At 47.2% G+C, this 57671-nt stretch carries 63 protein-coding genes (2 of these 63 cut by a window edge); 43 read left to right on the top strand and 20 right to left on the bottom strand.

Annotated elements, in window-relative coordinates; translation table 11 throughout:
- The 7 genes from BC351_RS39560 to BC351_RS39530 form a co-directional block, all read left to right on the top strand.
- A protein-coding gene (locus BC351_RS39560; protein ID WP_144028685.1) for a hypothetical protein crosses the window boundary here: on the top strand, nt 1–186 show its final stretch. It extends 318 nt beyond the left edge of the window; 186 of the gene's 504 nt are visible here — the last part of the coding sequence; its start codon lies off the left edge, out of view; its stop codon occupies nt 184–186.
- A 131-nt stretch (nt 187–317) separates the two neighbouring features.
- Entirely contained in the window at nt 318–1427 is a 1110-nt protein-coding gene (locus BC351_RS39555; RefSeq protein WP_079421173.1) for a C40 family peptidase, read from the top strand.
- 116 nt (nt 1428–1543) lie between these two features.
- Entirely contained in the window at nt 1544–1765 is a 222-nt protein-coding gene (locus BC351_RS39550) for a hypothetical protein (RefSeq protein WP_079421172.1), read from the top strand.
- Entirely contained in the window at nt 1762–2559 is a 798-nt protein-coding gene (locus BC351_RS39545) for a hypothetical protein (RefSeq protein WP_079421171.1), read from the top strand. The genes BC351_RS39550 and BC351_RS39545 overlap by 4 nt, the downstream gene beginning before the upstream one ends.
- A gap of 4 nt (nt 2560–2563) precedes the next feature.
- The gene (locus BC351_RS39540; RefSeq protein WP_079421170.1) at nt 2564–3760 is read left to right on the top strand and encodes a glutathionylspermidine synthase family protein; all 1197 of its coding nucleotides are present in this window, start codon (nt 2564–2566) and stop codon (nt 3758–3760) included.
- A complete protein-coding gene (locus BC351_RS39535; RefSeq protein WP_144028684.1) occupies nt 3757–4404 on the top strand; it encodes a hypothetical protein in 648 nt (215 codons plus the stop codon). The genes BC351_RS39540 and BC351_RS39535 overlap by 4 nt, the downstream gene beginning before the upstream one ends.
- A complete protein-coding gene (locus tag BC351_RS39530; RefSeq protein ID WP_079421169.1) occupies nt 4401–4790 on the top strand; it encodes a DUF350 domain-containing protein in 390 nt (129 codons plus the stop codon). Before BC351_RS39535 ends, BC351_RS39530 begins: the two co-directional genes overlap by 4 nt.
- 10 nt (nt 4791–4800) lie before the next feature.
- Here the strand turns inward: BC351_RS39530 and BC351_RS39525 are convergent, their stop codons facing one another.
- Genes BC351_RS39525 through BC351_RS44060 form a run of 3 tightly spaced genes read right to left on the bottom strand, consistent with a single transcriptional unit; the run spans nt 4801 to nt 7698 of the window.
- On the bottom strand, nt 4801–5856 hold the full coding sequence (locus tag BC351_RS39525; protein ID WP_079421168.1) for an HD-GYP domain-containing protein: 1056 nt from the start codon (nt 5854–5856) through the stop codon (nt 4801–4803).
- A gap of 47 nt (nt 5857–5903) precedes the next feature.
- Nucleotides 5904–6974: a ThiF family adenylyltransferase gene (locus tag BC351_RS39520; protein ID WP_079421167.1), complete on the bottom strand. Its 1071-nt coding sequence runs from the start codon at nt 6972–6974 to the stop codon at nt 5904–5906.
- 22 nt (nt 6975–6996) lie between these two features.
- Nucleotides 6997–7698, bottom strand: a complete 702-nt coding sequence (locus BC351_RS44060; RefSeq protein WP_079421166.1) for a molybdenum cofactor biosynthesis protein MoaE — start codon at nt 7696–7698, stop codon at nt 6997–6999.
- Nucleotides 7699–7829: 131 nt separating this feature from the next.
- On the opposite strand from BC351_RS44060, the gene BC351_RS39510 reads away from it, so the two are divergent.
- The 8 genes from BC351_RS39510 (at nt 7830) to ytvI (ending at nt 17923) form a co-directional block, all read left to right on the top strand.
- Nucleotides 7830–8300 (top strand): molybdopterin-dependent oxidoreductase, encoded by a 471-nt coding sequence (locus BC351_RS39510; RefSeq protein WP_079421165.1) that lies wholly within the window; start codon nt 7830–7832, stop codon nt 8298–8300.
- 11 nt (nt 8301–8311) lie between these two features.
- Nucleotides 8312–9760, top strand: coding sequence for a bifunctional metallophosphatase/5'-nucleotidase (locus BC351_RS39505; RefSeq protein WP_244209334.1), 1449 nt, complete (start codon nt 8312–8314; stop codon nt 9758–9760).
- A gap of 117 nt (nt 9761–9877) precedes the next feature.
- Entirely contained in the window at nt 9878–10690 is an 813-nt protein-coding gene (locus BC351_RS39500; protein ID WP_079421164.1) for an undecaprenyl-diphosphate phosphatase, read from the top strand.
- Between the two features lie 117 nt (nt 10691–10807).
- Entirely contained in the window at nt 10808–11941 is a 1134-nt protein-coding gene (locus tag BC351_RS39495) for an HD-GYP domain-containing protein (protein ID WP_079421163.1), read from the top strand.
- A 74-nt stretch (nt 11942–12015) separates the two neighbouring features.
- Nucleotides 12016–14238, top strand: coding sequence for an MMPL family transporter (locus BC351_RS39490; protein WP_244209333.1), 2223 nt, complete (start codon nt 12016–12018; stop codon nt 14236–14238).
- 129 nt (nt 14239–14367) lie between these two features.
- Complete coding sequence (yfkAB, locus tag BC351_RS39485; RefSeq protein WP_079421162.1) at nt 14368–15495, top strand: radical SAM/CxCxxxxC motif protein YfkAB; 1128 nt, start codon at nt 14368–14370, stop codon at nt 15493–15495.
- Between the two features lie 71 nt (nt 15496–15566).
- The gene (locus BC351_RS39480; protein ID WP_079421297.1) at nt 15567–16862 is read left to right on the top strand and encodes a hemolysin family protein; all 1296 of its coding nucleotides are present in this window, start codon (nt 15567–15569) and stop codon (nt 16860–16862) included.
- Between the two features lie 14 nt (nt 16863–16876).
- On the top strand, nt 16877–17923 hold the full coding sequence (gene ytvI, locus BC351_RS39475) for a sporulation integral membrane protein YtvI (RefSeq protein ID WP_079421161.1): 1047 nt from the start codon (nt 16877–16879) through the stop codon (nt 17921–17923).
- Between the two features lie 76 nt (nt 17924–17999).
- Here ytvI and BC351_RS39470 read toward each other — a convergent pair whose 3' ends face one another.
- The gene (locus tag BC351_RS39470) at nt 18000–18689 is read right to left on the bottom strand and encodes a C40 family peptidase (RefSeq protein WP_079421160.1); all 690 of its coding nucleotides are present in this window, start codon (nt 18687–18689) and stop codon (nt 18000–18002) included.
- 189 nt (nt 18690–18878) lie between these two features.
- Here BC351_RS39470 and BC351_RS39465 point away from each other — a divergent pair, with 189 nt between their 5' ends.
- Genes BC351_RS39465 through BC351_RS39455 form a run of 3 tightly spaced genes read left to right on the top strand, consistent with a single transcriptional unit; the run spans nt 18879 to nt 19951 of the window.
- Nucleotides 18879–19097 (top strand): spore coat associated protein CotJA, encoded by a 219-nt coding sequence (locus tag BC351_RS39465; RefSeq protein WP_079421159.1) that lies wholly within the window; start codon nt 18879–18881, stop codon nt 19095–19097.
- Between the two features lie 2 nt (nt 19098–19099).
- Nucleotides 19100–19366 carry a spore coat protein CotJB gene (locus BC351_RS39460; protein ID WP_079421158.1) on the top strand — a complete coding sequence of 89 codons (267 nt, stop codon included), beginning with the start codon at nt 19100–19102 and terminating at the stop codon, nt 19364–19366.
- 15 nt (nt 19367–19381) lie between these two features.
- Nucleotides 19382–19951, top strand: a complete 570-nt coding sequence (locus BC351_RS39455) for a manganese catalase family protein (RefSeq protein ID WP_079421157.1) — start codon at nt 19382–19384, stop codon at nt 19949–19951.
- 79 nt (nt 19952–20030) lie between these two features.
- On the opposite strand, the gene BC351_RS39450 is transcribed toward BC351_RS39455, so the two are convergent.
- Nucleotides 20031–21086 (bottom strand): Gfo/Idh/MocA family protein, encoded by a 1056-nt coding sequence (locus BC351_RS39450; protein WP_341866055.1) that lies wholly within the window; start codon nt 21084–21086, stop codon nt 20031–20033.
- A 468-nt stretch (nt 21087–21554) separates the two neighbouring features.
- Here BC351_RS39450 and BC351_RS39445 point away from each other — a divergent pair, with 468 nt between their 5' ends.
- The 5 genes from BC351_RS39445 to BC351_RS39425 all read left to right on the top strand — a co-directional run bounded on the left by BC351_RS39445 (nt 21555) and on the right by BC351_RS39425 (nt 27944).
- The gene (locus BC351_RS39445) at nt 21555–23207 is read left to right on the top strand and encodes a cache domain-containing sensor histidine kinase (RefSeq protein WP_079421155.1); all 1653 of its coding nucleotides are present in this window, start codon (nt 21555–21557) and stop codon (nt 23205–23207) included.
- Nucleotides 23182–24792 (top strand): response regulator transcription factor, encoded by a 1611-nt coding sequence (locus BC351_RS39440; protein WP_158082388.1) that lies wholly within the window; start codon nt 23182–23184, stop codon nt 24790–24792. The genes BC351_RS39445 and BC351_RS39440 overlap by 26 nt, the downstream gene beginning before the upstream one ends.
- Nucleotides 24793–24888: 96 nt before the next feature.
- Nucleotides 24889–26148: an extracellular solute-binding protein gene (locus tag BC351_RS39435; protein WP_079421153.1), complete on the top strand. Its 1260-nt coding sequence runs from the start codon at nt 24889–24891 to the stop codon at nt 26146–26148.
- A 62-nt stretch (nt 26149–26210) separates the two neighbouring features.
- Nucleotides 26211–27095: a carbohydrate ABC transporter permease gene (locus BC351_RS39430; protein WP_079421152.1), complete on the top strand. Its 885-nt coding sequence runs from the start codon at nt 26211–26213 to the stop codon at nt 27093–27095.
- Between the two features lie 3 nt (nt 27096–27098).
- Nucleotides 27099–27944, top strand: a complete 846-nt coding sequence (locus tag BC351_RS39425) for a carbohydrate ABC transporter permease (protein ID WP_079421151.1) — start codon at nt 27099–27101, stop codon at nt 27942–27944.
- A 33-nt stretch (nt 27945–27977) separates the two neighbouring features.
- On the opposite strand, the gene BC351_RS39420 is transcribed toward BC351_RS39425, so the two are convergent.
- From BC351_RS39420 to nagB, 5 genes are all read right to left on the bottom strand, one after another.
- Nucleotides 27978–28733: a YdcF family protein gene (locus BC351_RS39420; RefSeq protein ID WP_079421150.1), complete on the bottom strand. Its 756-nt coding sequence runs from the start codon at nt 28731–28733 to the stop codon at nt 27978–27980.
- Nucleotides 28734–29012: 279 nt separating this feature from the next.
- Nucleotides 29013–29177 (bottom strand): hypothetical protein, encoded by a 165-nt coding sequence (locus BC351_RS42640; protein WP_158082387.1) that lies wholly within the window; start codon nt 29175–29177, stop codon nt 29013–29015.
- Nucleotides 29178–29282: 105 nt separating this feature from the next.
- Nucleotides 29283–29543, bottom strand: a complete 261-nt coding sequence (locus tag BC351_RS44585) for a pentapeptide repeat-containing protein (RefSeq protein WP_425270966.1) — start codon at nt 29541–29543, stop codon at nt 29283–29285.
- A 129-nt stretch (nt 29544–29672) separates the two neighbouring features.
- Nucleotides 29673–30848: an N-acetylglucosamine-6-phosphate deacetylase gene (gene nagA / locus BC351_RS39410; protein ID WP_079421149.1), complete on the bottom strand. Its 1176-nt coding sequence runs from the start codon at nt 30846–30848 to the stop codon at nt 29673–29675.
- Nucleotides 30845–31573, bottom strand: coding sequence for a glucosamine-6-phosphate deaminase (nagB, locus tag BC351_RS39405; protein ID WP_079421148.1), 729 nt, complete (start codon nt 31571–31573; stop codon nt 30845–30847). The genes nagA and nagB overlap by 4 nt, the downstream gene beginning before the upstream one ends.
- 258 nt (nt 31574–31831) lie before the next feature.
- Between nagB and BC351_RS39400 the strand changes: the two genes are divergently transcribed.
- From BC351_RS39400 to BC351_RS39385, 4 genes are all read left to right on the top strand, one after another.
- The gene (locus BC351_RS39400; protein ID WP_079421147.1) at nt 31832–32500 is read left to right on the top strand and encodes an HAD family hydrolase; all 669 of its coding nucleotides are present in this window, start codon (nt 31832–31834) and stop codon (nt 32498–32500) included.
- A 75-nt stretch (nt 32501–32575) separates the two neighbouring features.
- The gene (locus BC351_RS39395) at nt 32576–32800 is read left to right on the top strand and encodes a spore germination protein (RefSeq protein ID WP_079421146.1); all 225 of its coding nucleotides are present in this window, start codon (nt 32576–32578) and stop codon (nt 32798–32800) included.
- Between the two features lie 202 nt (nt 32801–33002).
- On the top strand, nt 33003–34049 hold the full coding sequence (locus tag BC351_RS39390; protein ID WP_079421145.1) for a cation diffusion facilitator family transporter: 1047 nt from the start codon (nt 33003–33005) through the stop codon (nt 34047–34049).
- 17 nt (nt 34050–34066) lie between these two features.
- Nucleotides 34067–34429, top strand: a complete 363-nt coding sequence (locus BC351_RS39385) for an ArsR/SmtB family transcription factor (RefSeq protein ID WP_079421144.1) — start codon at nt 34067–34069, stop codon at nt 34427–34429.
- Between the two features lie 48 nt (nt 34430–34477).
- Here BC351_RS39385 and BC351_RS39380 read toward each other — a convergent pair whose 3' ends face one another.
- The 5 genes from BC351_RS39380 to BC351_RS39360 form a co-directional block, all read right to left on the bottom strand.
- Entirely contained in the window at nt 34478–35593 is a 1116-nt protein-coding gene (locus BC351_RS39380) for a YheC/YheD family endospore coat-associated protein (RefSeq protein WP_079421143.1), read from the bottom strand.
- Nucleotides 35594–35599: 6 nt separating this feature from the next.
- On the bottom strand, nt 35600–36727 hold the full coding sequence (locus BC351_RS39375) for a YheC/YheD family endospore coat-associated protein (protein ID WP_079421142.1): 1128 nt from the start codon (nt 36725–36727) through the stop codon (nt 35600–35602).
- Nucleotides 36727–38091, bottom strand: a complete 1365-nt coding sequence (locus tag BC351_RS39370; protein ID WP_079421141.1) for a YheC/YheD family endospore coat-associated protein — start codon at nt 38089–38091, stop codon at nt 36727–36729. Before BC351_RS39370 ends, BC351_RS39375 begins: the two co-directional genes overlap by 1 nt.
- 99 nt (nt 38092–38190) lie before the next feature.
- The gene (locus BC351_RS39365) at nt 38191–39318 is read right to left on the bottom strand and encodes a YheC/YheD family endospore coat-associated protein (RefSeq protein ID WP_079421140.1); all 1128 of its coding nucleotides are present in this window, start codon (nt 39316–39318) and stop codon (nt 38191–38193) included.
- Nucleotides 39319–39327: 9 nt separating this feature from the next.
- On the bottom strand, nt 39328–40704 hold the full coding sequence (locus BC351_RS39360) for a YheC/YheD family endospore coat-associated protein (protein WP_079421139.1): 1377 nt from the start codon (nt 40702–40704) through the stop codon (nt 39328–39330).
- Between the two features lie 273 nt (nt 40705–40977).
- Here BC351_RS39360 and BC351_RS39355 point away from each other — a divergent pair, with 273 nt between their 5' ends.
- The 7 genes from BC351_RS39355 to BC351_RS39325 all read left to right on the top strand — a co-directional run bounded on the left by BC351_RS39355 (nt 40978) and on the right by BC351_RS39325 (nt 46616).
- Entirely contained in the window at nt 40978–41313 is a 336-nt protein-coding gene (locus tag BC351_RS39355; RefSeq protein ID WP_079421138.1) for a YlbF/YmcA family competence regulator, read from the top strand.
- Between the two features lie 183 nt (nt 41314–41496).
- A complete protein-coding gene (locus BC351_RS39350; protein ID WP_079421137.1) occupies nt 41497–41784 on the top strand; it encodes a hypothetical protein in 288 nt (95 codons plus the stop codon).
- 23 nt (nt 41785–41807) lie between these two features.
- Nucleotides 41808–42836, top strand: coding sequence for an FAD:protein FMN transferase (locus BC351_RS39345; RefSeq protein ID WP_079421136.1), 1029 nt, complete (start codon nt 41808–41810; stop codon nt 42834–42836).
- Nucleotides 42817–43389, top strand: coding sequence for a ferric reductase-like transmembrane domain-containing protein (locus BC351_RS39340; RefSeq protein WP_158082386.1), 573 nt, complete (start codon nt 42817–42819; stop codon nt 43387–43389). Before BC351_RS39345 ends, BC351_RS39340 begins: the two co-directional genes overlap by 20 nt.
- A gap of 150 nt (nt 43390–43539) precedes the next feature.
- Nucleotides 43540–44598 carry an acyltransferase gene (locus BC351_RS39335; RefSeq protein ID WP_079421134.1) on the top strand — a complete coding sequence of 353 codons (1059 nt, stop codon included), beginning with the start codon at nt 43540–43542 and terminating at the stop codon, nt 44596–44598.
- Between the two features lie 110 nt (nt 44599–44708).
- Nucleotides 44709–45701 carry a LacI family DNA-binding transcriptional regulator gene (locus tag BC351_RS39330; protein ID WP_079421133.1) on the top strand — a complete coding sequence of 331 codons (993 nt, stop codon included), beginning with the start codon at nt 44709–44711 and terminating at the stop codon, nt 45699–45701.
- 99 nt (nt 45702–45800) lie between these two features.
- Nucleotides 45801–46616, top strand: a complete 816-nt coding sequence (locus BC351_RS39325) for a phytanoyl-CoA dioxygenase family protein (protein ID WP_079421132.1) — start codon at nt 45801–45803, stop codon at nt 46614–46616.
- A 90-nt stretch (nt 46617–46706) separates the two neighbouring features.
- Here BC351_RS39325 and BC351_RS39320 read toward each other — a convergent pair whose 3' ends face one another.
- Nucleotides 46707–47735 (bottom strand): NADH:flavin oxidoreductase/NADH oxidase, encoded by a 1029-nt coding sequence (locus BC351_RS39320; RefSeq protein ID WP_079421131.1) that lies wholly within the window; start codon nt 47733–47735, stop codon nt 46707–46709.
- Between the two features lie 29 nt (nt 47736–47764).
- The gene (locus BC351_RS39315; RefSeq protein WP_079421130.1) at nt 47765–48484 is read right to left on the bottom strand and encodes a 3-ketoacyl-ACP reductase; all 720 of its coding nucleotides are present in this window, start codon (nt 48482–48484) and stop codon (nt 47765–47767) included.
- A gap of 192 nt (nt 48485–48676) precedes the next feature.
- Here BC351_RS39315 and BC351_RS39310 point away from each other — a divergent pair, with 192 nt between their 5' ends.
- The 8 genes from BC351_RS39310 to BC351_RS39275 all read left to right on the top strand — a co-directional run bounded on the left by BC351_RS39310 (nt 48677) and on the right by BC351_RS39275 (nt 55788).
- Nucleotides 48677–48979 carry a winged helix-turn-helix transcriptional regulator gene (locus BC351_RS39310; RefSeq protein WP_244209346.1) on the top strand — a complete coding sequence of 101 codons (303 nt, stop codon included), beginning with the start codon at nt 48677–48679 and terminating at the stop codon, nt 48977–48979.
- A gap of 492 nt (nt 48980–49471) precedes the next feature.
- Nucleotides 49472–50107, top strand: coding sequence for a 3-hexulose-6-phosphate synthase (hxlA, locus tag BC351_RS39305; RefSeq protein WP_079421128.1), 636 nt, complete (start codon nt 49472–49474; stop codon nt 50105–50107).
- Between the two features lie 5 nt (nt 50108–50112).
- On the top strand, nt 50113–50670 hold the full coding sequence (gene hxlB / locus BC351_RS39300) for a 6-phospho-3-hexuloisomerase (RefSeq protein WP_079421127.1): 558 nt from the start codon (nt 50113–50115) through the stop codon (nt 50668–50670).
- Between the two features lie 161 nt (nt 50671–50831).
- Nucleotides 50832–51836 carry an LLM class flavin-dependent oxidoreductase gene (locus BC351_RS39295; protein ID WP_079421126.1) on the top strand — a complete coding sequence of 335 codons (1005 nt, stop codon included), beginning with the start codon at nt 50832–50834 and terminating at the stop codon, nt 51834–51836.
- A gap of 47 nt (nt 51837–51883) precedes the next feature.
- Nucleotides 51884–53074, top strand: a complete 1191-nt coding sequence (locus tag BC351_RS39290) for an MFS transporter (protein ID WP_079421125.1) — start codon at nt 51884–51886, stop codon at nt 53072–53074.
- 87 nt (nt 53075–53161) lie between these two features.
- Complete coding sequence (gene nfsA, locus BC351_RS39285) at nt 53162–53890, top strand: oxygen-insensitive NADPH nitroreductase (RefSeq protein ID WP_079421124.1); 729 nt, start codon at nt 53162–53164, stop codon at nt 53888–53890.
- A 96-nt stretch (nt 53891–53986) separates the two neighbouring features.
- Nucleotides 53987–54274, top strand: a complete 288-nt coding sequence (locus BC351_RS39280) for a hypothetical protein (RefSeq protein WP_338042344.1) — start codon at nt 53987–53989, stop codon at nt 54272–54274.
- A 185-nt stretch (nt 54275–54459) separates the two neighbouring features.
- A complete protein-coding gene (locus BC351_RS39275) occupies nt 54460–55788 on the top strand; it encodes a DRTGG domain-containing protein (RefSeq protein ID WP_079421122.1) in 1329 nt (442 codons plus the stop codon).
- On the opposite strand, the gene BC351_RS39270 is transcribed toward BC351_RS39275, so the two are convergent.
- The 3 genes from BC351_RS39270 to BC351_RS39260 all read right to left on the bottom strand — a co-directional run bounded on the left by BC351_RS39270 (nt 55785) and on the right by BC351_RS39260 (nt 56965).
- Nucleotides 55785–56078 carry a YtpI family protein gene (locus BC351_RS39270; RefSeq protein ID WP_079421121.1) on the bottom strand — a complete coding sequence of 98 codons (294 nt, stop codon included), beginning with the start codon at nt 56076–56078 and terminating at the stop codon, nt 55785–55787. The two genes, BC351_RS39275 and BC351_RS39270, sit on opposite strands and share 4 nt — an antisense overlap.
- 66 nt (nt 56079–56144) lie before the next feature.
- Nucleotides 56145–56636, bottom strand: coding sequence for a sporulation membrane protein YtrI (locus BC351_RS39265; protein WP_079421120.1), 492 nt, complete (start codon nt 56634–56636; stop codon nt 56145–56147).
- A complete protein-coding gene (locus BC351_RS39260; RefSeq protein ID WP_079421119.1) occupies nt 56633–56965 on the bottom strand; it encodes a YtrH family sporulation protein in 333 nt (110 codons plus the stop codon). Before BC351_RS39260 ends, BC351_RS39265 begins: the two co-directional genes overlap by 4 nt.
- A gap of 122 nt (nt 56966–57087) precedes the next feature.
- Here BC351_RS39260 and BC351_RS39255 point away from each other — a divergent pair, with 122 nt between their 5' ends.
- Nucleotides 57088–57671 carry the 5' end (the start) of a DNA polymerase III subunit alpha gene (locus tag BC351_RS39255; protein WP_079421118.1) on the top strand. It continues 2998 nt past the right edge of the window, so the window shows 584 of its 3582 coding nt (coding positions 1–584); it begins with the start codon at nt 57088–57090; its stop codon lies beyond the right edge, outside the window.

The following is a 57671-nucleotide window of genomic DNA, read 5'->3' as shown; positions in this document are numbered from 1 at the left end:
ATCGGAGCTGTGGCTATTGGAGATACGGCTGTGGGGGCAGTTGCTATCGCTAGGACAGCTATTGGGGCAGTGGGAATTGGAGAAACGGCTTATGGCGTTGTTGCGATAGGTCAGCATGGCTTTGGATTAATTCCAATCACCTATGATGTAATCAAATGGATCACAGGATTATTTAAATCCAACTGAATTGATCTTATGCAGGAAGCCTGCTTCCAACATGCTCCATGAAGGTTAGAACTCCCTTTCATGCATATTTACATGCTCCTTTTCTCACCCTATTAAGGATTATAATGTGTCTTTAAAGGAGTAGAGAAGTTATGTGGAAAAGGCTAAAAGTAGTGGCACTAGGTAGCATGGTTGTCATGATGGCGACTACGACAGCTTGTGGGAGCACCCCGAAAAGTTCCAAGCTTTCAGCACCAACGCCAAATTCACCGACACAATCAGGTACAGGCAATACACTAACCCAGAGCTTATCTCAATCTGGCAGCAACGTAATCCAAAGCGGAAACGTAGATGCGGTCCTCCCCCTTAAAGTAATTAACAATGTCAATTATGTAGCTGCCAGTGAACTTATTCAAACATTAAAGTTCCAGTCAGATTGGGATGCCGCTAATCAGAAGCTGCTCATTGGAGATAATGATGCGAACTACGAATTAACGGTGAACACAACGAAAGCGATGAAGGACGGTTCAGACATTCAAGTGAGCCAGCCTTTTATCAAAGAAGGGGACACGACGTACGTACCGGTCTCAGCATTGTCAGACTTGTTTCAGGAGGATATGTCTTTTGAAATCAGCAAAAATCAATTGAAGATTCATCCATCGCCTGTAGCACCTATAGAGAGCGAGGATGCAGCTGATCCTAGCGGCACCACTAATGAGCTTGGGTTCGGCGAGGATCCGCAAGATCCTTTTAAAGGCGCGAAGAAGAATGAAAGTCCTGTATCCGGCAATCTGCTGCTGGAGAATGAGCTGCAAGTGTGGTCCCCTTTAGGACAAGATCAAGTTGTTCCCGTTCTGAAAAACGTTGATATTAACGCGATGATCAATAAAGGCGAACAATATTTGGGAGTAAAATATAAATTCGGTACAGGTCCCTACCCAGAAACTGGGAAGTTCGACTGCTCCACTTTTACCCAATATGTATATGGAAAATATGGCATTAAGCTGCAGCGATTGGCTCGTCAGCAAGCGACTCAAGGCACTTTGGTAAGCCGGAAAACGCTCCGCAAAGGTGATTTAATGTTTTTCTATGTGCCGGGTCGTTTTAAAACGAACAAAACAGTTGGACATGTAGGCATCTACATTGGCAACATGCAAATGCTGCACGCATCCCCGGAGCCTAAGAACGGTGTTCAAATCTCAAATATTGATAAAGCTTACTGGAAAGCAACTTTTCTTCGAGCAAAACGGATTGTATATTAATCGGTTAGCGTCTATCCTTAGGGGTAGGCCTTTTTTATTTTCTGGAAAATTGAAACAAATCGACAGTTTGTGCGTTTTATCTAGTATAAAGTCATGGATGGAGGAGGAATAATTCGATGAATATTACCCTTTACGAAAAAATGGTGGACGGACAGCTGCAAAAAATTAGTGATCGTCCCTGGGATGACAAGCTGATTTCGGCTTTGAATGTGGCTAATTTTCTTCTGGTTAACGGCAAGGAGTATGAAATGATTGAAGGCAGATTGAATTTGGATTTGAATGTGTTTGAGATTTTATTGGTATCAGTAAATTCAGAAGGGGGAGTGAATCGGCCGTGAAGCGACCGCTCAAAGTACTTTCAGCTTCGCTAGGGATTATGCTTGCCGGCCATTTGCTGCTTCTCCCGGCGCATGCCGCGGAGTCTCCTAAGCCGAATGCAGGTTCAGCCAAGCTGGTTGAATGGTCTACGGACGAGGTGAAAGCGTTTTTCGACCCTGCCTTGGATTGGAGCTTGCCCATTCCTTCCGCGAAGGAGACGGGGAACTCCTCCACATCGGGTGATTCAAGCTCCGGCAGCGGCACGGCACCGATTATCGTAAATCAAGTTAGCGGCGGCAGCGGGTTCGGTTGGGATGATTTGTTATTGTATCATTTGATTTTTAATACAGTAAGCCCGTATTCTTCGAACAACTGGGGAAGCAATCATCGCTCTTCCTATTATCGTTCTAATACACCGTATGTGAGCAAAACGTACCAACCAAGCACATTTACGAATCGTTCCACAACCAAAGCCCCGACAACATCAAGCGGAACAGGAACGTTTACGACCAATAAATCATCAACAGCAAAATCGGGCTCAACAACGCCCAATACACCAAGCAGTGCTTCAGGTTCATCTTCAGGGACGAAAGGAACTTCAGGAACCTCAGGAACTTCAGGAACTTCAGGAACCTCAGGAACTTCGGGAACCTCAGGGTCCAAAAGTTCTTCAACGAATTCTGGCTCTTCGGGATCGGTCAGCAGCAGTGGATCGTCATCTTCCAAATCGACTTCAACGTCTTCCGGCAGTATTGGCGGCAAGTCAAGCGGCTTCAGCTCATCATCCAGTTCTTCATCCAGCTCAGGAGGTTAACCTTGTGGTGTTTGAAGTGATAGGATCACCTTCGCCAGATCGACAAGCTCAGGTGACGAAGCTGGCCGAACTGGGATTTACTTGGGCGGATCTGGCAACCGAGGAATATTGGATTGATCAGATTGTGCTGATGGATCGAACATCTTACGATGAATTAATTCACGCTGCTGAATGGCTGTGGCGTGTGTTTGATAAAGCTGTCCGATATGTCACAGGAAGCCGCGCATTATACAGGCAGTTGTCGATCCCGGAAGTGCTGTGGGATGGGTTGGATCGGCTCCAACCGAACGATACGGGCTTTATTAGCCGGTATGCGCGATTTGATTTTACGGTGAATCAGGATGGCCGAATTAAGCTTTTGGAACTAAACGCGGATACACCAACGGGATATGTTGAAGCAGCGATCGCGACGCCTTGGTTATGCGAGGCCAAAGGAATCGAGTCCCCCAATCATGCGATGAAAGACCTCGTTCGGGCAGCTTGGGCAATTGAAGCACCTGACTACGCGGCCTGTACGGCCTATGGCGAGCATATGGAAGATACAGGGACAATAGACGCATTTGTAGCACATAGCGGAAGACAGATGACCTGTGTGGACACTCTGGACCTATGGATTGATGAAGGTGTTGTAAAAGTAGGGAAGGAGCACATCATCACCAAAATGTTTGCGCTTTATCCGAAGGAATGGATGGGCGTGGATGATGGCGGGGAAGCATTAGCCTATGCGATAGAGGAGCAGTTCATTCAGCTGTTCAATCCTTTACATGCCGTCATTTTGCAATCCAAAGGCTTACAGGCTTTGATTTGGAGCTTGCATGAAAGCAATGATGCCATCTATACAACTGATGAACATAAGGCTATTGCAAGCTATATGCTGCCTACCTATACAGAACCGCTGCTCACACGAGATTACGTGTCCAAATCGATGTTCGGCAGAGAGGGCGGTTCCGTAGAGCTTTATGACGCCAAAGGAGACATTGAGGTTAAAGATGAGGCTGGATTCGATACAAGTGTATTTTTTGAACGTGTATATCAGCAGCGTGCTGATTTGCCGGAGCTTTCTTTTGCTCAAGGGAAGAAGCATTTGTTAACGGGGCTTTTTGTATTAAATGGCACGCCTTGCGGACTTTTGGGGAGAGCGGGCGGAATAATCACAGGCAATACGAGTCAATTTGTAGCGATTGGAGTGAAGGCACCTTGAAAAAAAAGCGAATTTGGATATTGGTACTAGTCGTTTTTGTACTTTTTCTGATTTCTCGGGCATGCAGCGTTGCTGCAGATAAGAAGCTAGCCGATTCGAGCAAGACGGCATCGGGAGATGTATCAAGCGTCAGCGGCGTGACCGGGGATGTACCTTGGGATTATCAAGTTCGGGAAGCAAAGGTCGGAGATTTGTTGGATGGCGACATGGTCTTATTGCCGAATAATGAACGTATTTCCAATGATCAGAATTTTGCAACCGGTGAACAGATCTGGGTGTTAAGCTCCATACAGGCGACGATGAAGGCAGATAGTCAAGGTAAAAATGATGTGACCTTGTCGCAATGGAAGCCCATCAAAACGTTCAAAACGAAAGAGGAAGCGGACAAGGATTTGGCTGAGTTGAAGGTCGAAATCAAGACGGAGGTCAAATTAGTTGGTGTCTACAAAACGGAGCTGGATGGCAAATTCCGCTACTTCGCTGTTGTCGAGCTGCCAACGGGGCAGAAAGTGAAGCAGCCGATCCCAGAAGAGCGCTATACGGATTTCAAAAGTAAGAAGGATGTGCAAGTGATTTTAGAAGAAGTGCATGATTACAGCAATTATGATCAATCAATGGCGAAATTCCGGGGGTGGGCAGAGTGATAGTGTTTAACGTTGTAGTCAGTTTATTCGTGATTGTCCTGCTGCAATTCGGGGGCATGTATATTTTCAGCTTGATGACGCCTTATCGTGAAATGGAGGAGGTCAACAATGGGAATGTCGCGGTTGGCATTTCTATGGGGGGCCAATTTGTCGCAACAGCGATTGTTCTAGGCATTGCGGCTTATACTAATTCATCCATCTCGCATATGAGTTTATGGTTTGCTGCGGGGTACGTCTGCGTGGTCGCTACTTACTGGGTGTTCGATTGGCTGACGCCAGGGGTTAAGCTGTCTGATCAATTGAAGCAAGGGAATGTCGCGGTTGGCACCCTGCTGGCTGCAGTATATATTGGAATTGCGATTGCAGTCAGCAGTTTAATTGTTTAATTGCTAATTCTTATTCGATTGCGATTTGCGTGATTTCGACGTCTTGCAGCTGAGACAGATCCAAGAATTCATTATTGATGTTAATGAGCGGTCGGAAGAAATCGGAGGGATTCGTCATGACGATCCGCCCGACGCGTCCATCGCTCAGCGACACCTTTTTGCCGATAAAGTTAGGAATCATGTTCCGGATAAACACTTGCGTAATTTTCGGATCCAACTGTCCAAAGCTCATGCGATGCAGTTCTTTCAGAACAATAAGGAGATCACGCTTTTCCTGATAAACACGGTTGCAGATCATCGCGCTATAGACATCAGCGACCGAAATAATTAAGGAATGGGAATGAATTTCGGTGCTTTTCTTGCGCATGGGATAGCCGGACCCGTCCATGCGTTCATGATGCTGCAAGGCAACAAGGGCTAGGGTGTTATCTTTCATTGAACTCTTAATGATTTCGTAGCCATAAATCGTGTGTTTTTGAATTTCATTGTATTCATCATTCGTCAATTTAGCAGGCTTGTTCAGGATATCCGGGTGAATTCTACTTTTACCGATATCATGGAGGTAGCCTGCTTTTCCTATGTAAAGCGCATCTTTTTCGCTTTTGTTCATCCACTTGGCTATGTAATAGGAAAGCATGCCGACTTGTACACTATGTTGGTACGTATAGTCATCTTGGCTGGTTAAGGAAAGCAGCAAGGAAACTACGTCTTTTTCTTCCTGAAAACTGTCAATTAAAGGATTGAAAGCGGACTCAACAACATCGTTATCAATTAAACCGCCTTCTCCTACGGTAGTGAAGATATCTTTAATAGCTGTAATAGAGTTGCTAAAAGAAGATAATTGCAGGGCATTGGCTTTACGAACGGGAACTTCACTTGGCTCGAGTTCTGCTCCAATCGTGTTTCTGGGCAGGATATCTACATATTCGACATTGTGGCGATTGAGCATATGAATATCGCCTGCATCCAACACAGTTCCAGAGGATAGCAAGTGAAGGCCTAACGAATTGTAAGAATCGGAAATCAGTTTATCGCCAACGATTAATTGCAAGACATGAATGTGCATTGAAGTTCCTCTCCTAGGCCTATAATCAGTAGGTATATGGTAATATACTACATCCCAATATAACGGCTGTAAAGACTTTTGGCCTGAATTAAATCATCGGTCCCTTGAATCAAGACACGGCCTCCCGGGAAAATGACCATATGCAAATCAGGGGCAGCTTGAAACTTAAGAAGGAAGCGATTCTTCTCAACCGGTCCGAGAGGTTTCAAACGTTCTTCCCAATCGTCAAGCGACTTGGTGGAGGGGACAATAGGTTGGATCTGGACCGAGTTCCGTCCGCACAAGGATTGAATCGTGTCGTTCTCGAGATGTGCTTCCAAATACTCATACTGCTTCTTCGCACAGGCAGGACAATCCGGCTTCAATGCGCCATCGACCCGAATCGCGGAGTGCTGATTGAACCATAGGTCCCATTGCTGCATTTTGAGATTCAGCTGTTCCTTTGCGCCAATAAGCAGTTTCAGGGCTTCGGTGGATTGAAAGGAAGCAACGACATGAATGATGCCGCCAATAACGCCGGCCGTATCACAGGTTTCAGCTGTTCCGGCAGCGGGAGCCTGGGTGAACAGGCAGCGCAAGCAAGGCGTTTGTCCGGGAATGATGGTTAAAGAGACGCCTCGAGAGGCAACTGCACCGCCATAGATCCAAGGAATTCCAAGCTTCATGCTCACATCATTAATGAGGAAGCGAACGGAGAAATTATCGGTGCCATCGAGAATCAAATCCACATCGCTTAATAAGTCTTCAGCGTTCGTGGAATTGAGATCAGTAACGTGAGGTTCGATGGCAACAAGTGAATTGACGAGCTGCAGCCGTCTTGCGGCAGCAATAGCCTTCGGTGTTGTTGTGTTAGCGTCTTCCTCATCATACAGCATTTGACGCTGCAGATTGCTGGTGTCGACGAAGTCGCGGTCAATCAGACGCACATAGCCGATCCCGGCACGTACCATATGATTGGCAAGTACGGTACCAAGTGCTCCCATGCCAACGATGGCGACGCGGCTTTCCCCCAGCTTGCGCTGCCCTTCCGCACCGATCGGGGAGAAGAGGATTTGTCTGGAATAACGGGCATCTACGTGATCTATTGGTTGGTTATCTACATGTGAATGTGAGTTCAAGGTCGCTCATCTCCAATCGAGTTTATTCAGTGGCGGGTATCTCGAGCGGGTTCCAAGGCCCAGTTTGGCTGCCTTTCCACTCGGAACCGTCTTCCCATATCTCTTTTTTCCAAATGGGTACGATTTGCTTCAAGCGCTCAATCGCATAGCGGCTTGCTTCGTAACAATCCGCCCGGTGAGGAGAAGAAACGGCAATAACTACACTCGCTTCGGCAATAGCGACCTTGCCCAAACGATGGGTAATGGCGCAAAGTGTACCAGGCCACTTCGCATCTATTTCTTGGCCGATGGATTCCATGGTTTTGAGTGCCATAGGGGTGTAGGCCTCATATTCTAGAAGGACGGTGCGCTGCCCATAGGTCATTTCCCGTGTCGTGCCGATAAAAGCAAGGGAAGCGCCATGATTCGGATGGTTGACTTTCGCAGCTACGGAGGCGGCATCAATGGTTTCGTACGTTATTTCATAGTTTGCGGGTTGCCCTCCCGAGACTGGGGGGATTAGCGCAAGCTCATCTGCTTCGGTGACAATCTCTTGGCTGCCGGCATAGGCTTGGTTTTTGGCGAAGAAGCAAGTTTGCAGGGGCTCGGATGCCGTCGGATAAGCAGCAGCGATCTGTTCCTTGAGTTGTTCAATAGAGATCGTTTCTTGCTGAATGTCTATGTGTAGGACAGAAGTCCCGAACAGGTCAACCAGACCTGCGAATAGGTGAATGTGAAGTTTCATGAGTCTGCTCCTAATGGCTTATATAGTAGGAATCCCCTACAGCATATCATATTTTGCCCTGAAAATGGTATAATGGGTAAGCCTCTGGAGAGGCCAATCGGAGTTATTAGGTTGAAAGGAGATCGGATTGTATGTCATTGGAAACCCACATACGAGTGTCAGACATCCATATAGCAACGGAAGATTTTACGGTCGCCCAAATGGTTGAGCTTGCTGAGCATAAGCTGCCCCTTGAAACGCGGGTTCCTGAAGTACAGGGGAATGCGTTTGATTTAAAAGACTGGTATCGAAGCTGGAAAACCAGCCATGCAGGCAAGGCTTTGGATGAACCAACTCATGTTAAAGTAGAGGCTGTGGATGAGTTCCAAGCGCTTATGCCGTGGTCTGAGGTAGAGAAAGCTGTGTTTCTATACGAACAGGAGGGACAACCCCTCCAAAAAGGATATCCGATACGACTTTATGTACCTGATGGCAGCAGTGAATGTCTGAATGTCAAAAGCATCGTGAACATCTGGTTTCTGCATGATCCTTCGCTCGGAGAAGAGTCGACCTTCGGGTTCAAAAATCGAGTCTCACTGGAAGAAGTCTGGAAAGCGTGGTGACTGGTTTGTCTGTGCCTTTGCAACGACTAGTAATTTTACATACGAATGATTTACATAGTCATTTTGAACAAATGCCCAAAATCAGCGCCTATTTTGATCGTGTTCGTCGGTTGTGGCCGGCTGATCAGGTATTGACGCTGGATATCGGCGATCATATGGACCGGATGAGACCTGAAACAGAAGGTACGAATGCGATTGCGAACTTGGAAATTATGAATGCAACCGGTTATGAGGCCATGGTGGTCGGAAATAATGAGGGACTGACGTTTACCCCGGATCTGCTCAGCGCCGTTGTCAAAAACCATGCAAGGTTTCCTATTATTGGCAGCAACATTATCGATATGGCGACGAATCAGACGCCGGAGTGGATGCAAGTTTCTCACATCCTTGAGAAATCAGGTCTTCGGATTGGATTAATTGGCGTTACTGCGGCCTATCAAATCTATTACGAGCTGCTAGGGTGGCTTGTCACTGATCCTATCGAGGCTGTAGAAGCTCAAATTCGGCTTCTGCGCCCTCAAGTGGACATCCTGATTGTGATGTCCCATTTGGGGCTGAGAATGGATCAGCGGATGGCTGAGGAGCTGGAGGGGATCGACGTGATTCTGGGCGGACACACCCATCACGTGCTGGAGGAGCCGCTTCTTCTGCGCGGCACCTATATTTGTGCGGCCGGCAAGTATGGTCAGTACGCCGGCCACATTGAACTTGCCTACGATTCGGCGCAGCGCCGAATCGTGGAACTGCACGGCCGCGTCGTCCCGATGACGGCGGAACACGAGGAAGACAGCAGCGTGGCCGCGATGCTGGATCACTACCGCATCGCCGGCGCAGCGGCGCTGGATGAGGAAGTGACGCAGCTGCGGCAGCCGCTGCGCCTGGACTGGTACGGCGAATCCCCGCTCGGCAACTTGCTTGCCGCAGGGCTTCGCCGCTGGACCAGCGCCGAGATCGGGCTGGTCAACAGCGGCCAACTCCTTCAGGGACTGAAGGAGGGGCGGTTAACCAAAGGCAGATTGCTGGACATCTGCCCAGGGCCGATCAACCCCTGCCGGCTGCTGCTCAGCGGGGCGGATCTGCTGCAAGCGCTCGAGGAGTCGCTGATCGGCGAGTTCATGGAGAAGCCGATTCGCGGCTTCGGCTTCCGGGGCGAGGTGCTGGGCGTGCTGTGCGTCGACGGGATAACCGTCGAGCTGGATAGCTCCCGCGCACCCTATGAGCGAATTCTCGCCGTGTATGTTGGCGAGAAGCTGCTTGAGCTTGATCGTGACTACGTGGTGGGTACGATTGATATGTTTACGTTCGGCTCCGGTTATTTATCGCTAAGCCGGGGGAAGGAAGTGACCTATATGCTTCCTGAATTTATTCGCGATATACTGGCTTCTGAGCTGCGGGACGAGGAAGCGATCGTCCAAAGTCAAAGCTTGCGGTTCACGGATCTAAGTATTTCGGCAAGCTGAAATTATGTAGTTCGTGTAAAGCTTTATCAAAAAAGTTGTCAGAATCACCAAGTTGCAAGTAGAATAGATAATTGGACAGGCATCAATTAATTAACTCTCACAATTTAGGGGGAAACCATGCATACTATTTTTGAAGCGATCATCATTGGGATCGTCGAAGGCTTGACCGAGTTCTTGCCCGTCTCATCTACGGGGCATATGATTCTAGCGCAAAGCTTGCTGAACACAGAAAATGATCAAGTGATGAAAACTTTTGATTTTGTCATCCAATTGGGGGCCATTATGGCTGTCGTGATCATTTATTGGAAACGTATTTTATCCTTGTTTGGTTTAGTGAAAAGAAAAAGTGAAAGCAGAACTGGCAAGAAGTTGAACTTGCTGCATATCCTGATCGGTATTTTGCCTGCAGGTGTGATTGGTTTGAAATTTAGCCATGTTGTCGATGAGAAGCTGTTTAACACCACGACGGTTCTCGTTGGTCTGGTCTTGGGCGGGATTCTGCTGATCATTGCTGAAAAGAGAAAAGCCCAGCCGAGTACGATGGTTCTGGATGACTTAACGTATCGTCAGGCTTTCTTCATCGGGCTGTGGCAGCTAGTCTCCATCTGGCCAGGATTCTCACGGTCCGGCTCTACGATTGCCGGGGGCATGCTGTCTGGCGTAAGCCGCGCAGCTTCTGCTGACTTTACGTTCATCATGGCAATTCCAATTATGTTCGGCGCATCAGGCGTGTACTTTTTGAAAAATTATGACGCTCTTTCTTCCACGGATTTACCCTTTTTCGCAGTTGGTTTTATCGTAGCTTTCATCGTCGCTTTGTTAGCGGTTGTTTCCTTTATCAAGCTTGTTCAAAACATGAAATTAACGTATTTTGCTTACTATCGGTTTGCCGTAGCTATCGTTTTTGCACTTTATATGTTCTTAAAGTAATCATATTTCAAATATTTAGCGAACCGCGTCGAATGATGCGGTTTTTTCTGTTGAACTTTTTTGTGAAATCTATTACATTTAGATAGAAAATAACGCTCAGCTAGCGGGGGTCCTTAAATGCTGTTAATGCCGATCAACATGTGTCATCCTGGAATGAGGCTGGCCAAGAATATTTACAACGACGATGGTATGGTGTTGTTGGCCGTTAACGTGGAGCTAACTCAGAGACTAATTGATCGGCTTTTTTCGTATGGTATCGATTATATCTACATAGAAGATTCAAGAACGGACGATGTCATTCAAGAGGACATCATCCAAGACGAAACGAGAACCCGAGCTGTCATCGAAATTCGAAATACATTCAAGAAAGTGATGGAGGATTCGAATAAGCGCGGGGCTGTCAGCTACTATGATATTGGAAGAAATTTTCGCGATGTAATGAGGATGATTATTGACGACTTAAGCGCCCATCAGGGGGCAATGGTTATGCTCAATAATATGAATATTAAAGATAATTATCTTTTCCAGCATTCCGTCAACGTGAGTATTTATGCGATTATGCTGGGGATCAGCTACGGCTACAGCCGCGAGAATTTGGAAACACTGGGACTAGGCGCTTTGCTGCATGATATTGGCAAGACCAAAGTACCGCTGGGTATTCTGCGCAAGCCTTCGCAACTGACACCAGAAGAGTTCACGGAAATGAAAAACCATACGAACTATGGCTTTCAAATTCTGAAGGAAGAACCGAACATTCCGCTAATTTCGGCGCATTGCGCGCTTCAGCATCATGAACGTGTCAACGGAAGCGGTTATCCGCGTGGTCTGCAGGGATCGGATATTAATGAATTTGCCAAATGGATCGGGCTTGTGGATTCCTATGATGCGATGACAACGACAAGAGTGTACAGAAGGCCGCTTCTTCCCCATGAAGCTATGGAGCAGTTGTTCGCTGGATCAACGACGATGTACGACCAGAGCCAAATCGCCTTGTTCCGCGACAAAATTGCCATCTATCCATTAGGAATTACCGTGCGGCTGAACACCGGCGAATACGGGATTGTTTCCAAATTAAACATGGCCGTACCCCAAAGACCAATCGTACGCGTCTTGCAGGATGAAGCGGGAACCGTATTGAAAGAGCCCTACGAAATTGATCTGTCCAAGAGACTTTCTGTCTTGATTTCAGAAATTGGCGAAATTAAAGTGGATGATCTGGGGACAGATCCGCATATACCGACACTTCTTTGAGATACAATATAGATAACGAACTAGAAGAACCTGGGCTCCCAGGTTCTTTTTGCGAGAATCTAGGGGGTACGCTTGTGAGAGAATCGACGGTTAAAGGGAAGTTCTGGAGATGGGGATATGCCATGCACCGCTTCCGCTGGCTCGTATTGGCCATTGGCATAGTGCTGCTTCTCAGCTTTGCGATGTTTGCACAGCAAACGCCTGGCATGTTGAAGGACAATGGCTTCACGCCTAAGGGCAGTGAGTCTGATCAGGGCCTCATCCAGCTGCGAGATGAACTGGGTGTCCCGCTTACGCAGCTGAACTTGGTATATACAGGCGACGGGCTGGATATGACGGAAGAACGGCATCAACAAACGATCATGGATTCACTGAATGATTTAAAGCAGCTCCCTTATGTGGAAAGCGTAAAGTTCGTCACGACACCGCGAAATGAAGGCTATCGGAATGTACAAGCTGTCACGCTGTCCTTGAAGCTGGATACCGATCCGGCTCTAGAGAAATACCCGGAACTTAAGGGACTTGTACATCCGCCCAGTGGGATGAAGGTGTATGTGACGGGCGGACCTGCCATTTTGCATGACATGCAGGTAGCCAGCAAGCATGATATTGCTAAATCAGAAGCAATTGGCCTTCCGATTGCACTTATCGTTTTATTGATTGTATTCGGAACCTTGGTCGCTGCGCTGCTTCCGATGATTGTCGGATTAATGAGCGTAACCTTGACGCTGGGCATCACTTATTTTATTGCGCAGCATCAATCCTTATCGAATTTTCTGCCTAATATGGTGACCATGCTAGGTCTGGCTGTCGGTATTGATTATGCGTTGTTTCTCGTTAGCCGATTTCGGGAAGAACTCAAGCGTCAAAACAGTGTCGCAGAAGCGGTAGCTATGACGTGCCAGACCGCGGGAAAATCGATTTTCTTTTCTGGCATCGCTGTCCTGATTGGATTAATCGGCATGCTGTTCGTTGATTTAACGTTTTTCCGATCCTTATGCCTAGGCGGCGTGATCGTCGTTTCGATTTCCGTAGTCGTAGCCAATACGCTGCTGCTCTCTTTATTAGGTATTTTGGGGACAAAAATCAATTCTTTGCAAGTTTTGCCGAAGCGCTTTCGCAAACAAGAAACGTCCCAATTCTGGGAACGTATTGCTTATACCGTAATGAGACGGCCTGTTCTATTAGTTGTCCTCGTGGGCGGTACTTTGCTGTATACGATGACACCTATCAGTCATATGAAGTTAAGCGTGCCTAATGCGGAAGTACTGCCCCCGAACTATGAATCGCGGTACGGGGCTGATTTGCTCAAGGCTGCGTATGATCCGCGCATGACGGGCCCTATTCAAATCGTTGTCCATACGGAAGCTGAGGTATGGGATGAGACATCTATAGGGCTGATTCGTGCCTATAGCGAGCAGGTGAAAGGCGTATCCGGCGTGAAGGAAGTGCAGAGCTTCATTAGCTCTCTGGGGCAGCATTCGGATCAAGACTTAGCGAGGATGCTGAAGGATGCCAGTGTGAAGTCGAAGATCGAGGACAATAAAATAGCCAAAGGGCATACCGCGTTGTTGATTGTTGTCCCAGAGAAGGACACGGATGACCCTTCAACGGACGAGCTGGTACGCGAGCTGCGCCGCGTAAGCAAGGATGGTTTGGTGATAGCGGTCACGGGCGGACCTGCTTATCGTCTGGATATTATAGATCGAATCCAGAATGAAATACCGGCGGTGCTGATTTTCGTTATGGGAATTACCTATATCGTCCTTCTTTTCGCTTTCCGATCTGTCTTGCTTCCGCTCAAAGCAGTGCTCATGAACATGCTGAGCTTAGGGGCAAGTCTGGGGATTGTGGTGTTAGTTTTTCAATACGGCTATTTGGCAGATCTTTTGCATATCACTTCGATCGGTTATATCAGTGCGACGCTGCCAGTGATTATCTTCTGTGTTGTCTTCGGGATATCCATGGATTACGAGGTGTTCCTGATTTCACGAATTATGGAGGAATACGAGCAAAGCGGTGACAATGATAAGAGTACAGCAGAAGGCCTTAAAAAAACAGGGAGCTTAATTACGAGCGCTGCTTTCATTCTAGTTGTGGTCGTAGGGTCCTTCATCTTCACGGATATCGAAATTATGAAGGCGCTTGGTCTCGGATTGGGTCTTGCGGTTCTGATTGATGCCACGATCGTTCGCGTCATGCTGGTTCCCGCGCTGATGAAATTGTTAGGCAATGCGAACTGGTGGGCGCCAAAATGGCTGCATATCCGAACAGATAAAGCGGCAGATAAGCCGTAATTGACAGATACGGTCCTTGTGGCCGTTTTCTTTTTTTTCAATCATAAGTTACAATATAGGGCATAGGTATAGCCATGATAGCAACATTTGGGCAAGTGAATAGGAAATGATAGGTCAGGTGCATACAGCATGAATATGAATGGAACACACTCCATCTTACCGGAGCTAACCCCGTCTTACGATCCATGGGACCCGATTCGGTCTTATCGTAAATTTGGGAAACATGTATTAACCAGTGTCGAATTGACCATAACAAATCTGTGCAATATGCGATGCGAGCATTGTGCGGTAGGGGATTCTCTTACTATGACAGAAGGACCTCGCATTCCTTTGCCGGTCATTTTGAATAAGCTTGACGAGGTCGAACATTTGGAGACAATCAGTTTGACAGGCGGAGAACCCTCCTATCATATCAAGATTGTCAAAGATTATATGCTCCCGATCCTCAAGTACGCGCGCGAGCGTGGCATTCGTACGCAAATCAACTCGAATTTAACCCTTGATCTGGAACGTTATGAGCTGCTTGCTCCTTATTTGGATGTGATGCATATCTCATTCAATTACTTGAATGCCGATGATTTCCATCAGGTCGGCTTTGTGAATGCCCAGCGGCCAGTTGGACAAGAAACCGCGGCTCGGATGTATGAGCGGATGGTTGAGAATACGATTGCGCTGAGCAAAGGCGGGCTGTATGTCTCGGCCGAATCCATGATTAATACGCGAACACATGAGAAATTGCCGCAGATTCACGAGCTGATTAATGAGATGGGCTGTAAGCGGCATGAGGTTCATCCCATGTATGCGAGCTCATTCGCCTCGCATCTGCCGATGGTCTCTCTGGACGAGTTAAGAACGAGTATCCATCGGCTTCTAGACAGCCGCAACCCTGAGATGTGGATGCTGTTTGGGACTTTGCCTTTCTTCGCTTGCAATGAACTGCAGGAGGATCGGTTGTTGGTCAAAAGGCTTCGCGAAGAACCGAACGTAACGGTCAGGAATGACCCTGACGGCCGGAACCGGCTGAACGTAAGCACTTTTACAGGCGAAGTGTTCGTGACGGACTTTGCCAACGAACCGCCATTAGGCAGCATTCACAATGACGGTCTTGATACCATATTTGCCCGTTGGGAGCATAATCCCTTGAATCAGCGTGTGAACTGTTTCTGCAGTGCGGCTTCATGCTGCGGTCCCAATCTTTTGGTAGCCGATTCGTATTACCGAACTGTTGATTTTAAGAACCGTAAAGCTATTATCTAAATCATCTATTCTGAAGGAGATATACGCAATTGCCACATACGTCCTTTGATTTCGGTACGATAGTTCTCAACATGGTATTGGTCATTTTTCTAGTTTTGCTTAATGGTTTCTTCGTTGCTGCGGAATTTGCACTTGTGAAGGTGCGTCAATCGCGTATCCAGCAGTTGGTTAATGAAGGCAGCGGCAAAGCGAAATTTGCCAATACGGTAACGTCCAAGCTCGATACTTATTTGTCTGCTACCCAATTAGGGATTACACTTGCTTCTCTCGGTTTAGGGTGGGTTGGCGAGCCGGCGATTGCTGATCTGATAATGGAACCTCTTTTTCACAAATTAGGTGTGGAACCTTCGGTGTATACAAGCGCCGTGTCCTTCATCGTTTCATTTGGAATCATTACTTTTCTGCATATCGTGCTTGGGGAGTTGGCACCGAAGTCATTCGCGATTCAAAAACCGGAGTTAACCTCTTTGTGGCTCTCGGCACCGTTGCTTTATTTCTATAAGATATTTCGTCCGATCATTTGGCTGCTCAATGGAACGGCGAATAAATTTCTGTCTTGGGTCGGGGTTGAACCCGCCAGCGAGCATGAAGCCGCTCATACCGAGGAAGAAATTCGAATCCTGATGGATGAAAGTGTGAAAAGCGGCCACATTGATCAAGATGAAATGGTGCTGTTCGATAATATTTTCGAATTCTCCGAACGTATTGCCAGAGAAGTTATGCTGCCTAGAACGGACATGGATTGTCTGTTTCTGGAGCTTGGCTTTATTGAAAACTTGCGGATCGTTCATGAAACCAAACATACCCGATACCCTGTAGCCACACAGGATAAAGACACCATTGTTGGCTTTGTACATATTGTTGATCTACTGACAGCCGACCCGGATGTCGAACAGGAGATAAAAAGCTTTATCCGGCCGATTCTCAATGTTCCCGAGTCGATGGAAGTCAGTCGTGTTTTGAAATTAATGCAGAAAAAGCATTCTCAATTGGCTATCGTTGTGGATGAATACGGCGGTACAGCCGGACTCCTCACACTAGAGGACATCATGGAGGAAATCGTCGGCGAACTGCATGATGAATTTGATACTGACGAGCGCCCAGGTGTTGAAGTGAAGGAAAAGTATACATCCGTAGACGGGCGTGTATTGATCGAAGATTTGAATGACATGCTTGATCTTGAAATTGAAGATGAGGATGTGGATTCGATCGGCGGTTGGCTGTTTAAGAAGCTCGAAGGCGCTCCTGTTAAGGGAACAACCGTGGAGTTCGGCAATCATGTGTTTGAGATATCGGAAGTAGATCGCTTGCGAATCGTACGTATTCACATTACCAAAACAAATCAAGTAAAACCCGGAAATGAATAAGCGGAGGAATCCCTATGTCGCCTAAGACGGCCTTAATTATGGTGCTTGGCATGATTTTGCTTTACGGCTTGTTTACCATAGGGCTTCCCTTTCTACTCGCACTCGTGACGGCTATATTCTTGGACCCGTTGACGATTCTTCTTACACGTATCATCAAGGTGAACCGATTTGTTGCAGCAACCATCATCAGTACATTGTTCACTTTGCTAACCTTGACATTGGTTTACTTCATCGGCCTGAATGTTGTCACTGAGATTATAGATCTCGGCCGCAAAGCGCCAAATTACATGGCTGAAGTCAATAAATATGTCGATCAGGCTGTCTTGAAAACGCAGGTATTCTATGATTCCTTATCACCGGAAATGGCTGCACAGGTACAAAGCTGGGTGGAGAGAAGCACGGCAACCTTAACCAGCGCTTTAACCGATGCCCTAACCGGGATCTCTGGATTTTTCTTAAACATGGCAGGGAAAATTCCGAATTTATTTATGTTAATGATCGTGTACGTCATCGCGTTGTATCTATTTATGTACAGCTTGCCTAAGCTGAAAATTGCCTTCCTTTCGATGTTTGAAGAGCAAACCAAAGATAAAATGGAACATGTGCTTGTCTATTTGCGGGAAGCTATTTTTGGCTTCATTCGGGCACAGCTCATCATGGCAGTATTGACGTACTTGGTTACGTTCATGGGGTTATTGCTGCTGAATGCGGAATACCCGCTGGCGATTTCGCTGCTGGTCATGGTCATGGAGTTCGTTCCGGTCGTCGGTACAGGACTTGTCTTTATACCGTGGCTCACCTATCAACTGCTGCTTGGACATACAGGGATGGGCGTGGGATTATTGATTCTGTTCCTTGTTTTGACGATATTCCGCAGGATTGTAGAACCTAAGGTGTTAAGCGATGCAGTTGGCATTAACGCGCTTGCGGCGCTGATTAGTTTGTATTTGGGCTTCGAGCTGTTAGGGATCACGGGACTATTCCTAGGTCCGTTGGTCGTAATTATTTATCAGGCTATGCGCAAAGCAGGCTTGTTGAAATTAAACATTAAGCTGGACTAATCCAGCACATTCTCGTTTGCATAATCAAAAGTCCTTGCCTTGTTGCTAAACAGCAACAAGGCAAGGACTTTTTTCATTAAAATACCCGTTTGGCTCCCAAATATTTCGGTCCCCAATACGAGTTCATAAGTGCTTGAGGATAAATCCCCGCGGAACGCGTGGCGGATAGGAACTGGCCGTTCCCCATGTAGAAGCCGACATGATCCACGACTCCGGGCGCAGCGATTGCGAAGAATACGAGGTCGCCTGGTTGCAATTGGCTTGTATTGACCGATGCACCGCTGTCGAAAAGCGCCTTGGCGGTCGTCCGTGCGGCAGGAATTCCAAATTTCTGAAACATGAAATAGATGAAACCGGAGCAATCGAAACCTGCCGCGGTGCTGCCGCCCCATACATAAGGGACATGCTCATACGTAAGTGCATCAGCGAGCAACGCGCGCTTCGTTATGGCATGGGAAATGCTGGTCTTCGTGGTCACATCAACAACACCTGTTTGCGGCAAAAGATAAGCTTTCTGGTAATCCTTAACAGCTTGTGTCGTAATCGTTCCAAAGTAACCGGTTACCGTAGGATATGTAAAAAATCCGAGGGTTTTCAAATTTTGCTGCAGCTCAGATACGGAGGAACTGCTCATTCCTTGTGTCAGCTGTGTGCTGCTGGCAGAAGCGGCTGCGGCAGATGCAGGCAAAGCATCTACTAGACTGCTTGCAGAAACCGTCATTGCAAGTGCGGCGGCAAGAAGTAGCTTGGATTTGATTATCATCATTCCCTCCTGTTGTCATTCATGGTGAAATGTCGAGAACTGATCTTATTGTAGCCGCTAACAATAGGGTTAGACCAGTTGGAAATGTTGGAAATCATGTGATTTTGGCCAAGTCCTGCTGCATATAACGAACATATAGGCATTTGGCGCTATGGATAATTGCACGGAATTTGAAAATAAAGGAGGAGACATATGCAATCGCAATTCAAAAAGTATTATCCCTACATCAGTCCTTTTGATCCTTGCCCGCCGGTCCGTGTGAAATTCTATAACACACCGCCGCAATTGTATTTGAATTTTCAGCCTCCGGGATTGCCGCAATTCAGCCCCTACGAAGCTTTGAGAAGAGGGACTCTCTGGCCAGCGCTTTACGGACCGTATGAAGCCAAAGACGTTGAAGGAGTGCGATAACGATGAGCCACGCTATGGTACCTGAGTCTTACTACAAGCAGCTTCATGATCTGCAAGCGGTAGATTTTGTTCTAGTCGAATTGACCTTATATTTGGATACGCATCCTGAAGATATAGGGGCTTTGCAGCAATACAATCAATTCGCACAAAAAAGAATGCAGCTTGCGAATCAATTCGAGCTGGAATTCGGTCCGCTGATGCCGTTCGGTCACGCCTATTCCAAACATCCATGGCAGTGGGTAGAACCCCCCTGGCCGTGGCAAGTCTGAGAAGGAGGACTAAGCATGTGGATTTATGAAAAAAAGCTGCAATATCCGGTTAGAGTCAGTAAATGCGATCCTCGCATGGCCAAACTTCTGCTTGAGCAATATGGCGGGGCAGATGGAGAGCTTGCCGCAGCGCTGCGGTATTTGAATCAGCGGTATACGATTCCGGATAAGGTAGTTGGGCTGCTGACGGATATCGGCACAGAGGAGTTCGCCCATCTTGAGATGATCGCAACAATGGTTTACAAGCTCACGAAAGACGCAACGCTCGAACAGCTGAAGGAAGCTGGCCTAGATGATCATTACGTGGCTCATGACAAGGCGCTTTTTTATCAGAATGCCTCTGGCGTGCCCTGGACGGCCGCTTACATACAAGCCAAGGGAGACCCGATTGCCGACCTCTACGAGGACATTGCTGCGGAAGAGAAAGCGAGGGCTACCTATCAATGGTTGATTGATCTGACGGATGATGTCGACTTGCAGGACAGCTTGAAATTTCTGCGGGAGCGGGAGATTGTGCATTCCTTGCGGTTTCGGGAGGCTGTTGAAATATTGAAGGATGATCGGGAGGAGAAGAAGGTTTTCTGAAAATTGAGGCATGATGCCCCTTAAGGAGGCCACTTTGTATGCGTGGTACCTTAGGGGGTATTTGGTTTGGATGCAAAGGTTACACGGATGCCCATGATTGTTTGCTCGTTTGAATGGTTTCCCCCGAATCAGCCGCAAGGGTGACCATCATGCCTAGATAGTGATCCTGAGCCGCTTCCGCTAGGCTGTAAAAGCTCGGTCCGCCTTGTACGTATTCACCCATCTTCTGAAGGCAGGTCGCAATCGCAATCTCGTCGTCCGTTAAACGCCCTGGCTGGAAAGGATTGCGATAAACCCACTTGTCGCCGGCCAGAATGCCTTTATGATAATAGCCTTCAAGGTTGCCGTATTCCCCTGCATTCAGTCGCCTAAGCTCCATCTCTATGGGCGTTTGAAAGTCTTGCAAATAAGCAACCCTCTTGTTGCTGATCTCGCCTTTATCTCCACGCACGAGTACTCGCTCCGACCGAATCCATGAGAAGTATTGATCACGGGTGAAATCAAATACACCCAGCTTGTCCCCAAATTCGAGGTGAGCTATGACTTGCTTCGAGATGGATGTCTTTTCTTCAACGGGGGCACCCTCGCGATTAGGTCCGCTAACGATCGGAGAAGCGAAGCTGTAACCCCGAATTCGCGCATCTTCAAAGCGAATGCCAAGGAGGCTGCGCATGATGCTGATGCCATGATAGTCATGGGCGACGGACACTTGCGCTTGGCTAACTGTGCCCAGCATGCCGGACTGCGCGATGGCAATACGCGCAGCATGCAGCGGCTGGAATGCATACTGCTCTGCCACCTGCACCTTGGCAGCCGGCCCGATGTCTTGATAGAGCTGATTGAGCTGCTCTAGATCAGCCGCAGGCGGTGTTTCAGTGAGGACGGGAATCCCTTCATGCACGAATTGTTTGATCAATGCCGGCGTTTGTGCCATGGGAACCGAAAGAACAACATAAGAAGGGGAAGCAGCCTTCAATAAGTCTTCGGTCGTTCGGAACGTTGGCACGCGCCATTGCTCCTCGAATGCCCGTCCTTTCTCCTCGTTGCGTACGACAACGCCGCAAACCTCAAAACGATCCGGGAGCGCTTGTACGATGCGCATAAAAAAAGCTGCCCGCCAACCGCCGCCGACTATAGCGAATGTGATAGCCGTATGGATTCCTCCTTTTTATCATGAATCATATTTTTACAATCATTGTATTACATAAATTCATTTCAGGGGAGTGTTTATTTAGGCTTGAATGGATAGCGCCATTTCACTCACTATCGATAAGATGAGCCTTGATTTTATATATAGCTGTGGTAAACTTCACCTATATGGAATTTCAATTCCACTCTTTTTTAACACTGAAAGTTTAAGCCCTTTAATTTTATTCGCTCTACTTACCTGCATTATGATAAGGGGAGGATCGGCATCGTACGCAGCATCAAACAGAAATGGAACATATGGGTATTCATTGTCAGCCTGCTTCGCAAATCACAAATTAAGAATCGGTTAATTGCCTCATTTCTTCTTGTTTCCCTCCTACCGTTAATAACGACCTCTTTGATTGTTTATACCAAGTCAATCCATTCTATTAACTCTAAGATTAGTGCCTATTCTTTGCAAATTTTGGATCAAGTCCGCGATGAAATCAACAGGGAGAATCGGAAGATTCAATATCTAAGCGATCAAGTGATAACGAATAATCTGGTTCAAACGAACCTGCAGAATGCTACCCTAATCGATCATCAGGCGGTTATGGACACGTATTATGAGGTGAACCAAACTTTTAGCGGCCGTAAAATGCTGGATTATATGAAGTCTTTGCAGATTTATAATTCATCCAAAGAGCTGGTCTATGATTTGGGTTATGATAAGCTGCGCCCTGATGATATAGCACCACTAGTGAAGCAGATTAACGAGCATAAGGGCAACGATATATGGACGCATGTTGTGACTGTTAATGGGGTGGATTGTATTGTACTTGCGAGGGAAATCCACTCGCGCTCCAATTGGTTTCATACGATCGGCTATGTGTTTATCGCGATAAAGGAAAGCTTGTACTCCCGTGACATCTATGAGGATGTCAACATGGGGGAGGGAGCAGATCTGTTTATGATTGATACTGCGGGCAGTGTGCTCTCCTCAAGAAGTGCGGCCATTCCTGTGGGGGTTAAGCTGAGTGAACGCAGTCTGATGAACCAAATTGCTTTGAACGAGAAGGAAGGCCAGCGTGCTTTTACTGCCAAAATAAAGGACAACACAGCTTTGGTTGCTTTTTCCTATGACTCTGCGGCCGGGTGGTATCTCGTGACAACGATTCCCTCTTCCTATTTAAATAAAGAATCCAGGTCTATTTTGCCTTATCTGCTGGTGGTTTGTATTGTGTGTTTTCTAGTTTCACTTCTCTTGACGTTTGTCATTTCAGGCAGCATTTCGAAACCGCTTCACCAACTAACCCACTCCATGAAGAATGTAGCTTCGGGGAATTTACAGACGAGCAATGAAGACTTTGGGAAGGATGAGATTGGCTTCTTATCGGGGAAATTCAACACGATGGTTGAGCAAATCAGTGATTTGGTGGAGCATACGAAGGAAGAGCAGATTAAGAAGAGAGAGATTGAGCTTCAGATGCTTCAGGCGCAAATTAATCCGCACTTTTTGTTTAATACATTAAATTCTCTCAAATGGACGGCTGTATTGAATCAAGCGACAAATGTAAGCGACGGCCTAAGTGCGCTGGCGGAGCTGCTTCGGAATACGATTGTCAATCGCAAAGAAATGATTTCTTTGTCTGAAGAACTGGAAAACATTGAGAATTATATGGTGATTCAAAGGCTTCGTTTTGGAGCGCTGTATGAAATTGACTATCAGATCGAAGATGGTTTAATGGACAGCCGCGTTCTGAAATTTATTTTACAGCCGATTGTTGAGAATTCGATTATTCATGGGCTGGATGAAAACAATGCTGATAATAAGATTAGGATCGGGGCTAAAAAGCAGGGAAATCGGATCGAAATCACTGTTCAAGATAACGGTAAAGGCATGCCCATGCAGCAGGCTCTGAAATTGCTGGATTCCGTGAATCAAGCGGAGCAGCGGCTTTCCAATATCGGAATATCCAATGTCAACGAGCGGATCAAGCTGCATTTTGGCGAAGAGTATGGTCTTCGAATTCAAAGTGAAATAGGTGTGGGTACGAAGGTTAGCTTGACGATGCCTTTTAATGCGACTGGAGGTAGCAGGGATGATCAAAGTGCTTGTGGTGGATGATGAAAAAATCATGCGAATTGGCTTGAAAATGATGATTCCTTGGGAGCAGCACGGGTATGAGTGGATAGGAGCGGCAGATGACGGGGAAGCAGCTCTTGCTATGGTCAAGCAGCATGATCCCGATATTCTCATTACAGATCTGCAGATGCCCAAAATAAATGGACTTGAGCTAATTCAGAAGCTGCGGGAAATTGCTCATTTCCAAGGGAAAATTATTGTGCTGAGCAATCACGGGGAATACAACTTGGTACGCGAAGCAATGAAACTTGGCGCTTTGGACTACTTGTTGAAGGTGACGCTGAAGCCGGATGATTTGCTGGATATTTTGAAAAAGGCAGCCAGCGAGCTGTCGTCGGAGAAGGAAGACAAGGAAATTCAAAGGCAAAAGGCCGTAGCTCAAGTTGAAAATTTGATGCTGGCCCGGAAAAATTTCTTTCGCGAATTGGTTTACGACAATTATTTGTCAGAACGTGAAACGATGATGCAAGCGCAAAAGCTGCATATTCAGATTGACAGTGAACAAAGTTTTTTATTGTACATTACGATAGATGCCTATGATAAAACGATGGGCAGCGGTAAATGGACGAACAGACAGTCCTTGAATTTCTCGATCTGCAACATCATTTCGGAGCTGGTTAGTGATTCTTTTTTTATGGAATTCTCGGAAATCAGCGATCGTGATTATTTCGCTATTTTGCCGAATCATCGCAAGTATGATAGCGATGCAGGCAAGCTGCAGCTGGCTAAACGAATTACCGAAATGCTTCAGCTGTATCTCAATCTTGTCGTCAATGTTGTGATAAGCAATCCCTTTGCGGGGCTGCTGCAAGTACGAGAAGCTTACTTGGCATGCAAATGCGCTGCTGGGCTGCGTTTCTATAAGCATCATTCACTTGTGTTCCATGCTCGTGAGGCTGCGTTCAATACCGGCAAAGCCATTCTCCCGTCCCAATTGGAGGAGATGAGAAAGCACATTCAGTTAGGAGCCATGGAAGGACTTATCGATTGCTTGGATGACATCTATCAATACGCGGAAGAACGATGTGTGCATCCGGCACAATTCCAAAAAACGATTGTTGCATTGATCGATGAATGGGAATCAGCAAGTGCGCAGCATGAGTACCATGTTCTGCCCGAGCAGGATAGGAAGCAGCTGGAGAAAGCTGAAAATTTCAGTGATTTCAGATCGGCTTTCGTGCAAGCTGTGGGTTATTTCAGACAATATGCGATCCCTTCATCGCCCAAATACCGCAAAGAAATCCGCACTGTCATTGAATTCATGCTGAAGCACATGGATCAGAAAATTACGCTGGGGATGATTGCGAATGAAGTGAATATGAATGAAAGCTATTTGGCGCGGCTATTCAAAACGGAAACAGGCAGAACGATCGTCAATTTTCTAAATGAGCTGCGCATGGAAAAGGCCAAGGAATTATTGAAAAATCCAGACCTTAGCGTCAAGTCCGTCTCGGAACTCATCGGGATTTCAGACCAGTTTTATTTCAATCGTCTATTCAATAAGACGTACGGGACGAATCCGACGGAGTTCAAGAAGAGTCATTTCAGAAGTCAAGATCGTCCATAATTCAGTCAAAATCGTAAATGTCCTGAAAATCTCCTTCGGTATATGATGTTTACAACACCGATTTATAAAAAGTACATACACTTAGGGGGTCGTTTAATGAAGAAATCATTCTCTGTAATTGTTTCAGCGCTTTTACTTTCGAGCGTATTGGCTGGGTGTGTAACTGGCAAAGATGAGGTTGCTAAACCCAAAAGCGTTACGATTAAAGCGCTCTTTATGAAGCAAGCTGGTTATAGCGAAGATGCGATCAATGAAGCAACGGATGCTTTCATCAAAGCAAATCCCAATATTAAAGTGGAGGCAACTTTCGTTCCTTACGAAGCCTTGGAGCAGAAAATTCTGGTTTCGAACGGCAGTTATGATGCGGTATTAATTGATGCTCCTTGGACAGCGAAATTCGTTAAAGCGAATTTACTCAAAGAGGTGACGGATAAAGTTTCCGATGCGGATCGCAAGGATATTTTTGATGGCGCACTCAGTGCCATGCAGTACGAGAACAAGCTGTATGGGATGCCTTGGCTTAATGATGTCAAATATTTATTTTATAACAAAGAAATGCTCAAACAAGCAGGCATCAGCTCACCGCCGAAAACATGGGATGAATTAATCGCAGATTCGAAAATATTGAAGGACAAGAATATTGTCGAGTATCCGATCGTCTGGTCGTGGAAGCAAGCTGAGGCGCTTGCGGTTGATTTCACGCTGCTGAGCGCGTCCTTCGGAGGCGAGTTGGTCAAGGATGGGAAGCCAAGCTTGAACGCTCCGGCGAATGTGGAGGCACTTTCCTTCATGCGCCAATCGATGAAAGACAAGCTGACTAACCCAAGCTCGCCTGAGTACTTGGAAGAAGATGTAAGGGGTGTTTTTTCCAGCGGCAAAGCGGCATTTGCTCTGAACTGGACCTATATGTTCGGTATGGCTAACGATCCTAAGGAATCCAAAGTTGTCGATAAAGTGGGGATTGCCATGGTTCCCGGAACGGCCAAAGTCGTGAGCGCCACAGCCAACGGCGGAATGGGATTATCCATTGCCAAAGATAGTAAAAATCCGGATGAAACTTGGAAATACATTCAATTCATGGCTTCCAAGGATTTTCAGAAAAAACATGCCAAAGATGCACTGCCTATTTGGAAGTCGTTATTCGCGGATAAAGATGTCATTGCGACGAATCCGGAATTAATCAACGTATCCAAAACACAATATGAATATATCGTGAATCGCCCGGTCATTCCTTGGTACGGACAGCTATCAACAGAGATGCAGGTTTCGGTGCAGCAAGCGCTATTTGATAAAGTGACGCCCAAAGAGTCACTGGATAAGCTGCAAGCCAAAGCGTTAGAGATTGCAGGCAAATAGATCAGCGCTAAGGGGGAAGATCAGCTTCCCCCTTAGCATTATTCGGGCAGGAGGACAGCAGGGTGAGAAATAGATGGAGTGACAGACGTTTTGCAGTCATAACGATATTACCGGCTTTTGTTTTAGTATTCGGCATTGTACTCTTTCCGCTGATACAAACGTTTATTTATAGTCTCAAGAACATGGAATTAACCTCAGCAAGTCAGGGGCAATTCGTTGGTATTCATAATTATACGCATGCTTTGACGGATTCTTCGGTTTGGGCTTCATTTGGCAAAACCGCATATTTTTCCTCGATCTCAATTGTGCTTGAGCTTGTGCTCGGCTTGCTCGTTGCCCTTCTTCTAAATGAGAATATTCGTGGAATAGCTTTCTTGCGTTCCATTATTATTTTGCCTTGGGCTGTTCCGACGATTGTGAATGCCGCGATGTGGAAGTGGATCTTTCATCCTGAATACGGGGCTTTGAACGCGCTCTTGGTTCAGCTTCACGTGATGACATCGTATCACTCATGGCTTAGCAGCCCTTGGACAGCTATGAATATGGTCATCGTGGCGGATGTATGGAAGATGACTCCTTTTGTTTGCATTTTTTTTCTAGCATCGCTGCAGATGACGAATAAAAGTGTCTATGAAGCGGCCAGCATGGATGGAGCAGGTCTTTTTCACAGATTTTTTGTTCTAACGCTTCCCTATTTGAAGCCCACGGTGCTTGTCTTGATCGTCATGAGGACGATGGAATCGTTTAAAGTTTTTGATTTGATTTATGCGCTCACACAAGGCGGACCTTCGAACGGCACCATGGTGGTCATTTACAAAGCTTATATTCAAGCCTTTACCAATCTGCAATTTTCCCAAGGAGCTACACTCTCCTATTTAATTGCTATGTTTATTGCCCTTCTGACCTTTGTGTATGTAAAAGTACTTAAAGTAGAGGAGGCGAGCTAGCCTATGAAAAGTAAAACTTTATCTACGGTACAATATGTATTCGCTGTTCTAATCGCGGTGTGTACGCTGGCCCCCTTCCTATGGCTGTTCATTTCAAGTATCTCCTATCAAATAGATTTACAGCAAGTGCCCTTAAAGTGGATACCAGGACGGATTACCTTTAATCGATATCTCGATATTTTTAGTAATCCTCATAATGATATGGCCTATGCTTTTCGAATCTCAATGAAAAATAGTCTCATAGTAGCGGCAGCTGTTACGCTTACTGCCCTTCTCATTGGGGGGCTGGCGGCCCATGCTTTTGCCAGGTTTCAATTTGCCTTCAGACAACAGCTCATTTATATGTTTCTATTCACGTATATGATTCCGTCCGTCGTAATTGTCATTCCTTTATACTTCCTGTTTCAAAAGCTTGGCATGCTGGATGCGAAGTTAACCTTGATTATCCTTGATTTAACGTTCGCCATTCCTTTTGTCATTTGGATTATGCAAAGCTATTTCAAGCAGCTATCCAAAGATTTCTATGAAGCTGCCGCGCTGGATGGCTGCAGCCGGATGCAAATACTTGTGTTGGTCGTAGTGCCAATCGTGCGACCTGGCATTCTTGCTACGATGATCTTTGTATTTTTATTATCTTGGGACGAATTCTTTTTCTCGCTTCTGTTCACCTCGACACTTGATGCGAAAACGATCTCGGTAGCCATATCTGAATTTAGCGGCAAAAACGCGGTTGATTTTGGCATGGTGGCAACAGGAGGCGTGCTTGCGTCATTGCCTCCGCTGCTGATTGCCATCGTATTTCAGAAGTTTCTTGTTCAAGGAATGACTGTCGGGGGAGTCAAAGAATAAAAGATCAGGCTGCGACTCAGCGGTGAAGCCTAATTAGTTTCTTGCGGCAAACAGGCCAACAAACTCCTTCAGAGCGAGTGAAGTATTGGCTAAACCGCCGGATGAAGGGATGAATTTGCTGACAGTGAGGTCCTGCTGCTGCTGGGAAATATAATCGGTCGGGAAGGGCAGGACTTCGATTTTCAGTGTTTGGAACTGCCTCACGGATCTGGGCATATGGAAAGCCGATGTGATAAGAATCGGCTGCTTCCAGCCGTGCTCGGAGAGAAGCGCTTGCGTATGCAGCGCATTTTCTTCCGTATTGCGACTAGTGTCATCCATGGTAATCGCGGATTCCGGTATGCCGAGGGCAAGCAGATGCCGCTTCGCAATCTGCGACTCATTGCCGGAGTCGCTGAATACTTGGCCGCCAGACAATAGGATCGGCAGCTTCGTGCTTTGGTAAAGCTCAGCAACAGTCAGCACACGAGCGGCTGTGGTAGCGGTTAGATACCCGCTCCCGTGCGTGAGTGGATCGGGAGTGTCTAAGGTTGCTCCTCCGGTCAACATCACAAGGACGTCCCCGGAAACGCGCTCCGGTGGGGCATATCTATTTTCAATTGACTGCAGCAAGGCATTGCTGAAAGCCGGCATCGCACTCACACATAGAATCATGGCAGCTAATCCCACAAGAAGAGCGCTGAAGTATTCTGATTTTTGCTTCAGCCATATGGCGATGCAGAGCAGCAGAAGAATGATAATTCCCGGTGGGAAAAGTAAGGTATAGGCCATTTTGATAAGATAGATCATAGTCGTGTTCAATCCTTCCTAGCACAAGGCTAGCTAGCTTGTTCGACATAAACGGCTGATTTCCTGCCTGTTTACAAAAGCTCAAATGCGAAGAGGCTGTCCCATAAGTAGATAAACCTACTTGAGGGACAGCTTTTTTGGGAGAAGCTCAATCGTGCCTATACCATACTTACTTTTACTATTCGATTACCGGCAGTTCGGATTTGTACATGATAACCTGACATAAACGGGCCGTTCTGCGTGTATTTTCTTTCATGCGTATGAATATAGCGTCTGGATCTATTTCGCTATAGCTGATACGGGTTCGGATAATCTCTTGATGAGATTTCTACTTTCTCTGAGCTCTAGCTCTAGCTCCAGCACCAGCACGAGCACCAGCACGAGCACCAGCTCCAGTTCCAGTTGCTTTCTCAAAACCTGCAATTTTACATCTTTTTTGCTCATGGAATAGCCTCAACGATTAAATTCCTGCATTTGCGCAGGCTTTTGAGGCTTTTTCTGGATGAGCGGCTGAAAAAGATAAAAATGCCTGCACAATTGCAGGCATTTCTACTTTTTAACCGAATTCGGACGGAAATTCCTGTATTTTTGCAGGCTTTTACACTCGGATGAGCTGAGATGGGATGAGCTGAACTGAGCTGAACTGAGCTGAACTGAGCTGAGCTGAACTGAGCTGAGCTGAGCTGAACTGAGCTGAGCTGAACTGAGCTGAACTGAGCTGAGCTGAACTGAGCTGAGCTGAACTGAGCTGAACTGAGCTGAACTGAGCTGAGCTGAGCTGAACTGAACTGAGCTGAACTGAAATGAAATGATCAGTTCTGATCTGGAAGCCCCATCATCTATCGACGCTTACTTACTAAATGTGGCTTATGGGACAGCCTCTTCATATTATTAGGTTAACCAGAGATTGCTGGCGGGCCTTTTCTAACGATGAACAGGCTAATGTTTGATTTCGTTGCCTCGAATCCATACTTGTTCGATGGCTAGTTCAGGGCTGACCAGCAATAAGTCAGCCTGTTTGCCTTGGGCTATCGAGCCATGCGTCGACGACAGGCCGAGCAGCCGCGCAGGGTTGCCGCTTGCGCAGCGGCTTGCCTCTTCGATGCTGACGCCAACCTCGCGCACCATAAACCGGAGCGCTTCGATCATCGTCAGCGTACTGCCGGCGAGCGCGCCAACCCCTTCCGTCAGCCGGGCAACGCCCGACTGTACGGTTACGGCTTGCCCGCCAAGCTCGTACTCGCCGTCGCCAAGCCCCGCGGCGGACATCGCGTCCGTGATCAGCAGCAAGCCATGCGGCTGCTTCACCATGGTCAGCAGGCGAATCGCTGCTGGGTGCACGTGATGGCCGTCAGCGATGATTTCGGCGCTGATGCGGGTGTCGGTGAGGACGGCACCGACGGTTCCAGGCTCGCGATGATGCAGCGGCTTCATCGCGTTGAAGGTGTGCACCGCATGCGAGAGCCCCTCGTGAACAGCCGATTGAATGTCGGCATAGGTCGCGTCGGTGTGGCCGCAGGCGGCAACGATACCGTGATCGCGCAGCCACGCGATCAGGGCAAGGCCCCCTTCACGTTCGGGGGCCAAGGTCAACTGCTTGACGAGCTGCGGATAGCGCTCGTTCCAGTCTTCCAGCCATGGGAGCTGAGGCGTCACCATGAGCTTGGGATCTTGTGCGCCCGCCCATTTGGGCGAGATGAAAGGCCCCTCCATATGCACGCCAAGAAGCTGAGCATAGGGCATTGGCTGTTGGATATAGCGGTTGACTTCGCCAAGCACGCGGTCAATATCTTCGCGAGTCGCCGTCATCGTTGTAGCAAGCATGCCTGTCGTTCCATGTTGCGCGTGAAACCGAGTAATCGTATCCAGCGTTTCGGGGCTGGCATCCATGAAATCTGCACCATATCCGCCATGCACATGAACATCAATGAAGCCTGGCAAGAGCCAGCTGCCCTGCGCATCAAGGAGTGTGGCATCAGGGCTGACCGCATGGGAGTCCCAGGCAGCCATTTCCCCGATAGAAGCAATTACGCCATCTTGGATATGAATAAAACCATGCTCGATAATGCCCTGTTCGGTTACGATCTTAGCTCCCGTGATGACGCGTTCGCTCATTCGAATAACCTCCCAGCCTCAGCATCAAGAAGTACGACAAGGTGAGGGTGCGTTTGCAGAAGGGTTGCGGGAATTTCTGTTGTAATCGGGCCTGTTAGTGCGCGATGAACGATTTCTGCTTTGTCAGCGCCACGAACGATCAATAGGATGGTTTTGGCTTTCAAAATCGTACCAACCCCCATGGTTAAAGCATGCGTTGGAACTTCGTCAATCGTGTTGAAGTAACGCGCATTGGCTTCACGGGTTTCTTCTTTCAGCTCGACACGGTGTGTACCGCTGACCAAGGAATCATCCGGCTCGTTAAAGCCGATATGCCCGTTATGGCCTAGGCCGAGAATTTGCAAATCAATTTGCTTGGCTTCTTCCAGAAGCTCATTATAATGTGCGCACTCCGCTTCCAAATCGACGGCATTCCCATTTGGAATGTGAGCTTGCGCAGCAGGCAGGTCGATATGGTTAAACAGATGCTGCTGCATGTAGGTACGGTAGCTCTCGGAATGATCGGCCGGCAAGCCGACGTACTCGTCCAAGTTAAATGTCGTAACGCCTTTGAAGCTTACACGACCTTTATTATAGGCTTTAACGAGTTCTTCGTAGATGCCGACAGGTGTTCCACCCGTTGCTAAGCCAAGGACAGCTTTGGGCTGCATTTGGACAAGCGAAGTTATAATGCCGGCTCCGGCCTCGTTAAGCTCTTGTTGATTTTGAAAAATATGAAGATTCATGATGGTGTTCCTCACTTTCTTAGACACAGAATTGGATTAGGAAATCTTGCAGGTTTATTTATTTGATTTTGAAGCGTTTTTGCATAAAAAAATCATTTTAAGAAGTAATTATTCACATTTCAATCATAACTGAAATTTAACGTCTCGGCAACAGGCTTTTTGCCAAATATGAACATTGACTTGCATGGGTATGTTTGCCATTCTTAACTAAGATCATTAAATATGAGAATGCTTCATGAGAAGAGAAGGAGCTGGATGATGAGTATTCAGAGAAACCAACCCGAAGCGATGCTTTTTGACTTAGATGGAACGTTATTTCAAACGGAAACACTGCTTCTTCCTGCTTATCATGCTACATTTGATGAGCTTAGAGCCAAAGGGCTCTTTGCCGGGGAAACGCCGCCGGAAGAGCGTATTCTTGGAGCACTGGGCATGCTTCTAGAGCATATTTGGATAAGAGTCATGCCGGAAGCTTCCATTGAAACGCGCAACGCAGCGGACAAGCTGCTGCTGCAGTATCAAATGGATGGCTTGCAGCAAGGGCATGGCGTTATGTATGAAGGCGTTGCAGAAACTTTGCAAGCTCTGCGGGACAAAGGGATTCGTCTTTTTGTGGCGAGCAATGGGCTGGAGGATTATGTGCGTCAGGTTATTGAGGCCAAGGGACTTGGACATCTATTTGAAGGCTTGTACAGCGCGGGACAATATCAAACGAAGTCCAAAGTGGATTTGGTCCAGATCCTCCTTGATACGCATGGGATTCAGTCCGCTTGGATGGTCGGAGACCGTTCATCTGATGTGGAAGCAGGTCTGCGCAATAGCTTGACCGTGGCAGCCTGCGATTATGCCGGGTTTCGCGAGTCCGGGGAGCTGGAAGGGGCACATATCCGCATCCGCAGCTTTGCCGAGCTGCTGGACTATTTGTAATTCAGCGAGTTAGTCGCAAACGCGGTTGACTGGGCATACACTGTTATCACATTGATAGATAAGGTGCTGATCAGAATGCCTTCTTTTATAGGAATATTCAACATTATTAGAAATGAAGGAAACCTGGTGAATGGTGATACGCTTATCATTGCTCCAACAAGTGCAACGAAATCGTATGCAGGCAGCGGCGGCGGGATCACAGGTGATTTCGCGGTATCAACGGCAGTTTTCAGCGCTACAGTCACTTTCGACCCGGACGTTGTAGAAGCGGCAGCGAACAAAGTGGCAACAGGGACGTAGAAGCAAGATGGGAAGAGGATCGATTCAAGCTCATTAATGGGGCTGGAATCGGTCTTTTTTATTCGGAAGAAAGGGGCTTGACACCGGCTTGTTTGAATCGTTATTATGAATATATGAGTAATTGCTCATATGTTATTTGGATATGAATAAAGTACATGACAACACTCCATTCTAAGGGGCAGAGCGAAGGAGAGGGAATACGATGCATCAACATGAATCGAAAGAAAATGCCAAGGGGCTGAAGAATCAGACTTCGTGCAGTGGGCACGATCATCATAAAGGGGATGAATCTGCGTCCCATGGTCATTCTTACGGCCATTCCCACGGCCATTCCCATGATCATGGGCACGGCCACCATCACGGGCATCACCATCATGGCCACAGCGGAAATAAACGCGGGCTTATCATCGCACTTGTCATAACAGCGAGTATTATGATCTTGGAATTCGCAGGCGGTTTGTGGACCAACAGTTTGGCTCTGCTCTCGGATTCGGGCCATATGTTAAGCGATGCCGGTTCTCTTGCCTTAAGTCTTATGGCGCTCTGGTTTGCTGCCAAGCCTACCTCTGCGAACAAATCCTATGGCTTTCACCGTACGGAAATCCTTACCGCTTTATTCAATTCGGTGACGTTATTCCTAATCGCAGGCTTTATTATCTGGGAAGCGTTCGGGCGATTTCTTCATCCGCCTGTCGTGGCCAGCGGCTCGATGATGCTTATTGCGAGCATTGGGTTAATTGCCAATCTGCTTAGTGCCTGGTCCCTCATGCGCCAAGGGGATGTGCATAGTAATTTGAATTTGCGCAGTGCTTATTTGCATATTCTCGGGGACGCTTTGGGCTCCGTAGGAGCAATTGTAGCCGGAGGCGTGATGCTGATCTTCGGTTGGTATGCGGCTGATCCTATCATCAGTGTCATCGTAGCGCTTTTGATCCTAAAAGGAGCGTGGGCCGTTCTGAAATCGACGATTCACATCTTAATGGAAGGTACGCCAGCGGCGGTGTCCCACGGGGATGTCCAGATCATGCTGGAGGGGATTGAGGGAGTTATTAATGTCCACGATTTGCATATTTGGACGATTACATCAGGACTCGATTCACTTAGCTGCCATTTGCTTATCGCCGATGATCGAGATAGTCAGGTCATTCTGCAGCAAGCCATTCGTCAGCTTGAAGAGCAGTTTCAACTGACGCATGCCACGATTCAAATTGAAAACTCGACCACGATGCATGCGGAACTGAAAGTATAGGAAGGAGGAGACTGACTATGGAAAAAACGCTTATCGAAAGCTGTGAGGACGCGTGTACAGGAACAGGTCTTGTCCAATCCGCGATGGAGCCTCGATTGACGGAGCATCAAGCCGTAGGAATTGCCGAGGTGTTCAAAGCACTGGGAGATCCGACTAGGGTCAAAATCATTTATTTCCTCCTGCATCGGGAACTCTGTGTGCATGATCTGTCAACTGCTCTGGAGATGGGGCAGTCGGCGGTTTCACACCAATTGCGCTACCTAAGGGATTTGCATATTGTAAAAAGGCGCAAAGAAGGCAAGACAGTTTTCTATTCCTTAGATGACGGACATATTGAGCAAATTTTTGTTCAAACTCTTAATCATCTTCAACATATGTAAATCGGAAGGCTTCCAGCCGGTGGCTGCCGCTTCCGATGGCATGCAGAATTACGCCATGTTCGTTTCTTCTGTTTTTTTCTTCTTCTGCTGCATCATCCACAGAGCATATTCCAGGGGTCTTGTAACCGCCTTCTGATACGTTGCGCTTTCGCCAATTCTACGAAAGACTTCCCTGGAAGGCTTGGGATTAACTTCAAGCAGCCATACGCGACCACTGGGATCAACAGCAATATCCAAGCCTAGCTCGCACAGCTTGCCGAATTTGGTTTCCAGAAAGCCAGCAAGGGTGTGAGCAAAGCTGGTCATTTCCTGCTTGATGCTATCTATTTTGTCGGGCGATGAGAAGCGATACGATAACAATTTATTTTGGCTAACCGCGCTCCCGCCGCCGTGCAGGTTGGATGTAATGCTGCGATGAGGACCGATTCGACCGGCGCACCCCGTTACTTCCCATTCTCCTTGACCATTCTTCTGAATCAATAAGCGATAGTCGTGTACGCGGCCGTCTTTCAACGTCAACTTGATCCCTTGCTGCACAACATAATCAGGGCTCAGCTTCAAAGAATTCAGTTTGACCAAGAGCTGTTTCTCCGTAGCCCGATAAGGCGCAATAATCGTTCGATATTGATTACGGCCTTGCAATAAATAGAGATCACTACCAAGCTGTTCAATTCGCAAAATCCCTCGTCCGCCTGTGCCATTTTTGGGTTTGGCATAGATCAGCTTATGTTTCTTTATGGCTTTTACCAGTTCTTGAACGGAGCTGAATCGTTGCGTTGCCGGTAAATAAGGGCGAATGTTGTCATTTTCCGAAAGAAGCTGATGCATCGACCATTTATTGGCTAAAGGCCGGCTCAAGAAGGTAAGCTTCGAATGGCGATTGCGGAAGGCTTTAAGAATTCGATAATTCGCAACAGCTTTGTAGCGGCAGCGATCATAGATGACCGGAGGTAGGGAGGTTCGTCGACGAATCCATTTCCTTGACTCGGCATCGTAAGTTAAGGTGCGTACGGAATTGTCGCCCTCAACGTCATCAGGAGTGAAAACCTCAACCTGAACACCGATTTTCTTTCCTTCATTGCTCAGTTTTTGAAAATAAGCAAGCTCTTCCAGCTTAGATTGGCTAAAATAAATAGCGAGTACGCCTAGTCGTTGTGAAGACAAGCATAATCACCTTCTTCTCCTATTATTCATTAAGTAGAGACTGTAGCGAATAATGCGTTCGAGTGATTTCTGACGAATGTTCGGTTCGTCGAATTTCATTGGTTTCGAATTGGCTTCGAAGAACCAGATATGTCCGGTTGTATCGACGCCGATATCCATGGACATTTCCCCGAGCTGATTGCCTGAGGACTTCTCGATTTGCTTGGCTAGTGTCACCGCCGCTTTGCGAACCCGCAGCAATATGTTTTTCGCTTCTTTCGCGCCAAAGGCAGAAGTCAGCAGCTTTAACGGCTCGTCGATGGAGCCGCCGCGCGGGACGTGTGTTGTAATGCTGGCTTTGCCAGCTACTCGGGCACCTATGCCGGAGACACTCCAAACGCCTTTGCCTGTTTTTTGAATCAAAGCTCTCAGATCATAAGCCCGTTGTTTATATCGGGTTAATGCAATCCCTTGCTGAACAATATAGTCGTGCGTGCCGCGGTGCTTATTCCATTCCTGCCAGAGGTCGTCGGTGCTCTCATGGTAGCTGTAAATCATTTTCTTATCTTCCTGGCGGCTTAGTCGGTATTGATTTTGCTCATTTTTTGTCGTTACACGCTCAATGCGCATGATCCCTCGCCCGGCTTTTCCTTTCACCGGCTTCAAATAGAGAACGGCATGCTTGCGCAGAAGCTGTGACAGATCCTTGGCTTCACTTAATTGAAGCGTATCGGGCATATAGGTTTTGCTTTCCTTGGCATTGTTCAACCAACTGAATAAGGTCCATTTGTTAAAAAAGGAAGAATTAAATAATTGAACACTGGAGCTTCTGTTGCACGCTTGAATGGTTTGCTGCACGTCCGGCTTCATTTCCATTTTGCGGTAAGGGATGCGGTTGTAGACAACTTGTGGAGCGGGAACGAGTTCCCTGCTCCATTTCTTCGTTTGGTTATGATAACGATAGCCATAGATCTCAGGGCCGGTTAGATTGAAATCCTTCGTTGTCACAACATACACATCAACGCCAAGCCGTTCACCGGTTTGAATTAAATCGAGAAAGTTGTGCAAATTGCCGCGAAAGACACGATTGCTATCTTTGACAGTGAGAATGCCAAGCGTAGGTTTAATCTCTTTATCATGCAGAATGACTCCCATCAGCTTTCCCTCCTTGAACGGAAGCGGCTCAAGTAGAGGCAATGTTCATAAATATTTTGGATCGTGGCCACGTCGCCTTCTTTCAAGGAAGGATGTTTGAAGATCGATCTTCCGGGTTTGGCATTCGCCTCAAACATCCAGATTTTCTCGCTTTGATCAATTCCGATATCGAAACCAAGTTCTCCGAGCAAATGGTTGTAATTGTTCTCGATCCCTTCAGCGAGCTTAATCGCTGTTTCTTTGGCATTCGTCAGCACTTGCTCTGCACGGCTGCCGTAGATTTGACGAAGCACCTGCTCCGGTGTCATTAACTGGCCTCCATTGCGAATATGGGTGGTGACGCTGCCTTTGCCAGATTTCTTTGCGCCTATTGCCGCGACGACCCACTTGTTGCTGCCGTTCTTCGTCAGATGGAAGCGGAAGTCAATAGGACAGCTGTCGATCTCAATGAGACGAATTCCTTGCTGGGCGACATAGTTGGTAAGCCGGCCGCGTCCGGTTCCGAGCATTTGCATCAAGCCATCAAATTTGCCGTAGCGAATAAGCACATTCTTGCCGCCTTTGCGGTAGCGGACGAAATAACCTCGCTTTGGATTATAGGTGACACGGAAAATACCGATCCCCAAGCTTCCTGCTGTGGGCTTCAAATAAATGAATTTATGTTTATCCAGCATTTCCTTGATTTGCTCAGCTGATGGATTGATGTGAGATTCGGGTACAAAGCGGAAGGCATCGTCTCCGTCCAGCATTTTATAAACATCCCATTTATCAAAGAAACTCCAGTTAAAGAGAGGAATGCCTTTTCGTACAAAGCGATCCTTAAAGCCTTCCATACCTGCGGACTTTTCTGCTTTCCGGCTGGATAAGCGATTGTAGACGACATCCGGCAATGGGAAGGTTTTGCGGACCCAGCCCCCGCCCTCTTTGGGGATGATCCCTGTAACGGTTTCTTGGACCCAGTTCACACTCCTGGGGCTGAACGCGTAAACGAAAGATTTATTTGAACTTGTGTTCATAATTTGACGAATAAATCCTGTTTTGGAACCAAATGGAGAGGTGCCATTCTCCACATTCGTTAGGATTCCTATCACAGGACCGATTCGAAGTTCTTTATTGGTGGAACTTGATACTAAGACGCTTCCGGCTCGCGGAATACGCAGTGTAGCCATTAAGGAAAGCGGAATGTACATATGCTGACCACTTTTTTTGATCAGGCGGATCGGTAGAGTTGTGGATTTGGTGCCAACCTTTACAGTAATTGATTTATTGCCGGTTAACCGTAAAGCTTTGACGAGTTCACTTGTTAAGTAGACCGATCTATCTGTTCGTTGTACGGCGTGGAGCATACACGTTGTCAAACTCATTAGGTTACCCTCCTAAACTTGTTGCCCTACGGGCTTTCCGTGTCTAAACAAGCAGAAATCACCGTCTGCATATTCAGGCACATACCAGCGATGCCAAGCTCAGCTCAGCTTTTTATGAAGTAAAAATCCAGCATAATGTATCGGGTTCGCAATTGATTTCGTTTGTGCTTTATTATTATGCATACGCGCAAATATCGTTCTGCCTGGCTTCGAGTTTACTTCCAGAATCCATATACGCCCTTGAGTATCGATCCCAAAGTCGATACCGAGCTCAGCTAATCGCCCATGATACGTTTCCAGTACAAAGGGGACACGGCTTGAGAGTTGCGTAAGCGTATCGATCAGTTCCTCCGCTTGGAAGGCTCCGAATTCCTTGGTTAGGAAGTTGGAGACATCTTCTGCGGTGCCTCCGCCATGCAGGTTGGAAGTAATGCTTCCGGGCTTGCCGATACGCGCAGCCATCCCTGATATTTCCCACTGGCCTTGACCATTTTTTTGTACAAGGGAGCGGACATCATAAGCCATGCCCTGCGAAGATTGCAGAGTAAGGTATTCCTGGATGAGATAAGGACGTGATCCGATCATCCGGTGAAGCCAGCTCCAGCACGCATCAAACTCCTTGAACTGCTGCTGAATGGATCGATTGTTGGCGTCGCGTCCTTTTATTAGAAACATGCTGCCGCCTTCGGTTGCACGAAGATGTTGAAGGTGCAGAGCCCCTCTGCCTTGACTCCCGCCCTGCGGCTTCAGGAAGACGTCGTTCCTGCTTCGAAGCCATTCTTTCAGCTGTGAGCGGCCAGTGAGCAAGCTCGTTTCAGGCAAATAGCTGTGCAAAGCGCTGTCCTTTTGCAGGATTTGGCCTACTTCCCACTTTCCGCTCAAACCATAACCAAGGAAGCGAATACTGGGTGTCTTGCGAAGCCTGCTCACATGGTAACGGTATTGCTGATAGCTGCGTTTGCTGCTGAAGAAGCACCGATCATAGATCAGGGGAGGGAGGGGAAAGAGCTTCATGACCCATTCCTTTCTTTCACTCTCATAACGGTATCCCCGCACTAAGCCTTGCTGCCAATCGATGCGATTCGGTGAGAAAACGAAGACATCCAGTCCTTCATTGGCACCGTGCAAAGTAAGACTTTGGTAGAAGTCTGCACTGGCAAAGGGCAGCTCTCGATTCAATTCCGTTACCATAATCCCGAGTAAGGGACGTTGTGGGCTTCGCCGCATAATTTCACCTCAGAACTTCGCTAGATAACGCGCATATTGCACAATTTGTTTGACTGATGGTCTAATTTTCCGCTCATGATTAAGCGGTGTATTATCATCCTTGGACGGTTTGGAGTTCACTTCAAGCAGCCAAACCTTCCCGGTTTTATCAACAGCAAGATCGATTCCCAGCTCTCCAAAATGGTAGGGGATTTGTGTTTCAATCCCTTTGGCGATGTCCAAAGAAGCTTTGCGCAGGCGAGCGGTAATGGAAACGCGTGTAGCGGAGGCAAAAGATGTTTTGGCCAGAGCGCCTGATACTGTTGTCAGACTTCCGCCACGTGCCAGATTGGATACAAAATGCTGGGTTCCCGCGATGCGCCCAACAATCGAGGTGATGGCCCATTGACCTGTAGCACCACGCTGAACGAGTGCGCGGAAGTCAACGGGATTGCCGTCTGCTGTGATGAGATCAAGTCCTTGCTGCAGCTGGTAGCGTTGTGCCTTGAGTTTGCCGGATAAGGCATGAAAAACAGTAGTCAGCGAAGGGAAGGATTGTTTGCGGGCACCGGAGAGATTCGTAAAATGGCAGACATAGCCCGCTCCAGGTTCTTTGCGAATACGAATAATGCCTTTGCCCAAACTTCCAGTAATGGGTTTAAGGAAGAGCACAGGATGGCGGGCAGCCATGGATTTCAGCATCTGATAGTTTTTGAAAAGATAAGACTCGGGTAAGAAGTCATGCAGGCTGTTATCTTTGCGCAAAGCTTGGAATACTTCCGTTTTGTCCAAATATTTTTCATTGAAGATTTCTGTGGCATAACGAGCTTTGACATCTTTCATGAATTGTTGGACATTCGTTCTGTTCTCAAATCTGCGCGAAGTGAGCCGATTATAGATGACATTGGGAATCGGGAACGTCTTTTTGCTCCAGGAACCATTGGAATACGAATAGGCGTTAACGGTTTGGGCGTTGGCATGCATTTCATTAGGCGGAAAAAAGATCACCATCGCTCCAAATTGTTCACACGCATCCGTCATTTCTTTACAAAAAGCGGTAATAGCACCGAATGGACGATCTTTGGAACCGGCATAAACCCGGCTGATCATAACGCCAATCAGAGGCCCAATCGACAAGGTGCTCGTATTTTGCCTATAATGGAGATTAAGGCGGGCTCCTTGGTATAGACCAATTTTGGAGGCGAGGGTAGGATTTACACGCAGGCTGTTCGACGTAGCGGCGGAAACAACCTTGACCTCCTGTTTGGCGGAACCAAATCGCATGGTTATCGTTTGATTGGTCGGAACTTTCCATTTTTTCGCAATGGCTTCACTTAGAACAACGGTCCGATCATCCAAATAGATGCTGGTGCCTTGAATGGATATTCCAACTTTCGTCCTGGTCAATAGCAAACACTCCTTCCAGCATGAGAAAACCCCTATCGAGGCCATTCGAGGATGATCGACCGCGTGTAAAGGTATGTTTTATCGCCGATAAGAAAGCAGTTTTCGTTAACTAAAAACGCAATCTTTCTTATGTGGGCATAATGGCATTGCAGATTAAGCAAAGTAAACTACTCCATCATATGAGGACATATACCCCTTGGTGCTTATGTATATATGGAAAGTACAAAGGGAAAAGCCCAACCATGAATGAGAGAAACGAGGAGGATAACAAACATGAACGTACATGATAAGGCATATGAATTGGCAAAAGCGATCAAAGACAGCAATGAATATAAGGATATGCTGGAGAGCCGCGCGCAAATTGAGCAGGATCCATCCAGCCAAAGCTTGTTGGCGGATTTTCGGCAGCGTCAAGGTGAGCTCCAGCAAAAAATAGGCATGGATGGCATGCCGCCGCAAGAGGATATGGAACAATTACAAAAGCTGTATGAGGTGCTTGCGCTGAATCCCCGCATCAATCAATTGTTCGATGTGGAACGCAGATTATCTGTAGTACTAGAGGATGTACAGCGGATTATCGCGGAGCCTTTAACTGCGATGTTGAAATAAAAAATAGACTATCCCTAAGTTGAGAAAATGACTTAGTTGGATAGTCTTTTTTTATTGACAGTTTCAGCGGATTTTCAGTTATTGTTAAGATAGGATTCAGGCTTCTGGGCAGAGAATTGACTATAATAAAAACAAGCTTAATCCAAGTCATGCGTAAGCAAGCAAATCGAAGGTGGAATTACTATGAAAAAATCCAAATGGACCAAATGGCAAATCGGGATCGTCTTGGGAGTTCTGATTTTTTATTTATTTCAAGAAGTGAAATCCAGCCCGCCGTTTCTGGCAGCAGTGACTGCTGCTTCCTTATCCAAACAGAAGCTTGCTCCCGTCACCGTTCAGAAAGAGAATGCCAGCACACATGTTACGGACAGCAGAGATGCCCGAAGACGAAATAATAACCAGTCAACTGCCCCTCTCAACCGTTCTTCACAGTCTGAACTGAAATCACATACAAGAAGTCAAGCCTCATAAAAAATGATTTAGGGTGAACAGGCATGCTCAAGGAAATTAGCTTTCGAGCGATGAATACGCAGATCCAACTTTTGCTTGCTTCAAACTATGAAATGACGGATCTAGCATCCAGTGCAAAGACATATTTCACACTTGCAGAGGCGCGGTTCAGCCGTTTTCTCCCTTACAGTGAATGTTCACTGCTGAACAAACGGGCAGGAAGCCGTTGTCTCATTTCCGAAGAAATGGCAGCAATTTTGGCGCTTTCTCAGCATTATTTTGAGCTGACTGAGGGCGTATTTCATATTGCTATATTGCCCGCGCTTGAGCGAGCAGGCTACGATCGTACGTTTGAATTGCTTGACCATGTGGATAGGTTGCTGGAAGGTTCTGGACCTGCTCGACCTCTGTCGCAAAATGAGGAATTACATATGGATCTCGATATAAACATGCAGATGCAGTCCGTTCAAATGAAAGCCAATCAGACAATTGATCTGGGCGGTATTGCCAAGAGCTGGGCCGTTCGAGGACTTTCGGATGTTCTTCGCAGAGAGAGGCAAGTGCAGCGCGGGTTAGTTAACGCAGGCGGGGATGTTGAAGTCTGGGGAGGCGCATCGGAGGAGGAGCCTTGGGTCGTTGCGATTGCCAATCCGCACCCAGTGGAACTTGATCGTGAGGTCATGCTTCTATTAATGAATGGAGCTGTTGCCACCTCAAGTACACAGCGAAGAAGTTGGCAGACCAATGAGGGGAACATGCATCATCTCATAGATCCTCGAACAATGAAACCAAGCAAATCCTCTGTGATCCAATGTTCTGTTGTAGGCGCTAACTTGGTGGATTGCGAGATTTGGGCGAAGGTAATCTGTATTCTGGGCATTCAAGAGGGGATAGCGCTGTTTCGCAGAAAAACCGAGCGGTTGGAGGCCCTCATATACACCAACGATGGAGCCGTCCATTATGTGAAGTCCGAGGCGAAGTGGGTCAATGGGCAATGGGTAGGTCTTCAGCCAGATTATGTGTACGATTCGAATGAGAAAGGTGGGAGTGGAAATGATTCAAATCCTGGTTGATTTGCCTTCTTGGTCGCTTATCCGTCTTTTTGGTATTTTAGCGTACCTCAGCCTCTTCATAGGCATGGCGTTGGGGATTTCATATAGCTTTCCTTATTGGAAAGGCCAGAGGAAGGCGCAATTGCTGCGCTGGCATACTTCCGCAAATTATACAGGCACTTGTTTAGCTTTGCTGCATGCCGTTCTGTTAATCATTGATGCCTTCATGCCATTCGAATGGAAGGAAATTTTAATTCCTTTTGCAGCCTCAAATTCCGCTGGCTTGAATGGAATCGGCACTATCGCCATGTACGGCTTGCTGCTTCTCATCCTGACAACCGATCTTCGCCACAAATTAAAAAGAAAGCTGTGGCTGGCCTTCCACTTCTTGTCCTACCCCATATTTATTCTTGCATTGCTTCATGGATTATTGATAGGCACAGATAGTTCTAATATATGGATAAAAATGATGTATTTGAGTACTTTCCTTCTATTAGCAGGTTTAACAGTGGCTAGAGTGTTAATGGGCTCTCGTAAACGGCAAGTTGTGAAGCGGAAAACGTATTCGACGTAACATTGCACTATCTGGCCGCTGTAATGCTGAGCATACGAGCTTAAAGGCGGGGAATCGCAGCGCTAAGCGTAATGTGATATTGCGAAACTTGCCCAAACTGTCTATAGTAGTTAATGGGCATTTAAGAGGAAAAGAGGATTTGAAACCGACATGGCAAAAGCAAAAATCACGGAGCTTGATATCGTTCGAGCGCTCGCTATCCTTGCTGTCGTCCTGATTCATGTTACCGCGGATTGGACAGTGGATCCAGCTTTGAAAGGCAGCAGCACGCAGCTGCTTGTTTTATTTTTAAACAAAATCAGCTATTTTGCTGTTCCTGTTTTTATTTTTTTGAGCGGCATCGTGCTGTTCTACATCTATACGGATAATTGGAGCGCTAAGCAGGCCGGTATCTTTTATTGGAAACGTGTTCGTCAAGTCTTAGTCCCCTATATCGTATGGTCATTCTTCTACTATATATACAATCCCTGGCTGTGGACGCCTGATCATCCGATCAAGCTTGATTTCAGCGTGTTTCTGGAGCAGCTGAAATGGGCGGATTCCGGCTATCATCTGTATTTCATGATTATTATCGTACAGTTTTATGTGCTGTTTCCGCTGCTGGTATGGGCCGTTAGGAAGGCTGCTTGGTTCAAACGAACATTGGCCTTCTGGGGATTAGCCGTTCAAGCTGGCGTCTACGTCTACAGTCATTGGTTCGGGACCATCGACCACAAGCCGGAGCTGTGCATTACCTACTTTGGATATTTTCTCATTGGCGGTGCCATTGGAATGAATTACGGGGCATTCCGCTCTTGGCTGGATCGCAACAAAGGCTGGATACTGCCCGCAACACTCCTATGTGGACTTACCTATGCGGGACTCTATCTGCTTGGCTTAAAAGGCTACAATTTTGAAAACACATGGTTTGAAATTCTGTGGTTGTTATACAGCTTGGGGATCGGTATAAGCTTTATTTGGCTGGCCAAATGGCTGCAGCAGAAATGGGTCGGTTTGGCGCGGTTTTTTGTTTCTTTGGGTTCGGTGTCATTTGGTGTGTACTTAATGCATCCGGCGCTGCTTTCTTTATGGAAATATAAAGTTCATGTGCCAGGTTCGATTGTGCTTTTCAATGTGTATAACGCGATTGTGTTTGTTCTAATTGTAGCGATTCCTTGGGTACTGACGCTGCTATATAGAAAAGTAAGGAAATGGATAGCGATTTCATAGAGAAAGGCCCCAGGGAGGGGCCTTTTTTTTACTAATTATTGACAGCAGCGTGTAAAAAATCTAAAATAAATTAAAATATACTCGAGTAAATTTCTTGGAAAGGAGGAAGTATGGTCACTCGAAAAGATGTTGCCGAGCGCGCAGGCGTCTCCGTCGCCGTTGTATCCTATGTGATGAATAACAAGTCAAATGTAAAGGAAGCCACCCGCAACAAGGTGCTTGCTGTTATTGAAGAGTTGGATTATCGCCCCAATCTGATCGCTAAAAGCATGAAAACCAAGAAAACTCAGCAGCTGGCTGTTTTGGTCAATAACTTGGGCAATCCTTTTGAAGCGGGAATATTGATTAGTCTGGAAAAAAGCGCAATGGAACGCGGATATTTTCTTTTTTTTCAGAAGTTTCAACAGGATCAAGAGGAAAGCCTGAAGTCGCTGTTTGCTGGCAGGGTAGACGGCATTATTTTATTAGGACAAAGCCTTTCAATAACAACGGTTGAATATTTTCACCTACAGGGTATTCCTATTTTTTCGATCATGGAGCCAAGCTTTAATGAAGGACGTGAGGTGCCTTTTCTCGATATTGATTGGGGATCTGCCATGCAGCAGTTATTTGTTCATTTGAAAAGTTGCGGCTACCAATCAATCGCCTATTTGACAGCTAACGAGCAAATGAACTCGCATCATTATGAAGTGCGAAACCGAGCTTTGATGCAAGCGGCCAAAGAAGAAGATATTCGGGTGGATGAGTTGATTCGGGTGGATGTCTGCAATTTTGAAACGGCATATAGCCATTTGTTAGCGAGATGGACAGCGCAGCCTGCTTTCTCATATCAAGCTCTTTTATGTGTAAACGATCTAATGGCCGCAGGCGCAGTAGCCGCTTGTAAAAAGCTGGGAATTTCAGTCCCTGAGCAGTTGGCTGTTGCAGGTTGCGAGGATATCCTGATGTCCTCCCAGACTTTTCCTGCCATTACAACGATCCACTACCCAAGAGAAGCAATCGGCGAGGCGACGCTGGAACGCATGCATGCCCTCATCCAAGGTCATACCGTAACCCATGTAACCTTAGCGAATAATTTGGTTATTAGGGAAACGACATCATGATTAAATAGAGCCCCCAACTGAGGGGGAATATTTTTATTTTTATCTTATAATTTACTCGAGTAAATATCAACTAAAATTCATCTCTGGAGGAATTCTTTTATGAATCAGAACACATTGGAAATCGCACCTCTTGTTAATCAGTTTCATCAGGATGGTTATTTGATCTTGCGTAATATTCTTTCGGATGAGAAGGTAGCGCAGTTAAATACCGCTATTGACGGCATTCTTGCCGAGGAGAAAGAGTCGCTCGCTTACAATATTTACAACAGCGTTGAGCGGCATTCGGAGATTGCTTCGCTGATTGATGAACCCACTCTGCTGCCGCTTATCGTGAATCTGTTAGGCTATAATATTCAGCTTCATATTTCCCACCTCACCGTTCGGAAGCCGAATCCAGATGACCTCTTAACGGAAACGAACAGCTTCATCAACTGGCATCAGGATGGTCCCGCTCCCTTTTTTCCAACAATTAATGGACTGACGTCTATATATTATATCAAGATCTGCTACATTCTAAGCGACATGTCCGAGCCAGACAGAGGCAATACGAAGATCATTCCCGGCAGTCACCGTATGTCTAATTTTAAGCCAGTTCAAGGCAGTGTCGATGTTCCCCTAGAAAGAGAAACGCAAGTATGCGGGAAGCCTGGGGATGTATTTATTTTTGCCCAAAACATTTGGCATGCAGGAGGAATCAATCGCTCGGAATTTACGCGAAGACAGTTGTTCATGGGCTATAGCCCGATTTGGATGAGACCGATTGATTATCACAAAGCCTCAGACAGCCTGTTAAAGGATGCGGCACCTCAGCGTCGTCAGTTGTTAGGCGATATCAGTTCGAACTGCTTTAAGTATTACGTGCCGGATGAAGAGATGGTGCCTTTGAAAAAGCTGTTTCTCGGAGATGCGCATTAAGCAATAAAAAGATTGCCAGCCCCCTAACCGATAAATCCGGCGCAGGGCGGGCAATCTTTTTTTGCTACCAACAAGTATGATGTTTAAAGCTTAGTAGGCGCGAATATATGGTTTCGGGATGCTGGTTGGTTCGCTTTTTAAAGCAACAGCAGCATGTGTGGCCCAATAAGGATCTCGCAGCAAACCGCGGGCGATGGCTACCATATCAGCATCTTCATTGCCAATAACGGATTGAGCTAGTGCTGGGTCCTCCAGCATGCCTACAGCGATGACAGGTACTTGAAGCGCCTCGCGGAACTGACGTGCGAACGGGACTTGATAGCCCGGATGATTTCCGGGTTTTCTTTGGCCGGCAAGGCCTTCACCGCCAGAGCTTACATGGAAAGCATCAACGCCTACCGCTTGATAAGCTTTGGACAGCTTGATCGCGTGATCAATATCGTAGCCGCCATCCGCATACTCCACTGCAGAGATTCGGAAAATGAGCGGCATATCAGCGGGCATTTCTTTTTTAACCGCTTGAATGACTTCTACGCCGAATCTAGCCAGATCTTGACCGTATTCATCATCTCTTTGATTCGTGAGTGGTGATTGGAATTGATGGATGAGATAGCCATGAGCGCCATGAAGCTCAATCGTATCTACACCTGCCTTGACAGCGCGGCGGGCAGCCTGCGCGAACTGCTGAACAATCTCCTGTACTTCGCTTGTCGTCAGCGCACGCGGCATTTTGTATGAAGCCCCAGGGAAAGGAATGGCCGATGGCGCTACAGGCACTTCCGCATCTTCCGCTTTGCGTCCTGCATGGGCGATTTGAATGCCGATTTTGGCGCCATGCGCATGGACACCATCCATAATCCTGGCAAAAGCGGGAATATGCTCATCGGACCAAATGCCCAAATCCCCATCTGTAATTCGGCCATCAGGATGAATATCCGTCATTTCCATAATAATTAGACCCGTACCGCCAATCGCACGGCTGAGGTAGTGGACATAATGCCATTCATTCGGCTTGCCATCTTTCGCAGTAACGGAATATTGACACATGGGTGCCATGACGATGCGGTTTTTTATATGCAGGCCTTTGAGGTCATAAGGTGTAAATAAATCTTTCTTCATGTAAGTACCTCCTTGATGTCAACTTGCATTTATTGCGGGTTTGTCGTCCAAATGCCAGCTGTTTTTATGAAGACGCGCGGCGGCAGCTTCAAGCTGGCGAGAATCAGTTCAGCCACATCCTCAGGCTGCATCATACGATCCTCATCTCCAACGGGCAGACCTGTGTTGACGGCTAATTCTGTATTCACAGTACTTGGCGTTAGGGCCGTTACACGGATATTCGACTTCCTCACTTCTTGCATGAGCGCTTCAGTTAAACCGATAACGGCGAATTTGGATGCGCAGTACGCGGAGCCCGTTGCAAAACCTCGCTCTCCAGCGGTAGAGGCAATATTAATAATGCTTCCGCTCTTTTGTTGGAGCATGGAAGGCAGTATGGCGCGTGTGACATAATAGGTGCCCATCAGATTGGTTTGAATAATACGTTCCCATGCTTCGGGTTCCATATCAACCAAAGTACCAAACTGCGCAGTACCAGCATTATTAAGCAAAATATCGACGGAACCCAGCTTAGCGAGCAGATCTTCAATCGCACGATCGACTGCCTCTTTATTGGAGATGTCTGCCGTGGCGATGAACACCTCAACACCGTAAGTACTTGTTAAATGCTGTTGAAGGGTTTCCAAATCAGATTGACTTCTGGCTAGAAGTGCAAGATGAACGCCTTCTTTGGCTAATGCAATTGCCGCAGCTTTTCCGATACCTTTTCCGGCACCTGTAATCAGAGCTTTTTTATCTTTTAAATCCATATGAATCTCTCCCTATCTTTGGTTAGCAAGCATACGTATTGTGATTCCCAAGTATATCTGACAACTATGCATTTTATTATCGGCTGTTATATAATTAATTACAAGTACCCACTTTTTTGTAAGATAGTATCATTTAGTATACTTAAGGAGTCGTTAGCTTTGGGAGATCCCCTATTTAAAAGTTCAGTTGAAATGACATTAAAGGTGATGGGGGGCAAATGGAAGCCCGTTATCCTTTGCCATCTGACGGATGGCATTAAACGTTTTGGCGAATTAAAACGGGGAATGCCCGACATCACGCAGAAAATGTTGACTCAACAATTAAGAGAATTAGAAGATGATGGAATTATAGACCGCAAAGTATACACCCAGGTTCCGCCTAAAGTAGAGTATTCCCTTACGGAGTATGGCTTTACGATTACGGCCGTTCTGGATGTTATGGCAGATTGGGGTTTTAAACATAAGGGTCGGATTGAGACGGGTGTGGTTGAGTAGGTGGTTTGAAAAGAACTTGAACAGAGCTGTGAAAGAGCTATTAAAGAACTTCAATCGTTGGATTGAAGTTCTTTGACGTGTTGATACAGTTCAGCGGGCTATATTTTGGCGGGAGCCTGCTATAATGGCAGGCTCAGAGAGGTAAAGGGGCCGAGCATCTCCCGAGCCGGCCTTTTTGGCCGTCTCAGCCGGATTTGGCGGAGAAATGGTGCTTTTGAGGGAGCGAGCCTGCCATTATGGCAGGCTCAGAGAGGTAAAGCGGCCGAGCATCTCCCGAGCCGGCCTTTTTGGCCGTCTCCGCCGGATTTGGCGGAGGCGTGGTGCTTTTGAGGGAGCGAGCCTGCCATAATGGCAGGCTCAGATCAGCATCGCTGAGCCCATAGTATCCTTTTGGGTACTACGTCACCAAATAGTGCGTACTATCTTTATTTTTTGATCAGACATACAATAATCCCCATGAAAGAAAATAAAGACATGAGGAGAGAAACAACGATGGAACTTCAATTAGCTTTAGATCTTGTCGACATTCCACAAGCCAAACAATTAGTGAAGGAAGTCGAGCCTTTTATAGATATCATTGAAATCGGTACGCCTGTTGTCATCAACGAGGGACTGAGAGCGGTGAAAGAATTGAAAGAAGCGTTCCCTTCCCTAAGGGTGCTTGCTGACTTGAAGATTATGGATGCAGCTGGATATGAAGTCATGAAGGCATCGGAAGCTGGCGCGGATATTGTGACTGTGCTTGGAGCATCCGAGGATATGACGATTAAAGGGGCTGTAGAGGAAGCTAGGAAACAAGGCAAGCAAATTCTTGTCGACATGATCAGTGTCAAAAATTTGGAACAACGCGCTATAGAAGTAGATGCCTTCGGAGTTGACTATATTTGTGTGCACACAGGCTATGATCTTCAAGCTGTCGGGAAAAATTCTTTTGAGGATCTTCTTACCATTAAGCGGGTCGTGAAGCATGCCAAAACGGCGATCGCCGGGGGAATTAAACTAAGCACGCTACCTGAGGTTATTAAGGCGAACCCTGATCTTGTCATCGTTGGCGGAGGGATTACCGCTCAAGATGATCGTGCAGCCGCAGCCGCCGAAATGCAAAAAATGATCAAGCAAGGATCATAAGTCGGATGAAGACGAGTCAATATTTGGGTAAGATCCTCCAGGAGTTAAATCGGTCCGCTGATGACGGGTTAGATGAACAAGCCGACGAGCTGATTAGCCAGCTCCTCGCCTCCCGTAAAGTGTTTGTCGCTGGTGCCGGTAGATCCGGTTTGATGGCTCGCGCCTTCGCTATGCGATTAATGCATTTGGGCCTAGATGCTTATGTGGTTGGAGAAACCGTCACTCCGCCTATCGGGAAAGAGGATGTACTGATCATCGCTTCCGGCTCTGGGGAAACCAAAAGTCTCATTTCGATGGCGGCCAAAGCAAATAGTTTGGAAGCATCGGTTGCGCTGGTGACAATTCACCCTGAATCAACTGTCGGTCAATTATCGCAAGTGGCTGTGAAGCTTCCTGGCTCTCCCAAAGAACAGAGCGATAGCTCTCTGACAACCATACAGCCAATGGGCTCGTTATTTGAACAAGGATTATTGTTGTTTTTTGATGCTCTCGTTCTGAGGCTAATGGAGCGATTAGGGGATGACGCGAAGAACATGTTTGGCCGGCATGCAAATTTAGAATAAAATCGAACAAGCTTCTGAAAGCTATAGGCGAGTATGCCTAGCGCTGCAGAGGTTTGTTTTTGTTAAATGCGCTTATAAAGTTATTTGTTAAAGTTGCATCTTCGAATTTACAAAAAGTAAGCAGATGCTTATAGTTATATAAAAATGGAGGTAGAAATTATATGGTTCCCATTTCAATTCTAGATTTGGCCCCTGTCATAGTCGGCGGGACGCCTCGAGATTCTTTCAAACGTTCACTGGATTTGGCTCAACATGCCGAAAAGTGGGGCTATCATCGCTATTGGCTGGCCGAGCATCATAATATGCCGGGAATCGCAAGCTCGGCGACATCTTTGATCATCAGTCATGTTGCCAGCGGGACAGAGAAAATCCGTGTCGGCTCCGGTGGCATTATGCTGCCCAATCATGCGCCGCTCGTCATCGCCGAGCAGTTCGGAACTTTGGAATCGTTATACCCAGGCCGTATCGACTTGGGCTTAGGGCGGGCACCAGGCTCTGATCAGCCTGCCATGCGTGCACTCCGCCGCGGCTTAGGAAGCGACGGCAATGATTTCCCGGAAATGCTGAGCGAGCTGCGGGGCTACTTAGATCCATCTCGAGAAACCGCGGTGCCAGGCGTACGAGCTATTCCTGGCGAAGGGCTTAACATTCCGATCTGGCTGCTTGGCTCCAGTGGATTCAGTGCTCAGCTAGCTGGCCAGTTGGGGCTGCCGTTTGCTTTTGCAAGCCATTTTGCTCCGGGCTACTTGTTGACGGCGCTTGAATTGTATCGCGGAGGCTTCCGGCCTTCGGAAGCGCTGGAGAAGCCGTATGCCATGGTGGGTATCAATATCATCGCGGCCGATACGGATGAGGAAGCGAACATATTGGCAACCTCGCAGCTTCAGCAATTTCTAAATATTATTCGCGGTAGAACCGGATTGTTGAATCCTCCGGTGGACAATATGGAAGCCTTGTGGACGGCGCAGGAAAAAATGTACGTCCAGCAGCAGTTAAGCTATTCCATTGTTGGCAGCAAGGAGACGGTTCGTCAGAGGCTGCAGCAGGTCCAGCAGGAAACCAAAGCGGATGAATGGATTGTTGCCGCACAAATCTATGATCACGAGGCCCGTTTGAAGTCTTATCAGATCGTTGCGGAAATCATGCAGGAATCAGCTTCAAGCTGATCCTTGCAGCACTGTGCTCTAATTTAGAAAGGTTGGTAGCAACACGTATGAATCAGTCAGAAAGTTTATCTGGACAATTGGCAACCAAGGAACGGTTTCCCATTTCTATTTTCTCCCTAACGGTGGGTTCCTTTGCCATCGGGATGACCGAATTTGTTATTATGGGGCTTCTGCCCAATGTAGCCAGTGATTTGCAGGTCAGTATTTCCCAAGCCGGGCAGCTCATTACGAGCTATGCGCTGGGCGTAGCGATCGGTGCTCCGATCTTGGCTGTTGTTACGCATCGCTTGCCCCAAAAGCTGCTGCTGTGCCTCTTGATGGCCTTATTTATCTTAGGCAACGGAATTGCTGCCATAGCGCCTAACTATACGATCTTGATGATAGCGCGATTAGTTACGGCGCTGTCACATGGTACATTTTTTGGCGTTGGAGCCGTGCTTGCGGCTAATCTAGTGCGCCCGGATAAGCGGGCAGGAGCGATTTCGATTATGATGGCCGGATTAACGATTGCGAACATCATTGGCGTTCCTTTTGGCACGTTTATCGGGCAGCAGCTCGGATGGCGAGCTTCTTTTGGCGCCGTGGTGATCATGGGAATTATTTCGTTAATCGGCATCATCGCCTTCATTCCGCATATTCGGCAAGAGCATAATTCCAGCCTCACGAAGCAATTTCGGGCGCTGATGCAGCCCAGACTGCTGCTTGTTTTATTGATAGGGGCTCTGGGGACGGGCAGTTTATTTACGGTGTTCACTTACATTGCCCCGCTGCTTGAGCAAGTGACCGGCTTCTCTGAGTCAAGCGTAACCTGGATTCTCGTTTTGTTTGGCTGTGGTGTGACGCTCGGAAACATTTTGGGCGGAAAGCTGGCCGATTGGAAGCTAATGCCTTCAATGATAGGGAATTTTGCAGCGTTAGCTTTAATTTTAGCTGTTTTTGCATGGACTGACCGGGTGCCGATTGCTGCTGTCATCACTATTTTCATCTGGGGTGTCGCTTCCTTCGGCATTTTACCGGGACTTCAGGTCCGTATTATGACCATGGCCAAAGAAGCGCCCGCGCTGGCTTCGACCTCGAATCACTCCGCACTTAATTTGGGCAATGCCGGGGGTGCTTTCATCGGAGGCTGGTTCATCACGCACATGGGTCTTTCTTCTCTGCCTTGGGTGGGTTCGGCAATCACCGTTCTTGGACTTCTATTGGCACTGGTCAGCTACAGGCAGGATCGCCAAAGATAAGCTGCTGCTTCGATAACAGTTTGTCGACCATTTCCATGGAGACTTTCTCATATAAAATTAACTTTATAGAAAGAAGGTTGTTTCCCGATGAATGAAATCATTTCATTGCTGCAAAATCATCGCTCGATTCGAAAATTTAAGGACCAGCCTGTCAGCGAAAGCCAGTTAAACGCTATTTTGGCTGCTGCGCAAGCGGCATCGACCTCAAGCAATATGCAGGCCTACAGCGTTGTCCATGTCAAAGACAGCTCGCTGAGAAGTCAGCTGGCCGCTTTGGCCGGCAATCAAGCCTATGTCAGCGAGAGTCCGGTCTTTCTCGTGTGGTGCGCAGATTTGCATCGCTATGAGCAAGCTGTTCGCCGCCATGGGGATACGCCGGTCACCGGCAATGCGGAGAACTTCATCATTGCGACGGTCGATGCGGCGCTAGCTGCGCAAAATGCGGCCGTTGCAGCCGAGTCGCTGGGCCTCGGCGTGGTGTATATCGGCGGGCTGCGCAATAAGCCAGCCGAGGCGAGCGAGCTGCTGGGCTTGCCGCAGCTCGTGTACCCGGTCTTCGGCATGTGCATCGGCATGCCGGACCAAGAGCCGCTGCTGCGCCCGCGGCTCCCGCTTGAAGCCGTTTACCATGTGAATCAGTATACGGATAACCAGGTCGCGGTCGACGGGTACGACGAAAGCATCCGCGACTACATGAAAGAACGTACCGACGGCAAAGTCGATACGACCTGGTCCAAGGAAATGGCCGCCAAAGCGCAGCGGCCGCGCGAGCACATGAAAGCGTTCCTGAACGCGCAAGGCTTTGGCATCGAATAAGCGCGCAAACTTTCGCTTGAACTCATATTGCAGGAACTTGTCTCATACAATGGAAATAGGCAAGAGACAGGCTTCAGGCATTCAAGCGAAAGGAGTGTGGTCATTTTGAAAGGCTTCAAAAATGTGGTGTACATGAGCTTGGCCATCGGAATGTTGTTTTATTCCATTCCCCAGCTGAACTTTCGGGATATCGGCTCATTGCCGATGATCTTTAGTATGGTTTGGATCGCTATGGCGCTTCTCGTCATCGCTGCGCATCTGCATCAGATATTGGGCGTGGATGAAGAGAAACGCCAAGAACTAAGCCGCATCAAGCGAATGAAGAAATGGCAGATGGAGCAGCTTGTCCAAGGACGCAGAAAAATGCTGCAATTTCGCAAATAACAGCAGCATGAAGAGATTTCCATTTTGACATCGAACACATGTTTGGTATAATACAAATAAAGCATCCAATCCAATAGGGTTGGATTTTTTCAGTTGACATCACGGCTCGCATTGTTCTTGCTCTTTGGAACGCGTATACTAGTAGTACAGAGTAGTACAGGAACAAGTAAGAGAGGTGTAACAGTTTGGACTCACAATCCACAGATACATTAACGAAGCATGAACAAATTTTACGTTATATAGAAAGCTTGAAGCTCGGAAGCCGTATTTCGGTGCGCAAAATTGCCAAGAACATGGAAGTCAGTGAAGGCACAGCGTATAGGGCGATCAAAGAAGCGGAGAATCAAGGCTTGGTTTCGACCAAAGAGCGGATAGGCACCGTTCGGGTAGAGAAGAAGCTGCGGCAGAACATTGATAAGCTGACCTTCGCAGAAGTCGTGAATATGGTGGATGGGCAAGTGCTTGGCGGCTCGCGGGGTCTGCATAAGACACTCCACAAGTTCGTTATTGGGGCGATGGAACAAGATGCGATGATGCGCTACATTGAAGCGGGCAGTCTTCTCATCGTCGGGAACCGCAATAGGGCTCATATCTGCGCCCTGGAGCAAGGCGCCGGTGTCTTGATTACCGGGGGATTCGATACCAGCACAGAAGTGAAAGTTCTTGCCGATAAGCTGGAGCTGCCGATTATTTCAAGCAGCTACGATACATTTACCATCGCATCTATGATTAATAGAGCTATTTATGACCGCTTAATTAAGAAGAAGATTATGCTGGTGGAAGATATTTTGGCATCCGGAGCCGCCTTGTACTCATTGAAAGCTAACAGCACTTTGAAGGATTGGCAGCGGCTTTCAGAGGATACGGGCTACAGCCGATTTCCTGTTGTAGATGAATGGAACCGGATTATTGGTGTCGTGACCTCCAAGGATATGGTGGGGGCAAGCTCCTTGCAAACGGTGGAGAAGCTCATGACCCGCAGCCCGCTGACCGTTACCCCGCAAACCTCTGTGGCCTCAGCGGCTCACATGATGGTGTGGGAAGGCATTGAGTTACTGCCGGTCGTCGATACGAACCGCAAAATGCTTGGGGTGCTGAATCGCAGCGATGTGCTGAAGGCCATGCAATACATTCAGAAGCAGCCGCAGAATGGGGAAACCTTTGAGGATTTGATCTGGTCCGGCTTGGAAGAGGTCAGAGACGAGAAGGGAGCTTTGCAGTTTCATGGCGTCATTACGCCGCAGATGACGAATCATTTGGGTACCGTGTCCGAGGGCGTGCTCACGACCTTGATGACGCAAGCCGCTTATCGCATCGTACAAGAGCATAAGAAGGGCGATCTGGTCATGGACAATATGTCCACTTACTTCTTAAGGCCTTTGCAGATTGATTCCAAAATAGAAATACGACCCACCATTATCGAGGTGAGCCGTAAATTTGGCAAGATTGATGTCGAAATTTATCATGCCGGCGCGCTTGTTTCCAAAGCGATGCTCACGGCTCAAGTCATTTAACGCAGCAAGCGATTGAAATGTCCATGATTGCGAATGCCGGCGAATACATTGAATACGCCTAACAGGACAAGGATGGTGCCGAAGATCCGACGGAAGCTCGATTCGCTGAAGAAGAAAATTTGCGTAACAGCAATCAAGATGAGCATGAAGCCCATGCAAATGTTCATGCGCGCTGCGAATAATCCGCGTTTGGCCGCATCCTGCTCACGTCTGGATCGAAAGCTGAAATAGACCGTTAAGGCTAGTAAAACACAAATGAGAAGAAATAAAGTGACTTGTATCGCGAACATGTCTGCAATCCGTCCTTTGGATGAGTTTACTGTTTACTTTAGCGATTTCTGCGATAGATTGCAATCCTATGTTCGTTTTTCCTGTGCCGTTATCCAAACGGTCAGTTCGGTTTGAAGCAGGACGATCGACTTGACTTCAATGATGTATTTTTTATCGTGAAGAACATATGTTCTCTGTGTGATGAGCCGTTCATAAAGAGGCTGGGAATCTCTCACGAAGGTTGCCTTTTGACCAATGACGAGCTTGAGCTCGCTTTTGACATCACCTTCAATTTCTTTTTGAATATCTTCGCTGATGATCTCGGTTTGACTTTTGGGCAGCAAATGCACGTTGACGACATTGATCAAAGCTTGTTTATTGCGGGTTTTATTCAAACTTTCAATATCCGCACGCAGATCGCGATTCTCCTCCAAATATTTGTGCATCTCCACATAGAGCTGATTATAGGTGTGTTGATGAATGCTCATATAGATAGCGCTCCCTATGATGGCTCCCGAAACCACCAGTCCGAAGCTCGAAAGCAGACGTTGATATCGGGCAAAAGGAGGAATCCTCAAGGCTGAGTGCCTCCTTTGCATATCATTTGAATGAGTGAAGTGCCCATCTGTGCTCCGATGAAGGCAACGACAATGAGAACAATTTGTTTGATTGCCGGATTCAAATGCCCAACTGCGACATGGCTCTCTATGAAGCGTATGGGATCAATCGTTCCGCCAACCGCTGCGACCATGGCCCATATTTTGATGTTTTCAGAGACGGCCAGCATTTTTTCCGTAGGTGACTGCAAGGTTAGTACAGCGGCAATGCCGCTTAACATGCTGCCTCCGAATACGACCCCGAACGCAATGAAGTAATACATAATAATATTCGCCCAAAAGACGTACATGTCTTTATCGCTTCCCTTCCAGCTAAGTTATGAGGACAAACTCTCTCTCTTACTGTATGGGATTGGCTAGCTCTAATATGATAAAATAAAAGGAATAAAATGCACGAAAGGGGGAAATGCGGATGAGTTCGTTTGTCCATTTGCATGTTCATAGTGAATACAGTTTATTAGACGGTGCAGCGCGTATGGAGGAGCTTGTTTCACAAGCGGCTGATCTTGGCATGACCTCTCTTGCCTTAACGGATCATGGAGTTATGTATGGAGCCATTGCCTTCTATAAGGCATGCAGGCAGAAAGGGATTAAACCGATTATTGGCTGTGAGGTTTATTTTACCGCTGGCTCTATTCGAGATAAAGGAACTAGACAAGAACAGCCGATCTATCATCTCATCCTGCTTGCCAAAAATGAAACAGGCTATCAAAACTTAATGAAGCTCTGTTCGATCGGACATTTGGAGGGCTTTCACTATAAACCGCGCATTGACTTGGAGCATTTGGCCAAGCATGCCGAGGGACTTATCTGCTTAAGTTCTTGTTTAGGCAGCGAGGTTTCCCAGCACCTGCTTCATAACCGTGGCGAAGAGGCTAGGAAAGCGGCCGAGCGTTATCGTGACATATTCGGTGATGATTTCTTTCTGGAAATTCAAGATCACGGCATGATTGAGCAGAAAAAAGTCATGGTTGCCATGATTGAACTCAGCAAGGA

The sequence above is a fragment of the Paenibacillus ferrarius genome (assembly GCF_002027705.1).
Lineage (GTDB): Bacteria > Bacillota > Bacilli > Paenibacillales > NBRC-103111 > Paenibacillus_E > Paenibacillus_E ferrarius.
The sequence above is the reverse complement of the archived record's forward strand: the minus strand, read 5'-3'. Positions and strand labels throughout refer to the sequence as shown.

Coding starts and splice junctions, on each gene's coding strand:
- BC351_RS39525 (WP_079421168.1), bottom strand. CDS start 5,856: ATGCACATTCATGTCTTGCAATTAATCGTTGGCGATAAACTGATTTCC.
- BC351_RS39510 (WP_079421165.1), top strand. CDS start 7,830: ATGTCATTGGAAACCCACATACGAGTGTCAGACATCCATATAGCAACG.
- BC351_RS39375 (WP_079421142.1), bottom strand. CDS start 36,727: ATGGGAGTCATTCTGCATGATAAAGAGATTAAACCTACGCTTGGCATT.
- BC351_RS39350 (WP_079421137.1), top strand. CDS start 41,497: ATGAAAAAATCCAAATGGACCAAATGGCAAATCGGGATCGTCTTGGGA.
- BC351_RS39355 (WP_079421138.1), top strand. CDS start 40,978: ATGAACGTACATGATAAGGCATATGAATTGGCAAAAGCGATCAAAGAC.
- BC351_RS39435 (WP_079421153.1), top strand. CDS start 24,889: ATGAAGAAATCATTCTCTGTAATTGTTTCAGCGCTTTTACTTTCGAGC.
- BC351_RS39440 (WP_158082388.1), top strand. CDS start 23,182: ATGATCAAAGTGCTTGTGGTGGATGATGAAAAAATCATGCGAATTGGC.
- yfkAB (WP_079421162.1), top strand. CDS start 14,368: ATGAATATGAATGGAACACACTCCATCTTACCGGAGCTAACCCCGTCT.
- BC351_RS39425 (WP_079421151.1), top strand. CDS start 27,099: ATGAAAAGTAAAACTTTATCTACGGTACAATATGTATTCGCTGTTCTA.
- nagB (WP_079421148.1), bottom strand. CDS start 31,573: ATGAATCTTCATATTTTTCAAAATCAACAAGAGCTTAACGAGGCCGGA.
- BC351_RS39345 (WP_079421136.1), top strand. CDS start 41,808: ATGCTCAAGGAAATTAGCTTTCGAGCGATGAATACGCAGATCCAACTT.
- BC351_RS39270 (WP_079421121.1), bottom strand. CDS start 56,078: ATGTTCGCGATACAAGTCACTTTATTTCTTCTCATTTGTGTTTTACTA.
- BC351_RS39295 (WP_079421126.1), top strand. CDS start 50,832: ATGGTTCCCATTTCAATTCTAGATTTGGCCCCTGTCATAGTCGGCGGG.
- BC351_RS39315 (WP_079421130.1), bottom strand. CDS start 48,484: ATGGATTTAAAAGATAAAAAAGCTCTGATTACAGGTGCCGGAAAAGGT.
- BC351_RS39465 (WP_079421159.1), top strand. CDS start 18,879: ATGCAATCGCAATTCAAAAAGTATTATCCCTACATCAGTCCTTTTGAT.
- BC351_RS39555 (WP_079421173.1), top strand. CDS start 318: ATGTGGAAAAGGCTAAAAGTAGTGGCACTAGGTAGCATGGTTGTCATG.
- BC351_RS42640 (WP_158082387.1), bottom strand. CDS start 29,177: ATGAGCAAAAAAGATGTAAAATTGCAGGTTTTGAGAAAGCAACTGGAA.
- nfsA (WP_079421124.1), top strand. CDS start 53,162: ATGAATGAAATCATTTCATTGCTGCAAAATCATCGCTCGATTCGAAAA.
- BC351_RS39290 (WP_079421125.1), top strand. CDS start 51,884: ATGAATCAGTCAGAAAGTTTATCTGGACAATTGGCAACCAAGGAACGG.
- BC351_RS39480 (WP_079421297.1), top strand. CDS start 15,567: ATGGTATTGGTCATTTTTCTAGTTTTGCTTAATGGTTTCTTCGTTGCT.
- BC351_RS39325 (WP_079421132.1), top strand. CDS start 45,801: ATGAATCAGAACACATTGGAAATCGCACCTCTTGTTAATCAGTTTCAT.
- BC351_RS39460 (WP_079421158.1), top strand. CDS start 19,100: ATGAGCCACGCTATGGTACCTGAGTCTTACTACAAGCAGCTTCATGAT.
- BC351_RS39455 (WP_079421157.1), top strand. CDS start 19,382: ATGTGGATTTATGAAAAAAAGCTGCAATATCCGGTTAGAGTCAGTAAA.
- BC351_RS39260 (WP_079421119.1), bottom strand. CDS start 56,965: ATGTACGTCTTTTGGGCGAATATTATTATGTATTACTTCATTGCGTTC.
- BC351_RS39500 (WP_079421164.1), top strand. CDS start 9,878: ATGCATACTATTTTTGAAGCGATCATCATTGGGATCGTCGAAGGCTTG.
- BC351_RS39390 (WP_079421145.1), top strand. CDS start 33,003: ATGCATCAACATGAATCGAAAGAAAATGCCAAGGGGCTGAAGAATCAG.
- hxlA (WP_079421128.1), top strand. CDS start 49,472: ATGGAACTTCAATTAGCTTTAGATCTTGTCGACATTCCACAAGCCAAA.
- BC351_RS44060 (WP_079421166.1), bottom strand. CDS start 7,698: ATGAAACTTCACATTCACCTATTCGCAGGTCTGGTTGACCTGTTCGGG.
- nagA (WP_079421149.1), bottom strand. CDS start 30,848: ATGAGCGAACGCGTCATCACGGGAGCTAAGATCGTAACCGAACAGGGC.
- BC351_RS39420 (WP_079421150.1), bottom strand. CDS start 28,733: ATGATCTATCTTATCAAAATGGCCTATACCTTACTTTTCCCACCGGGA.
- BC351_RS39470 (WP_079421160.1), bottom strand. CDS start 18,689: ATGATGATAATCAAATCCAAGCTACTTCTTGCCGCCGCACTTGCAATG.
- BC351_RS39550 (WP_079421172.1), top strand. CDS start 1,544: ATGAATATTACCCTTTACGAAAAAATGGTGGACGGACAGCTGCAAAAA.
- BC351_RS39495 (WP_079421163.1), top strand. CDS start 10,808: ATGCTGTTAATGCCGATCAACATGTGTCATCCTGGAATGAGGCTGGCC.
- BC351_RS39340 (WP_158082386.1), top strand. CDS start 42,817: ATGATTCAAATCCTGGTTGATTTGCCTTCTTGGTCGCTTATCCGTCTT.
- BC351_RS39320 (WP_079421131.1), bottom strand. CDS start 47,735: ATGAAGAAAGATTTATTTACACCTTATGACCTCAAAGGCCTGCATATA.
- BC351_RS39310 (WP_244209346.1), top strand. CDS start 48,677: ATGACATTAAAGGTGATGGGGGGCAAATGGAAGCCCGTTATCCTTTGC.
- BC351_RS39385 (WP_079421144.1), top strand. CDS start 34,067: ATGGAAAAAACGCTTATCGAAAGCTGTGAGGACGCGTGTACAGGAACA.
- hxlB (WP_079421127.1), top strand. CDS start 50,113: ATGAAGACGAGTCAATATTTGGGTAAGATCCTCCAGGAGTTAAATCGG.
- BC351_RS39365 (WP_079421140.1), bottom strand. CDS start 39,318: ATGCGGCGAAGCCCACAACGTCCCTTACTCGGGATTATGGTAACGGAA.
- BC351_RS39335 (WP_079421134.1), top strand. CDS start 43,540: ATGGCAAAAGCAAAAATCACGGAGCTTGATATCGTTCGAGCGCTCGCT.
- BC351_RS39370 (WP_079421141.1), bottom strand. CDS start 38,091: ATGAGTTTGACAACGTGTATGCTCCACGCCGTACAACGAACAGATAGA.
- BC351_RS39395 (WP_079421146.1), top strand. CDS start 32,576: ATGCCTTCTTTTATAGGAATATTCAACATTATTAGAAATGAAGGAAAC.
- BC351_RS39400 (WP_079421147.1), top strand. CDS start 31,832: ATGAGTATTCAGAGAAACCAACCCGAAGCGATGCTTTTTGACTTAGAT.
- BC351_RS39330 (WP_079421133.1), top strand. CDS start 44,709: ATGGTCACTCGAAAAGATGTTGCCGAGCGCGCAGGCGTCTCCGTCGCC.
- ytvI (WP_079421161.1), top strand. CDS start 16,877: ATGTCGCCTAAGACGGCCTTAATTATGGTGCTTGGCATGATTTTGCTT.